Raw genomic sequence first — 57671 nt, 5'->3', positions numbered from 1 at the left:
CTCTGCGGAAGCTTCAGATAATCCGATATATTTCACTTTTCCTGCTTTCACCAGCTCAGCCATTGCTCCTACTGTTTCTTCTACTGGAATATTCGGGTCTACTCTGTGGGCATAGTAAAGGTCAATAGTATCGATCTTTAATCTTTGAAGGCTTAAATCTACTGCCTGTCTGATCCATTTCGGAGAACCATCAAAATAAGTTCCGGGAGCTCCGCTGTGGCTGGCTTTTCCATCTTTAAACCTGAATCCGAACTTGGTAGCAATAAAAATCTTATCTCGGTTCGGAACCAGAACTTTAGAGATCAGTTTTTCATTTTCCCCATTGGCATACATATCTGCTGTATCCCAGAAATTAACGCCTAAATCTAATGCTCTGTGCAGGGTATTGATACTTTCCTGCTCATCGGTAGGACCATAAGCAAAACTCATTCCCATGCATCCTAGTCCGATTGCTGATAACTGTTCTTCTGTGTTTCCTAATTTTTTAAATTTCATGATAGGTATGATTTAATTTTACAAGACAAAATTAGAACAAGTAACGGCCAACCACGATATAGAATTCAAACTAAGAATTATAAAATTCAAACAACATCCATTCTTAAGGCATTAGGAGTAATTCCGGTTTGTTTTTTAAAGTAATTGGTAAAATAAGCGGGTTCTTCGAAACCTAATCCATATGCGATCTCAGAAATATTCCAGTCTGTATGTTTCAATAAAGCATTGGCTTCCTGAATAATCCTTCCTGTAATCTGCTGACTGGTTGTTTTCCCTGTAATCTCTTTTACGGAACGGTTTAAAGAATTCACATGAATGGAAAGACTCTGAGCATAATCATTAGGCGTTTTTAATTTTAAAAAGGCTTCAGGACTGTCGATAGGAAACTGTCTTTCCAGGAGCTCCATGAATAAAGAAGCAACCCTTTGTGAAGCATTCTGATAAGGTTCAAAGCTGTCTGCCGGCTGCATCCTCATCGTTTCATGAATCATCAGGTGAAGATAAGCTCTCAGCATATCATACTTATGAATATAATCCGACTGGATTTCTGTCATCATTTTCGTATACATCTCAGAAAGTATTTTCTGCTGTTCTTCATTGACAAAGAAAACCGGAGTTCCTCCAATCTTAAAAAGCGGAGAATCCTGAAGATTTCCCATACGGCTTCCATTATGCAGAAACTGGTCTGTAAACAAGCAAAACCAGCCTTTCTGATCTTCATCATCAGCTTCCCAGGAATAAGGAATAATAGGGTTTGAAAACAATAAGGCAGGACGGTCTACTTTAATCCATTTATCAGCATAATGAAGTTTTCCTTTTCCTATGATCAGTGAAATTTTATAATAATCTCTTCTGCTGTAAGGGGTAAGAGGAGAACAGTATTCTCTTGAAAAGACATTAAAATGTCCCATCTTATTCACCCCAATACACTGTGATGCAAGATTGGGAGCGTTTCTTTCATAAAAACCTTTGAGTGACTCGTGTGATTCCATAGATCAAAGTTATAAAAATCAAACAAATTAAATCACAATAATAAATAATCCTTGGATTGAAAAAATAAAATGGCTGACAAAAAGATGCCAGCCATTTAAAGTGATATAGAGTTGATAATGGGTTAATCCCAATCGTCATCATGTCCATGACCACGATGTTTATTTTGTTTTTTGTAGTATTTCTCCTGATTTTTATAATACTTTTCCTGTTGTTTACGGTATTTTTTATAATCGTTTTTATTTCTGCCGTAAACAATTACAGGATTCTGACCTCTGTAATATTTCTTTTTAAAAATGATATACTTTTCTCTTCCCAGAATTCTTTCCAGCTCCGAATAACGGTCGTTTCTCCATCTTCCTGGCTCCACTACATACACTCTGTTCCATGTATCATAATCATGGTATCTGTCATTCAGCACATAGATTTGATTGGCCTGCGTTGTTGAAAGTACAAGATCCGTAATTACTCTTTGCCAATTGATATCTGAGATACTCCTTCTATAGTCATTATAATAATCTGACTGGGCATAACTCAAACTGAATGTCCCAACCAATAATGCTGTTAATATTAATTTTTTCATTTCACTCCACTTTAAAATTAAACATGAAGAGATAGTCAATTAAAGTGCCAATCCTTCATTACAAATGCTAATATTTGTTAAGAAAAATTATAAACAACTGATTATCTTTAAAATATTTTGCACATTTTTCAGGAAATTATTACAGATTAGTCATATTAAAATTACACTCAGAAAACATTTAATTTTATTAAACAGATATTTTTGATAAGCAAATAATAATCAGTAAGCTGGGATTAAATTTAGGATTTTAAAGAGTAAGTACTCTAAGTTTGGACTAAAGCCAATGGATGTTTTTTAAAGTCTGATTGGGCTGAAGCCCACCCCTATTGAATTTTAACAACAACATCTTTTATCTTTTATCTTTTATCTTTTTACATTTATGTTATAAAATTCGTTAAGATTCCTGAAAACTATTATTTCATATGATTTAATTTCGTAATTTTAATGAAGAGAATGTTTTTAAGAAGAGCTTCTCAAATTATTTTTAATCATCCAAATCTTACATTATTATGGAAAATATAAAGTTTCAGGTATCTCAATATCAGGATGAGTTGCAGCTACTTATAGATGGAAAAAAGGCAGGCTATATGTCCATAGAGGTTGATGGAAGACTGCTTATCGTATATTACACGAAACTTGAAGAAGAGCGTGAGGGAAAAGGATATGCCAAATTATTACTGGATGAGCTGGTACGCTACGCAGAAGAGAAAGATTTGCTTGTAGATCCGGAATGTGATTTTGTAAGACAGCAGTTTGAAAATCACCCTGCAAGATATAAAGAAATCTGGCATGCCTGATCAGCTTTCCCACCATGCTGGAAATTGTTGTTCTGACTGATTCAGATCTACTACCTCGCCGATCATCGGAGTGAGGATATTCAGTTTTTTTTCTTTTCCAAGAGCCGTTATCTTTTGAAAAGGTTCATTCCATGGATGAAGTGCCAATGCAAATTTTGCCGCATGCACCGGAATAATACGTTCTGCTTTAAGATCCGTTCCAGCCTGAATAACATCCTCCGGCAATGTATGGATATACCTCCATGCCTCTCCATACTGCCCGTTCTCAAGAATAGCATAATCAAAAGGTCCATATTGCTCACCAATTGTTTTAAAATGAGAATCATAGCCACTGTCTCCTCCTAAGAAAATTCTTTTTGTAGGCGTTATTAGAACATAGGAACTCCAAAGTGTATCATTCTGCCTTACCCTTCTGCCGGAAAAGTGTCTGGCAGGAGTAAAAACAATTTTTACATCATTTTTCAAAGTAACTTCTGTTCCCCATTCTTCTTCGATAAGTTTATTTTCAGCATAGCCCCATCTTTCCAAATGCGCACCTACTCCCAAAGGTATAATGGCCATTTCCGTCCTTCCTTCAATAGATTTTACAGTTGGGTAGTCCAAATGATCAAAATGATCGTGGGTTATTACCAGATAGTCGAGATTAGGGATGTCTTCGGGTTGAAAGACCTCTGAGCCTTTAAATGCTTTATTAAAGTATTTGGACGGTGAACCATATAGACTCAAGACGGGATCAATTAAAAAAGAGACACCATCGGTCTGCAGATAATAAGAGGAATGTCCCAGCCAGACAAAAACATCTTGATTCTTATCGATACTTTTTAAATCAGTATGAAGCGATGGAATAGTTTTCAAAGGCTTCAACAGCGGATCTTTCTTTCCTAAAAAGAAATCATATGTCACTTTCCACGTTTTGTAGCCTTCTGTAATGGAAGGGGTATGGTTTATATTCTGAAACTTTCTCTTTTTATAAAGTTTCGAATTCCTGATGCGTTTCAGCCTGTTTCCTTTGGGTACTCCGCCAAACGCTTTCATATTGATCACGATAAAAAAGGTAACTGTCAAAACAGCTACAGTCGTAATAATCCAATAAATCATCTGTATAAAATAAACTTCAAATGTATTGACTTTTGCTTTTAAATGAAAACATATTCCATTTTACTGCATTTTTTAACTAAATTTATCATGTATTTTAAAAAATTTATTATGCTTTTAGGTCATCATTAATTTTAAACTTTCTATTTTAGCACCTTAAAAAACTCAGATATATTGAAAAATTATTCGGTAATATTTCTTCTCGCTATTTTTTCGTCATGTGCCTCTATAAAAAAACATAACGAACAGCGGGCTTCATGTATTCCACCGGAGCAACTTAAGGAGGATGTAGATTTTGCCTATTCAAAATTACAGCAAATGCACCCTCAACTATACTGGTATATTCCTAAGAAGGAATTGGAATATAAATTTGACAGTCTTAAACAGACGATCACCGAACCTCTTACTCCTCTACAGTTTTATTTTAAGCTCCAGCCTGTCATTGCTGGAATTCGCGAAGGCCATCTTTCATTAAGAATTCCCAGAAAGAAATTTACCAAAACAGAAATCAAAAGACTGGAACATCAGAAAGGGATGTTCAGCCGTTTTGAATATTACATTTCTGGAGACAGGATGTATATCATTCAAAACAGAGATTCTATTGAGCATATACAACCGGGAACTGAGATTTTATCCATCAACAATGTTCCTGTATCTGATTATATAAAGAAGTACAGAGGCCTGATCAGCAGTGATGGTGATAATACCACTTTCCAGCCATACTTTTTAAAAGATCTGTTCTTTAATTTCTATACTGCAGAAAATGGATTTGGGACTAAAGCGACTCTTGAAACCCTTTATGAAGGAGAAAAGCGAACATATACCTTAACCCGAGAAACGAAATCCGATTCTGATCTTGAAAAGGATAAGGAAATGCAGAAAAAAACTCCGGAAAAGAAACTGAATGACTATGTAGCTTCCAGTAATTCTTATAACAGGAGTTTCAGATTTCTGGATAAAGACAGTACCATTGCTTATATTAAGGTGAAAAGCTTCTCAAGAGATTATTCGGATGAATTTTATAAAAAAACTTTTGCCAAGATCAGTCATGCAAAATCTTCCTACCTTATCATAGATGTCCGAAATAATTACGGTGGATCATTGTATGAAATCAATAATCTGTATTCTTATCTGGCCGATGAACCATTTACCCTGATCAAACCGTCTCAGTTAACTTCCAGGAATGCTCCTCTGCGTACAAATTATTTCAGAAAAAGTACTCCCTTAGAATATGCTCTTAAAAGCATTGCCTATCCGAGTTACTTTTTTGCACAGACTTTCAGTACGTATAAAAAGGATGGAAAAGTATTCTACAAGATGAAGGCTGACAAACCTACAAAACCAAAAAAGGAATCCTTTCACGGAAAAGTTTTTGTATTGATTAACGGAGGAAGTTTCTCCGCATCCTCTATTATTACAGCTAAGCTTAAAAACGACAAAAGAGCAACGCTGGTAGGAGAAGAAACCGGAGGTGCCAATGACGGAACTGTTGCCGGTTTTTATTCGTATCAGAAACTTCCTAATTCTGAAATAAGATTCCCTATCGGATTACTTTTGGTACAGCCTAATATTAATTTTTCAGACTCACGGAAAGGGGTTGTCCCTGATGTAACTATTACTGAAAATATGCAGGATATTCTTGATAAAAAAGATCCTCAGCTGGATTGGATAAAAAATGAAATAGCAAAAGAAAAGCAAAATAAAGGACAATAGTATAGAGTTTCGGCGGGCTTTCAGCCCGCCGAAATCTTTTTTTATCTTTTCAACTCTTCCAGAAGATTTTCAATATGCTGAATGTATCTTCCGTAATAGCGGTGAAACCAGAATTTCCCAGCCAGGTACAGTAAAAACAATCCTACAATTACCGATCCGATTAAGATGACTGCAATCTTCAGTTCACTCAATGGTTTTGGCCAGGGAATAAATTCCAGGACAATAAGGATTTCACACACCAGAAATGGGGCAAAACTGATGTAGTATGAGAGATAATACTGTTTATTAAGGTTCAGTTGCATCACCAGATCTTTCAGAGAATCATACGTTTTGGGTGCAGGATTACTGATTTCATTATACAATGTAAAGAACTTACTGAAAAAGAAAACGGTGACAATAAGCATGGATGCAATCAAAACCGTTATGTACAATTGAAGTTTGAATGGTCTGCATACAGAACACACCAGAAAGGCGAAAACAAAGATTCCTATTACCCACCAGAATTCCACACGCATGTTCTTACGTATTTTTTCAAGGGGAAGATTCAGTTTATTTCTTTGCTCTATACTGATTTCAGGAGTTTCTTCCACAATATCTTCATTCCAGGTATTTTTCAATTCATCTATATTCATAGGATTACTGATTTTAATGTTTGTTGGTTTTTATTTGGCTTAAGATATCTTTAAGTTTATTTTTTGCCCGGTTCATTTTCACTCTTACATTGCCTTCAGAAATACCCATCTGCTCTGCAATCTGCTTTCCTGAAAAGTCTTCGAGATAATAGAATATAAAGGCTTTATCAATGGGATTGAGCTGATGAATAGCTTTATACATTTCTGTCAGTCTTTCTTCTTTATGATAATCATAATCTTCCTGAACAATGATTTGATTAGAAAAATCTTCACGGGCAATAAAGCTTCTTCTCTTTTCTGTTTTAAGGAAAATAATCGCTGTATTCAAAGAGATTCTGTACAGCCATGTAGAAAATTCACTTTCACCTCTGAAACCGGGAAATGCTTTCCAGAGCTGATAGGTAATCTCCTGAAAAAGATCATCACGATCATCCTTTTCAGTCATGTACATTTTAGAAATCTTAAATAAGATTCCTTTATACTGTTCAATTTTACGTATAAACTCTTGTTCTAATGAGGTCATAGCTTGTTACTCTATAGAGTTAGTTTTCATTTAAAAAAATTGTTACAGATTTTCTCAAAAGAAATAAAAAAACCCGACAGAAAAGTACTGTCAGGTCTCATTTTTTTGTGCTTTTTAAACTTTTTTACTATTTTCTCTGAATAGTATGACTCGAAATAATTTTTGTTGGATTTTATCTTTAAAAGCCTACCAGGCCAATATTTTATTGATTTGAACAGTTAGTAGAAAAAAAGTAAAAATGTTACATATAATAAAACACTGATATTTTTCATATCAGGGTTTTGTATCAATATTCAGTTCTGATTTATTTAAAATCTAAGAAGTCATCTTTTTCAATATAGTAATTCAGCGCAGTGATAAGCTGAGAAGAAGAGACCTCAGCATACTGCCGGAAGGCAAGATCCACCACATCCTGAATATTCTCATCAGAACACATATACTTAAGTTTATTATGATATACAAAATCAGGTAAGATTTCGTTATCGTTTCCTCCTATATCCAAAGGATCTCCGATAAAGACTTTCATTTCGGGTTCAAATTCATCTTTTGAAGAATAGACCGCATAATTGTATTCCGGATCATAAGACTCCTTCCTGTCCTGCTTACGCTTCACAAGCTCCAGAAATTCTTCTATACAATACATCTGATTTTTAATCTCATCCATCTGATATTTTTTAACAACTCAACTTTTTAAAGATAGAAAATTTATAGAAGATAAAGCATTTCTAATTCAGTTTATTTAAAGCTCTCTGTAATGATCCGATATCAAGGAAATTAAGCTTTGCCCCCACGATTATGATGATCAAAAGAACAAGTGTCAAAAATAAAATGATAAAAATATACATCGATACAAACCATAAGACCGTATTCAGGATGTTCCCTTTGATCCCCATTTTATTGATAAAAAATTTCTGTGAGCGTTCAAACCATGTTTTTCTCCTTTCCTTTTTAGGAGTTACTTCTATTCCATTAAGTTCATCTACCAACCGTACCACATCATCAATATATCTTCCATACATATAGTAGATCCAGTATCTGATAATAAAAGCAATCAACAGAAGAGTGATCAGAACGCTGATACCGAAGATCGCCAGATTATATTCCATATCAAAATGGAAATTAATTTTAATCAGAGACAAAAGAAATCCAAGAGGGATATAAGAAATATAATAGGAAATATAAATCTCTTTTGAGATAAGAAGCTGGTTTTTAAGGCTGAACAGATCATAATTGGTATTGATACTGTTCTTTTGAAGCATCTTATATAATTTCAGAAAGCGGGAATAAAAATAGATGATAATAGCAACCGTCAGAACAGTGACAAATGCTGATATAGTTCTAATATTAGAATCCGTAGATGCAAACGGAAAATTGGTCAGAAGTAAAGGCAGTGTAACAATCATCAGCCAAAACTCTGTCTGCATATTCACTTTCAGCATTTCTAATGGAGAATGTATTTCTCTCTGTTTTTCCAGAGAAATTTCAGGAGACTCCTTTCCTGTATCTTTATCCCAAAGTTCTTTAAAGTTTTCTAAATCCATAGTGTTATCTTTTAATGGGAATCGGCATCTTGCCCACTAATAATCTCTTTCAGTTTTTCTTTAGCTCTTTTCAGCTTTACCCGTGTATTCACTTCGGTAATTCCCAGCTGAAGAGCAATCTCTTTTCCCGAAAACCCTTCTAAAAAGAAAAAGATAAGGGCTTTATCTATGGGGCTCAACTGATGGATGGCTTCATACATCCGCTTAATATTCACATCATCCGTATCATTATAAGGTTCCTGCCGGGCACTCATCCCATCTACATTCTGATTCTGTATAAAACTACGTTTTTTTTCACTTCGCAGGAAAACAATTGCTGTGTTAAGCGCAGTTCTGTAAAGCCATGTAGAGAAATCACTTCTCTTTTGAAAATCAGCGTATGATTTCCAGGCCTGGTAAATGATCTCCTGATAGAGGTCATTCTGATCGTCCTTATTGTCCATATACATTTTAGAGATCTTGAAAACAACCCCTTTGTGTTTTTCAATTTTCTCTAAAAATTCTTTTTCCGGTGAAGACATGATTTACACACTGATCCTTAGATGATATTTCTAAAAAACATCATCTTATTATAACACAAAACTCTAATTTCCGGCATTAAGTTAAAAAAATCCTCAATAAACACATTAATTTATTGAGGATTTTTATTTTATGTTAAATCAATTGCAATCAGAAAATATAATCGGTACTTAAAAAGTTAGAATCATGTTCTCTGACGATAGTATTCAGTAACTCTTTGTTAGAATCTGTAAGTTTTGCTGCTACCAAAGACCTGATAGAGAACGAACGGAGTGCATCAAAAACAGAAAGTGTTCCTTCCGCACTGTCTTTTCTTCCGGTAAAAGGAAAAACATCCGGACCTCGCTGTGCCTGACAGTTGATGTTGACACGGCTTACAAGATTAACAAACGGATCAATCAGTCTTGCTACTTCCTGGGGATCTTCACTGAAAATACTCACCTGCATCCCATGGGAAGCATTCACCTGATAGTCTATAGGTTCTTCTATATCTTCAAAGGGAACAACAGGAATCACAGGGCCAAACTGCTCCTCATGATACAGTTTCATATCACTGTTTATGGGATATACTACTGCCGGAAAAACAAAAGATTCATCTGTATAACCTCCATCTTTATTCAGAACTGCAGCTCCTTTTTGTAAAGCATCATCAATACATTCTTTTAAATAAGAAGGTTTGTTCACTTCCGGAAGTGGTGTTACTTTAACGTCTTTTTCCCACGGCAGCCCAGCCTTCAACGCAGAAACGGCGGCAGTTAATTTCTCAGTAAATTCCAAGGCCACTTCTTTCTGAACAAATATCAGCTTTAATGCCGTACAACGTTGTCCATTGAAAGAAAGCGCTCCTAAAATGCACTCGCTCACCGCTACATCCAGATTGGCATTTTTGGTCACGATAGCTGCATTTTTCGCATCCAAACTTAAAATAGCTCTTAAACGGTTCACTTTCGGATGGAGTTTTTTCAGTCCGTTAGCCACTTTACTTGAACCGATAAAAGCCAAAACGTTCACTTTTCCGCTCTCCATGATCGGTGTGATGATTTCTGATCCTTTTCCGTATAAGGTATTCACCGTTCCTTTCGGGAATGCTTCTTTGAAAGCATTTAATAAAGGATAATGAGCTAATACTCCATGTTTTGGAAGTTTAAAAAGAATGGTATTTCCCATGATCAGAGCCGGAATCAATGTGGTAAAAATTTCATTCAGAGGATAATTAAATGGTCCCATACTTAACACCACTCCAAGTGGTGCTCTTCTGATCTGAGCGATAGCCCCCTCAGCCTGTTGAAAACGGGATGATTCCCTGTCGAGATCTTTTAGTGCATCAATGGTCTGATTGATATAATCTACAGTACGGTCAAATTCCTTGGTAGAATCTGCCAGCGTTTTTCCGATCTCCCACATCAGCAGTTTAATGATCAAATCTCTCTGCTGAATCATCAGGTATACGAATTTCTGCATGCATTTGATACGTCCTTCCACAGACATTGTCGGCCATTCGCCAAGTCCATTATCATAGGCTTTTACACAGGCTTCAAGAACTTCCATAGCCTCTTTTGGACCAATATTCGGAATACTTCCCAGAAGCTTTCTTTCCAATCCGTTTTCTGTGGGGATGCATACCGGAGAATAGATTTCGGTAACATCGCCCTTCCACTCTACCAGTTCGCCATTCAAAAGATAAGTTATCTGATGAATGACCGGAACTTTATATTCTTCCGGAATTTCGTTTTCTGCTTTAAAAATGTGATGAAATGATGCTGTATTTTCTGAACTCATAAATCTTTCTATTTTTTTATGTGATAAGATTGAAATTGTCTCAAAATTTAAATAATTTAACTCATGTCATTCTGACGAAGGAAGAATCTTTATTGATTTTTATATGAGATTCTTCATTACATTTTATTTCATTCAGAATGACACCTTGAAACTACTACATTTTATAATATAAAGGTAGAGGTAAAATATTTTGTAAAAAATAATCTGACAATAGATTCGATCTATTTGAATTAAAATTAATCTTAGCTCCTGAAAAAAGAATAATTTAGCTAAAAATAAAATTTCATGTTTTCAAAATTAGTTTGCGGTACACTGCTATTCTTTTCTGCAGTGGGCTTTGCTCAAAAATCTAAAGCGATCAATACTGTGTTAATGGGAGGAAAAGAAGTTCACACCTACGCCAAATTGCCGGCTCTGAATAAGCCTGCTCCTAAATTTACCCTTACGGATGTCAATATGAATGATCAGACGCTGGATTCCTACAAAGGAAGGTATGTTATTCTGAATATCTTCCCAAGTGTAGATACCGGAGTATGCTCTGCATCTGTACATCATTTCAATGAAGAGGCTGGAAACCTTCCCAATACAGTAGTCCTTTGCATTTCTAAAGATTTACCGTTTGCCCAGAAAAGATTCTGTGGTGCTGAAGGGATCAACAATGTGGTCATGCTTTCAGACTTCCGTTCAGATTTTGGATGGAACTATGGGGTGGAACTGGTAGATTCTGCAATGAAAGGACTTCTGAGCAGAGCCGTTGTGGTAATAGATCCTTCAGGAAAAGTCATCTATGAAGAGCAGGTGGCTGATATTTCACAAGAACCCAATTATGAAGCAGCTATTGCCGCTGTAAAATAGTAAGCTTTTGCTTTAAAATAATAGGCTCCGGCGATCTACGATCGCCGGAGCCTCTGTTTATAATAGCCTTCTGTATGCATCACAAAAGTACCCAAACGGGTAATTTCAATTTAATCCAATGCACTGTACTTTTAATCTATTAAAAAACACTTACAATGGCAACAACAGAATTTTCAAAAAAGTTATCAAACATTGCCCTAGGGCAATATAAAGAGTACAGAAATATGGATGAAGGGGATGCAAAACTAAGCGTACAGATCAAAAAATACTGGACGGATCTGAGTGAGACTTTCGAAAGCGTAGAAGTACCATGGTCTGCCGTATTTGTTTCCTGGTGTGTAAAAAAAGCGGGTGCTACCAAAACCGAGTTCCGGTTTGCAGTGTCCCACTCAAAATTTGTTCACTTTGCTATTCAGAATACAATAAGTGGCAAAGGAGTATTCCGGGCGAGAAAAATTACAGAATACCGACCTAAGATCGGCGATATTGTTCACAATAACAGAAGTGGCAACAAATTCGATTATGCGTATGCCCAAGCTCATAATTCTTATGAATCGCATTCCGCAATTGTAATAGAAACGGGAGAAGATGATGAGGGGAATTATCTTATTACCGTTGGCGGAAATGAGGGAGACTCTATCAGACAGAAAGAAGTAAGACTTGATCATAATGGTCTTATTATACAAAGATCTTCCAATCCTTTCATCTCCATCATTGAAAATTTAAAATAGCACCATTAAAAACAAAAACCATGGAATTTAAAAATTTACCTTCAGGGATCAGCCAGCCTACCGCCAATAAAATTGCAGAAGTCATCAGTACTTTTGAAAACGGAAAACGTTCCGGAGGCTATGATGCCTATGTCGCTTACAGAGATAAAAGATTAAACGATAATTACTACAGACAGATCACCTATGGAAGGTTTCAGACCACGGAGTTCGGAAATCTTAAAAAGCTGATCGAAATGTATATAGAAGCAAACGGGACTTATGCAGACTTTTTCAAAAGCTATGTCAATGAAATAGGTAAAATAGAGGGAGGCATTCCCGTGTCCCTTTATCAGAATGAAGAATTTGTAGAAACGTTGAAAAAAGCAGGTCAAAACGACCCGATCATGCACACGGTACAGGAAGCTTTTTTTGATTTGAGGTATTTCCAGCCAGCCTTAAACTGGTTCAAGTCAAATGGTTTCACTCTTCCCTTATCTCTACTGGTTATCTTTGACAGTTATATCCATAGTGGAAGCATCCGAGAATCGCTTCGTAAAAAGTTTCCGGAATATCCACCCAATATGGGAGGTGATGAAAAACGATGGATCACCCAATACACTGCTGCAAGACATGCCTGGCTTTCTAATTATGAAACCAAAGAAGTAAGAGCGTCTGCCTACAGAACCCAAACTTTTAAGAACTTAATTGTTGATGACAACTGGAAACTTGAAAAGCCCTTTAAAACCCAGGGAGTTCAGTTTTAAAAATAAAATTAATAACCACAAAACCTGCTTATTGCAGGTTTTTATATGACTGCTTTTTAAACTTCTACTTATTTTTGGTAGTAATCAGAACTACTCCATCTTTAGCCTTTTTACCATACCGATCTACAGCGGCTTCACCAGAAAGAGTACTGAAGCTTTTAATATCTTTCGGGTTCAATGCTTTCATTTTCTCAAATGAACTTGCTTTACCATTGATTACAATCAAAGGTTTAGCTGTAGGTTGTGATAATGGAGCTCCCATTCTGACAGGTTTTTCACGCACCACAGGCTTCCCTATAACTCCACTCACAGCTACTTCGCCCTTTATCATCTGAGATTTTGTATCCTGTCCATGGACTGTATTCACGATACTGCCTGCCATCAAAATTCCCAATGCTAATGTTCCGGCTATTGAAAAATTCAGATTTTTCCCCAACTGATCTTCCCGAAATCTTCCACATATATTTTCCTCCAAATTGAAACGGGTTACTAATTCTTCATCTGAAAAACCGGTAAAATCATGGACAGTCTTTGAACAGACCGCACAAAATTTACCTTTTTCTTCAGGCGTCATATCACTCCAGTTTTCATGACAGGGCTTAGGTATTGTAATTTTCATAATGCTCTTTTATTATAAAGATGCAGTGATGATAAAAAAGGTTGGAACACATGTTTAGATTTTTAATAAAATTCTTTTACATTAAAGCATTAAGAAGATATAACCCAATTCTTTTAATTACGTTTTTGTTGGCAAATCGCAAAGATGCAAGGTTTTTTAAAGCTTTGTGCTCTATTTTAAGGCGTAAGGATATTTCGACTTCACTCAATATTAAGTTTTTCAGCAAAATAAAACGTTATCAATTTTATCGAAGATAAAATCTTTGCGCCTTACAACAGATTTTCGTTATAACATATTGCGCCTTTGCGTTTTCCAATTATTTTTTAAAAGATGTAAAGGTTTTTCAAGAGAGTTTAACCTTTGTTGAGATTCCTACGGAATGACAAAGAGGACGCTAAAATGTTTTCCGATAATTGTGCGAGTAAGATTGATCCTTTAAAAACACATTAAAATATACACCATGTTTGTCATTCAGAGCGAAACGAAGTGAAGCGTGGAATCTAAAACTACTTGATAAAGCAGAGATTCCTACGGAATGACAAACTGTGTGGATAATCTAAGCGCTCATTTTATCTTTCCGGAGGAAACTAAAACTCTTATTACAAAAAGAAACAAAAAAACCTGCTTTACAGCAGGTTTTCTTTATATCTAAAATATTTTACAGTAAATTTTCATCTACAAGATTGGGAAGGGTAACTTTCAGATTTGGTTCTACTTCCATTGCTCTTTTAATCGCAAAAATAGCGCCTTCGTTTCTTGCCCAGCTTCTTCTTGAAATTCCGTTGTTTACGTCCCAGAAAAGCATAGATTTCAGTCTTCTGTCTGCATCATCACTTCCGTCAAGCAGCATTCCGAAACCTCCGTTGATAACTTCACCCCAGCCAACTCCACCACCATTGTGTATGGAAACCCAGGTAGCCCCACGGAAACTGTCACCAATAACATTGTGAATGGCCATATCTGCTGTGAATCTCGATCCGTCATAGATATTGGAAGTCTCTCTGTAAGGAGAATCTGTTCCTGAAACATCATGATGGTCTCTCCCTAATACAACAGGACCTATTTCTCCATTTTTAATGGCTTTGTTGAAGGCTTCCGCAATTTTCATTCTTCCTTCAGCATCTGCATAAAGGATTCTCGCCTGTGAACCTACCACCAGTTTATTTTCCTGTGCTCCCTTGATCCACTGAATATTATCTTTCATCTGCTGCCGAATTTCTTCAGGAGAATTTTTAACCATTTCTTCTAATACTGCACATGCAATATCATCTGTTTTCTGCAGATCTTCAGGATTTCCGCTGGAACATACCCAACGGAAAGGTCCAAACCCATAATCGAAACACATAGGTCCCATAATGTCCTGAACATAACTCGGATATTTGAATTCTCTGCCCAATGTCGGATTTTCTGCCATTACATCAGCTCCTGCTCTGGAAGCTTCTAATAGAAAGGCATTTCCATAATCGAAGAAATACGTTCCTTTTGCTGTATGTTTATTGATAGCTGCCGCATGTCTTCTCAATGTTTCCTGAACTTTTTCTTTGAATAATTCAGGGTTTTCTGCCATCATTGTATTAGATTCTTCAAAGCTTTGTCCTGCAGGATAGTAACCACCAGCCCATGGATTGTGAAGGGATGTCTGATCTGATCCGATGTCGATTCTTAAATCTTCCTGATCGAATTTTTCCCAAACCTCAACAATGTTTCCAAGGTAAGCCAAAGAAACGGTTTCTTTATTCGCCTGTGCTTCTCTTACTCTTTTTACCAAAGCATCAAGGTCTTCATGGATTTCATTCACCCATTTCTGATCATGACGGATCTTTGTGATCTTCGGATTTACTTCGGCACATACGGTAACACAGCCCGCAATATTACCTGCTTTTGGCTGAGCTCCACTCATTCCGCCTAATCCTGAAGTTACAAAAAGACCTCCTTTCGACTCTTTTTTAATTTTTCTGAATGCATTTAACACCGTAATCGTTGTTCCATGAACAATTCCCTGTGGACCAATATACATATAACTTCCCGCAGTCATCTGCCCGTATTGGGTAACACCCAGCGCGTTGAACTTCTCCCAGTCATCCGGCTTTGAATAATTCGGGATCATCATTCCATTGGTTACAACCACTCTTGGTGCATCTTTATGAGACGGGAATAGTCCCATCGGATGCCCTGAATACATTACCAACGTCTGTTCATTACTCATTTCCGACAGATATTTCATTGTCAGCAGATACTGAGCCCAGTTTGAGAATACAGCTCCATTTCCACCATAGGTAATCAATTCATGAGGATGTTGTGCTACGGCATAATCCAGGTTGTTCTGAATCATCAACATAATCGCTTTAGCCTGCTCAGATTTTCCGGGATAGTCTGTGATAGGCCTTGCTTTCATTTCATAATCCGGACGGAAACGATACATATAAATCCTTCCGTAATCTTCCAGTTCCTGCTTAAATTCAGAAATCAGTTCTGCATGAAACTGAGGATCAAAATAACGTAGTGCATTCTTCAATGCCAGTTTTTTCTCTTCTTCTCCTAAAATTTCTTTACGCTTCGGAGCATGGTTGATATTGGTTTCGTATGGTTTTGGTTGTGGCAGCTGATTAGGAATCCCCTGCTGTATCTGTTCTTGGAATGTCATATTGCTATTTAAAGATCTATGTTTTAAACAATGTTTGAAGTTTTAAAGATATTCAAATTAGAAAATATAGGCAAGAGGGGAAGGGAAGAATGGTTTAAAGTTTAGGGTTTAGGGTTTAGGGTTTAGGGTTTAGGGTTTAGGGTTTAGGGAAAGTTATGAAAGTTGTAAACCAGCCATCATTTGATATTAAATACTATATTTGAATAAATGCACCTGAATTCCCCTCCCTCGGAGGGGTGGATTTCAAAGTTAACAACTTTGAAAGACGGGATGGTAAAAACACAACAATGAAAGAAACCCTCACCATCATCAACGGAATTCCGATCCGCAGGAATTTTGTTGAGAATCTACCCTACAACAGCTATTTAAAAATATTATTAAAAGAAAAACGTAAAGCCCGGATCTTAGGTGAAGTACTATTTTGGAAGAAAGTTCGTGCAAAAAAAATTTCATACCATTGATTTTGACCGACAAAGAATTATTGGAAATTATATTGTTGATTTTTATGTGAAAACTTTAGGACTCATTATAGAAATAGATGGTTCAAGTCATGATGAAAAGGAGTTGGAAGAATTTATCATTCTGCACTATGGAACCACCCCGTCTTCAAAAATTCTTTAAATTTTTGAATCCACCCCTCCAAGGGAGGGGAATTGCCCTTACCCATATTAGTTGTTATTTCACATAAAAAAACCTTACTGAAATTCAGTAAGGTTTTATGTACAGTATTGGGTAAGAATACTTTTAGTTTTATTTTTTTATAAATTTTTCAACAACATTTTCTTTGTTTCCCTTTAAATGGATATAATATACACCTGCAGGAAGATGAGAAACATCAATTGTTGATTTTAATTCGGCTGAACTGATAATTACTCTCCCTAAATTATCTATAATTTGATATTGATTCAATCCTTCTGTTTTTACATTCAGAATACCTGTTGTCGGATTAGGATAGACAGAGTTTTTCTTGCCGGTTTTCTCTTCTCGGGTATTCAAAGTTGTTTGAGGAATAAGTCTGACAAGTCCTCTCACGGGTTGACCATCAAATTCCCTGAACTCACCGCCTACAAGAAAACCATTTCCCTGTCTCTTAATTGAAGATACGTCATCTGAATAATTATTAGGATATGGCGTTACAAAACCGGTTCCGATATCAAAAGTATTATCTATGGTTCCATTGGGATTATGCCTTACAAGTCCTTTAAAATTGAAAAGCTCTGTAAAAGCAGTAAAAAATTTCCCATTATTTTCAAATTCAAATGGTTGTTCCCGGGTAGTCATTCCATCATCATAAGATTGTATAGTAAATGAATTATCCAATGTTCCATCTTCATTAAAGCGCATCAGTTTATGGCCAAAAATCAGATTAGAAATAGCATAGATTTTTCCATCCGGTGCAGGATACATGTCATTAATATTTGGCTGAGATGTTATTGTTGTAAAGGTTCCGTCTATTTGTCCATTGGGTAATAGTCTGGCCATTACATTTTTAGATAAACTACTGTCATACCCCGTTAATAAAATCTTGTCATTAGGCAGCAATTTAAGTCTGCCAAGCAAACTGTAAGGCTCTGCATAATCTATAGTGGTATCTATATTTCCGGCCTGGTCCAGAACTACGAATTTATTATCAATAGGAACCGATACATTATTTTTAACATAATAAAACATTCCGGGAACTAGTATTTTACCATCATTAAACAGAATAAAGTTCTTAAATTTTAATGATCCATATAATCCCCGATCATTGCCTACCAAACTAAAAAATGTAGGATCTAAACTTCCGTCATAATTCAACCTTACAACTCCTCCTCCATTTTCACCTCCGTTTATCGTTCCTTCTGTTCCCAGTAATATTTTACCATTGGATAAAAATTTAATATCAGCGGGTTCTTGAGACGAATGAAATAATAAGGGTGATGGCACTTTAAAATCGTTATCAACACTTCCGTCAGGATTTAGACGCACAATTCTATCACTTGGCTTTCCGTTGTAAGCATAAAAATTACCCGTCACAATAATCTTCCCGTCCGGCTGCATAAATATTTTATTGGGAGCAGTGTCAAAACCTTTACAAATATTTTGAAAAGTAGAAATTCTATCTCCGGCTAAAGAAGAAAACATCACAATATTCCCGGCCACGTCTTCATTATAATATTTCATAGAACCGGTAGCAATAACATTTCCGCTTGAATGAAAACTAAGATTATTAACATAGTCTGAAAATGAATATCCATTCACCAGACGTGTTACTTTTCCTTGAAAAGTAGGATCCAGTGAGCCATCATCATTTAAACGCATAATTCCCGGCGCAGACTGCCCGCCATACGATTTAAAACTTCCGCCTACCAGTGCTTTTCCATCGGGCTGTAAAAGGATTGAATAAACCCCGTCAGCACCAGTTCCTGAAGGATAATTCTGATAAAAGCTTTTAACTACAAACCCCAGATCTCTTGTTCCATCTGCATTCAGTCTCATTAAAAACTGGTTATTTCCGCCAAAAATAAATTTCCCACCAATATAAATTTTACCATCATTTCTCACAGCAACCGTTTTAATTCCCACTCCACTAAAATTGGAATAATCAGGTTGTGTAAATGAAGGATCAGCAGATCCGTTTACATTATGTCTTAAAATACGATTGAAATAGTACGTTGTAATAATTTTACCATCTGGCTGAAGTTCAAAATTACTGACATCAGAATCATATCCTGTAAAATCAAAATCAAATGATGAATCTACAGATCCGTTTGTATTCAATTTTAAAATATATTTCTTGATTGCTCCATTATAAGTTATGAAATTCCCACCAAGCAGAATCTTATCTCCGGCAAGCACTGCTACTTTGTTTACAGAAGGATTATCGGTAAATTGAGGAAATGAAAAGTTTCCAATATTGAAAGCAGAATCTTTAGTTCCGTTCGCATTAAGCCTTACAATAAACTTGGAAGCTATATTATTATGTAAAGTAAACCCTCCCGCTACAAGAATTTTACCGTCACTCTGCAACGCTACACTTTTCACAAACCTGTTAAAAACAGCTGTGGTAAAAGTGGGATCTATAGAATTATCAGGATTGATCCTTACCATATTGTAAATATCACCTCCCGGAACAGGTATGAATGTTTTGTATACAACAAGAATTTTCCCGTCTGGCTGGGAAATACTAAATTCAATTTGCCCTTTGCCATCAACAAAATACTTATTGGTTTGAAAAGCCGCATTAAAATCAGGGTCTTTTATATACTTATTCTGAGAATAAAGATTAGAAAAAATAACACTTAGAAAAGAAACCAGTAGTACTCTGGTGTAGAAACTCATCATCATAAAGTTTAATATTAGTTTTCGGCAAAAATACTCATATTAATTGACATGATTCACCCCAGCAATTCAAACATTTACCCAAGGACAAGTTTCCGGTTAACAAAAAACCTTACTGAAATTCAGCAAGGCTTAGTCTGTTATTATCAAATGTTAGGTTAAAACATCATCATTTTCTTCTTCATGGTCATCTTCATTATCGCTGAGACTCCAATAATTATTTTCTTCATCTTCCTCTCCTATTTCTTCCATTTTATCATCATCTTCTGCTCCGGGAATATCTAATCCTTTATCAATTTTATCATCGTCAAAATCTTCATCCAAAATAGGATTTCCGTCTCCATCGAGCGAAATGTGTTTTTCTCTCTTAAATATATCTTCGTTCGGGTTATAATCCATCTGTTCTAACCTTTTATTCTGTTCATTAATATTTTTCTCTGGTGCCATACTATTTAAGATTTTAGGTTTATATATTCAGAACAAAAATAATTCCAAGTTATGATAAATGATCAGAATAAACGTCAGGATTTGCACAATGTGGCATTTTTTCATTTTTCGAAAATGCGATGATATTTCCTGCAGCAAGTCTTGCCATCCCATTTCGGGCTTCAACCGTAGCAGATCCGATGTGCGGAAGAATACAGACACTGGAAAGTCCAAGAATAGGATCATCTGCTGACATAGGTTCCGGATTGGTAACATCCAGGCCTGCACCCCAGATTTTCTTATCAACAAGCGCCTGATACAGATCTTTTTGGTTGTGAAACCCTCCTCTGGCTGTGTTGATAAAGATCGCATTCTGTTTCATCTGTTCAAATATGGACTCATTGAATAGCTCTTTATGCTCAGGGGTAAAGTTGGCATGAACACTCAGCACATCTGATTTCTGAATCAGTTCATCAAAAGAGACATAGGTTGCGCCTAATTCCTTTTCTGCTTCTTTATTGGCGTGGCGGTTGTGATAAATAATGTTCATTCCAAAAGCTTTTTTTGACTTTTCGGCCATTTCATAACCAATACGCCCCAAACCAAAAATCCCCAGTGTTTTTCCGTACAATTCCTGTCCTAAAGCATGTAAAGGATCAAATGCTCCCCAGTTATCCTCTTTCACTTTCTGGAAATTGTAGCTTGCCCTTCTTGCCACAGCCTGCATCAGTAAAAATGCAACATCTGAAGTTGCTCTGCTCAAAACATCCGGAGTATTTCCTATCGGAATGTTCCTTTGAGTAGCTTCTTTAATGTCTACATGGTCAAATCCTACAGAATACAGAGCGATGGCTTTGATATTGGGACAGGCATCAAAAAAATTCTTATCATATCTGAAGTCTCCACCTACATTTAGGAGGGTGTCTGCATTTTTACAGTAGCTCATCCATTCTTCGTAAGAAAGATTTTCTTTTTCTGGAAAAAGTATTTCCAGTCCTGCTTCTTCCAGCATTTTAATTCCTGTTTCCGGAATTCTTTTATTGATAAAAACTTTCATTGTACTGTTGTTTAATGATTTTTAAATAAAAAAACCTCACTCGCAAAAAGTAAGGTTATTGAACTTTAATATTAAAAAAAATTATTTCTTTTCATCTGAATGTTCTATTCAAGATCTAGTGTATTTTCTGTGATGGTGATTTTATCCTGAGGGTTTTAATTCCATCAATTTTCATTCCGAAATGGAGTTAAAAAGATTTTAAATTTTGGGTAATTTTCATTAATAAAAAAAAGGATAACGTTTCGTTCCTAATGATAAGATTGGTATAGAAAAGAACTGGTGTTTGAGACCAGTGCGTCTACCAATTCCGCATGTCTGATACAATTATTGATTGGTATTACCCAGCATCGGAACAAATTTATACGCCCCAAATTCTTCTTTTTCAAATTCTGTAGGACCTACTTTAGTAAATCGGTATAAAACCTGTTCATTTGTCGGGCCTAATGGAATGACCATGATTCCTCCCACGTTCAGTTGTTTTAAAAGTTCCGTAGGTAATGTGGAAGCACCACAGGTTACGATAATTTTATCAAAGGGTGCGAAAGTAGGAAGTCCGGCAAAGCCATCTCCAAAGCTCTGGAATTTTGGAAACAGATGAAGTTCTCTGAGTTTCTTTTTAGAAAAATCAAAAAGGTCTTTCTGTCTTTCTACTGTGTAAACATGAGCTTTCATCGTCATTAGAATAGCAGTCTGGTATCCGCATCCTGTTCCGATTTCCAATACTTTTTCGCCTGGCTTTACCTTCAGCAGTTCAGACTGTTCCGCTACCGTGGAGGGATGGGAAATCGTCTGATGCGCCAGAATCGGGAAAGCCCGGTCTTCATAGGCAAAATCTTCAAAAATACTTTCGATAAAAAGGTGTCTCGGAACTTCACTCATTGCCGAAAGTACATTTTCATCCGAAATTCCAATTCTGTTTCGAAGATAATCGACTAAAATCTTTCTTTTTCCTTTATGTACAAACGAATCCTGCATTTGGCAAAAGTAAGAAATTAGAAATTAGATTTCAGAAATTGAAGCAAAGAATTATCCACAAAAATAAAGCAATCAAAAAATGACTGCTTTATTTTTATCTCTTAATTCCACTTTATCGGATAAGGTCCGTAAAAATCGCTGAAAGTATTATCAGCACATCTTTTTCTCACAAAAAAGTTATAGTTCACTGTTTTACTTAATCCTACATAAATGGCTTTTTGACCTGCAATCGCCAATTCTCCACTTGCCGGTGGCACAGAACTGGTCGTTAAGACCGTTTCATAGGCAGAAACTCCATCATTCTCCCAGGATACTGTAGCTTCAAAAATAGAAGAATTTAAAGAAGAGGTTGTTTTTGAGTACGTTGCATACCCTGATTTTATGCAAGTTGTGGTATTGCTGGCCAAAACGGTAACAGGTCCTGCCCAGTCGCTTCGTCCATTGCCTATCCCACAATTTTTTCTCACATAAAGGTCATATTTATTATCTTTATAGAGAGGGAGATTATAGGAATTCTTATAGGTAACCACTGTAGTTCCCTTTCCTAAAGAAAAACCATGTTCCCCGTATTGTATTTCATAATATCCTTCGCCCTGACTAATAAAGCTCCATGAAAGCAGGTTAGTTCCTTTTTCAAATATCAGGTTCGTTGGAGTTCCACATTTAGCCTGCGGATCATACGGGCTATCTCCTATACATCCTGCAGTACATAATCCAAAGAAGAGTAAAATCGAAATTATTCTTTTCATCGTTATTTTTCTGACCGTGAATTTACTGTAATTTCCTTAATGAATAAACGTGTTCCATCTTGAATATCTCCAAGTGAAAAGTCATGTATTTTATAAATGTACATTCACTATCTTTACAAAAATTTAATACAGCTATGTTAAAAGCAGGTTTGGTAGGTGCCGGACACTTGGGAAAGATACATTTAAAACTTCTTAATCAGTCAGATCGATATGAATTTGTAGGTTTCCATGATAAAGATGTTGAAAACGGAAAGAAATTAGAAGCCGAATTCGGATATAAATATTTTGAAAATTTTGATGAATTGCTTGAGCAGATTGACATGCTTGATATTGTGACGCCAACAGTTTATCATTATGATTATGCTTTAAAAGCCATCGAAAAAGGGCTGCATTTCTTTATTGAAAAACCGGTAACCCAGACTCTTGAACAGGCGGAAGAAATCCTTCGTCTGTGCCAGGAAAAAGGAATCAAAGCACAGGTAGGACATGTTGAAAGATACAATCCTGCTTTTATTGCCACTAAGGAATATATCAGCAATCCGATGTTTATTGAAATCCACAGGCTGGCAGAGTTTAATCCACGTGGTACGGATGTTTCTGTGGTATTGGATCTTATGATTCACGATCTTGATATTTTATTAAGTATCGCGAAATCTAAAGTGAAAAACATTCATGCAAGCGGTGTTTGTGTAGTAAGTAAAACTCCGGATATTGCCAATGCAAGAATAGAGTTCGAGAACGGATGTGTAGCGAACCTTACGACTTCCAGAATTTCTATGAAGGCGATGAGAAAAAGCAGATTCTTCCAGAAGGATGCTTATATTTCTGTTGATTTCCTTGAGAAAAAGGCTGAAGTGATCAGAATGAAGGATGCTCCTGAAAGCCCTACTCCATTTGATATGATCATTGAAAATGCAGAAGGAGAAAAGAACCAGATCCTGTTTGAATATCCGAATATCCAGACTAACAATGCTATTCTGGATGAATTAAATTCTTTCGCAGATGCTATCACAGGCGACAAAAATGTAGAGGTTTCTCTTGAAGACGGAACTGAAGCTTTGAAAGTGGCTTTAGAAATTATGAAACTGATCAGTTAAAAATATACTGTTTTCCTAAACAGTAACAGAGATAATGCTATCTTATTAATCAGAAGAAATTGGTTATGAGATAGCATTTTTAATTTCTAATCTTATCATTGTAACGCAAAGATTCCATCTTAGCTATGTATTATTTTAAGCAAGCGAAGGTTAATCGATTAATAATCGATTTGATGAAGCTGTAGTACTCATTCTGCTAATTTCTGCTTTGTGTTCTTTAAAACTTGTAATGAAATAAAAACTTTCCATCAATAATTACTGATTTATTAATAAAAAGTCCTTTTCAAAATAAAAAAACAATATATTTGAGGAATAATTCAATAAAGTATTGAAAGATTTTGTTTTACATATATGGATATCAGGCAACCTCAATAAACTGAATACAGGTTCAGCTTGTGCTGCCATCATTCATTATAATTTCTAATATTTCCCTATTATTTTAAACCATTGAAACTACTATGAAAAGAGCCATTCTATTATCCGCACTTTTATTGTCTCAATTTGGGACATCACAATTACTGAAGACTTCAGGACAAAAAATCGTTAATGATAAAGGTGAAAATATTCAATTGAAAGGTCTTGGGCTGGGCGGTTGGATGCTGCAGGAAGGATATATGCTGAAAACTGCTGATTTTGCAGGACCTCAGTATAAGATTAAAGAGAAAATCGCTGAATTAATTGGCGAAGATGGAATGAATGAGTTCTACAAAGCTTATCTTAAAAATGGAATCACCAAGCAGGATATTGACTTTTTAGCCAAAGCCGGATTCAATTCTATCAGGCTTCCGATGCATTACAATCTTTATACGCTGCCTATTGAAAAAGAACCTGCAAAAGGAAAAGATACATGGTTGGAGGAAGGTTTCAAAATGACTGATGATCTGCTTCAATGGTGTGCTGATAATAAAATTTATCTGATTTTAGATCTTCATGCTGCTCCGGGCGGACAGGGAAACGATGCCAATATTTCTGATAACGATAAGTCAAAACCATCGCTTTGGGCTAATGAGGAGAATCAGAGAAAAACGGTTGCTCTATGGAAAAGGCTGGCTGAACGATACAAGGACAGTCCCTGGATTGGAGGCTATGACTTAATTAATGAGCCTAACATCAATTTCACCGGGAAAAATCCGAATGGCACTGATGAAATGTCTAATGCTCCGCTCTGGAAACTTCAGAAGGATATTACGGCAGCCATCAGACAGGTTGATAAAAAGCATCTTATTTTCATTGAAGGAAACGGATGGGGAAACAACTATAACGGATTGCCAGCTCTATGGGACGATAATATGGCTTTCAGTTTTCATAAATACTGGAACTATAATGATGATCAGACGCTGAAATTCGCTCTGGATCTTAGGGAGAAATACAATATTCCTATCTGGCTTGGAGAAACAGGTGAGAATTCCAATGTCTGGTTTACGGAACTGATCCAGCTTTTGGGTAAGCACAACATTGGGTATGCATTCTGGCCTATGAAAAAGATTGACAATATTGCAGGAATTACCAATGTAAAAACTACTCCTGAATATGAAAAGCTATTGGATTACTGGAAAAAAGGTGGTGAAAAACCATCTAAAGAATATGCCAAAAAAGCTTTATTACAGATTGCCGACAATTATAAGCTGAACAATACGGAAATTAAAAGAGATGTGATTGATGCGATGTTCAGACAGATCACGGATGCTTCCACAAAGCCTTTCAGAAACCATCAGGCTCCGGGAAGAATTTTCGCTTCGGAATATGATTTGGGAAGAATGGGTGCTGCCTATCTTGATAAGGATTTCATTAATCTTTGGGTAAGTGATCCCGCTAAAAGATCAGAATGGAACTCCGGCCAGCAGATGAGAAATGATGGGGTGGATATTTATCAGTGTAACGACAAGGTTACCAATCAATATTACGTAGGAAAAACAGAATCCGGAGAATGGCTTCAATATACTGTTCAATCAAAAGGAGACAGAACTTATACATTGGATATCCGATATGCAGCTGCCAATGATTCTAAAATAAGAATTGAAACGGCTTCCGGAAAAGTCTTAGCTACAGTATCACTGGCATCCACTGGAGGAAATGAGAACTGGAAAACAGTTTCTGCAAAAAATATCAGCCTTCAGAAAGGGGAAAACAAAATCAGAATTTTCTTTGAAAATGATGGTGCCAATCTGAATTATTTTGAACTAAAATAGTAATAATTATCTTAAATTGCAGCTCTCTTCCGTTCTTCGGAGGAGAGCTTTTTTAATTACATTATTATGAAAAAAACAGCCTTTCTTTTTCTTCTGATTTCAGCATTCACTTTTGCTCAGACATCACTATTGGAACAAAAAATAAATTCAATTCTTAAGAACAAAAAAGCTACTGTAGCAGTTTCTGTCTTAGGTTTTGAAAACGGTTTTAAATATGATAAAAATGCAGACAAAAACCTTCCGATGCAAAGTGTATTTAAATTTCACATTGCAGCAGCAGTTCTGAATTTTGTAGATCAGGGAAAACTTTCCCTGGATCAGAAAATTAAATTGGATTCATCAAACCTGCTTGAGAACACATGGTCGCCGCTTCGTGATCAGTATGCAGGAAAGAATGCAGAAGTTCCGTTAAGTGAAGTGATTGAATATACAGTTGCCAGAAGTGATAATAACGGCTGTGATATTCTTATCAAATTATTGGGTGGAACCCAGACCGTTCAGAAGTTTATGGATTCAAAAGGGGTAAAAGGATTTCAGATCAAATATAATGAAGAAGCCATGCATAAGGACTGGAATGTTCAGTATGAGAATTACAGTACTACAAAATCTGCAGTTGATGCCCTGAAAAAACTGTATGACGGAAAATTATTATCAAAGAAATCTACAGATTATCTGATGAAAGTTCTGTGGTCTACTTCAACAGGATTAAATAAAATGGTGGAACAACTTCCGAAAAACACTCCTGTCGCAAGAAAAACGGGAGCTTCCGGGAAGAATAAAGCAGGTTTAACAGGGGCAGAAAATGAAATAGGAATCGTTACTTTACCTAATGGCAAACATTATGCATTAGCTGTATTTGTCAGTAATTCAATGGAAACCGATGCAGTGAACTGCAGGATGATTTCGGATATTTCCAGGGAGGTTTGGGAATATTTTAATAAGTAAAATTTTAAGCTTATTTTTAAAGCGATTTAACATGAAAAAAATAATAATAACAACAGCTCTATTTGCTTTCACATTCTTTTATTCGCAGAAGAATCAGAATTATTTAGAGATCAGCTACGGAAGTGTATGCTGTGGTCCTGCATCTGATAAACCTGTCTTGAGCTTTCTGAAAGAATTTAAGAATAAAAGCCAGATAAAAAGCATGGAAATCCTGATCCAAAAAGGCAGAGGCAGAGAGGGCGAATATACATTATATGTAGGCACTGATTTCCTTACCAAGAATCAAAAAAAACGACTGGTAAGAGGATTAACAGCTGCTGTTTCCAACCAGAACAACAATAAGAAAAGTCAAAGTGTCGGAAATGTTTTCTTTGATTCCACAGCTGTTGTTACACAATCTGAACTTGCAGACGTAAAAAATTTAACTATCTATAAAAAATAAAGGAAAAATGATCAAAAACATTGTAGTTATCGGAGCTGGAACCATGGGGAATGGTATTGCACATACTTTCGCACAAAGCGGTTTTAAAGTAAATCTTGTAGACGTATCCCAGGACGCTTTGGACAGAGGTTTAAAAACCATTACTACCAATCTTGACAGAATCATTGCAAAAGGAAACCTTACAGAGGAGCAAAAAGCTGAAACACTGGGTAACATTACTACTTTTACAGCATTGAACGATGCGGCAGGTTCTGCTGATCTTATTGTAGAAGCTGCTACTGAAAATCTTGATCTTAAACTGAAGATTTTTGGTCAGATGGATGAACTGGCTCCTGCCAACTGTATTCTTGCAACCAACACCTCATCTATATCTATTACAAAAATTGCTGCAGCTACCAAAAGAGCTGATAAAGTAATTGGTATGCACTTCATGAACCCGGTTCCTATTATGAAACTGGTAGAAATTATCAAAGGATATTCTACTTCCAAAGAGACTTTTGATTCTATTTATGAAATGAGCAAAACATTGGGTAAAGTTCCTGTAGAAGTGAATGATTATCCTGGTTTTGTAGCCAACAGAATTTTAATGCCTATGATCAATGAGTCTATCGAAACACTTTATAACGGTGTGGCTGGTGTAGAAGAAATTGATACGGTTATGAAATTGGGAATGGCTCATCCGATGGGTCCTCTTCAGCTTGCAGACTTTATTGGTCTTGATGTATGTCTTGCGATCCTGAATGTGATGTATGACGGTTTCAAAAATCCTAAATACGCTCCGAACCCATTGCTTGTAAATATGGTGACAGCCGGAAAATTGGGTGTAAAATCAGGAGAAGGGTTCTACGATTATTCTGAAAGCAAAAAAGCTGAAAAAGTTTCAAAAATGTTTTTGAAGTAATCTTAAATCAATAATTTTAATTATCTTTGAGAAAGTTAAAACATTAAAAAAATGAAATTACCAAAGTTTTTATTAGCAGATAATTCGGAATTTCCAGAGGATCTATTCGTGGTTCATACAGAATATCCAAGATTTATCTTAAACGTTGAGGAAGAAGAAGTTGAGTGGTTAGATGATCTTGAAGGTGATGATGAAGAAACGATGGCAGACGAGGCTACTAAAGTAGTAGAAGCAGCGTTCAAATGGTGCGACGAAGAATTGGCTAAGTACGACGAAGAAGAGGAAGATTAATAACACTCTAAACATAAAAAAGGAACTCAATTGAGTTCCTTTTGTTTTTTTATTCTGATTTTGTGAATTTCAATAGTAAAAGATTGTCTTTATACAATTCTAAAGTATTTCCGGAAATCACATATTTGTTTGCTTTTCCCATCATATCCATAAAGTTCTGCTCTACTCCGATGTTGTTGCACATCATTTTTGTAGATCCCATTTGTCCTGCAGTAAAACTTCCAGTAGACGGATCTATTGTAGCCGCTCCGAAATAGTTATTACATCCTGCATTTCCTGTGATTTTCTCTCCTTCAATGTTCAATGTTGGAACTTTACCTTTTACCGTTTCAGCCAAAGTCCATTTGGTATTGGTAAGAGCAGGCTGAGCTTTCCCTACTTTAGACGCAGACGGACTTGTCATTGATCCACAAGAAGCCAATACTGCAGCGGTACATATACTTAAAAAAAGATTTTTCATTTTTTTCTTTTTGAATTAACCCAAATTTACGGAAATTATATTATTTAAACGGGTTACCATGAATTTTATTATTCTTTAACAGTTGATATTTTGAATATTTTTCCGGGATTAATTTCAGTTATAAATGCCTTTTTTTGTTTTAATAAGTTTGGAAAATGCTATTTTCTTTTAAACACGAATAACACTAATATTTCCACTAATATCACTAATACGATTCAAGAGGAACGGGCTTTAGCCCGTTTTTACTTACAACCAATATTCAATTGGCTTTAGCCGAAACTTACTACATGAATACATTTTTTTAAACGATTAAAAACAAAAAACGGACTTTTAAAAAGTCCGTTTCTATTTATTAATGAAATATATTTTAAAATATTAAGATCTCAACTCTGCGTTGAATTCCTTCTGGAAAGCTTTAATCAGAGAATCCATTACTTCGGTAATCTCTTTTTCTTCCAGTGTCTTTTCTTCGTTTAACAGCTCAAAGCTCATAGCATAAGACTTCTTACCTTCAGGAAGATTTTTCCCTTCATACACGTCGAACAGGTTGATGCTCTTAATGAATGAAGATTTATTCTTTTTAGCAGTCTGATATAAATCCTGATAGTTTACATTTTTATCAATCAATAAAGCAAGGTCTCTTCTGATTTTGTTGAATTTCGGAATGTCTTTGAATTTCAATTCATTTTTAGAACGTAATTCCTGAGCATATTCCAGTTCAATTTCTGCATAGAAACACTCCTGATCAATATCAAAGTCTTTTAACAAAGCTGGAGCTACTTTTCCGATTCTTACCAACGTTTTACCTTCTGCCTCATATGCCAAAGCATCAGAGAATCTGTCATCAGATAGAGCAACTTCTTTGTAATCTACCGCAAGTCTTTCCAATAAAACTTTTACATACGCTTTAAGGTTATAAAAACTTACAGCAGACTTTGGCTGAAGCCAGTTTTCAGCAACATCTCTTCCGGAAACCAATAATGCCAGTTGTTTTCTTTCTTCGTATTTATCTTTTTTGTGATAAATTTTTCCTAATTCGAAGAATTTGATATCCTGATTCTTTCTGTTGATGTTATAGACTGTATTCTGAAGAAGTCCTTCCAATAAAGACTTTCTCATGAACGCCAAATCACCGCTTAAAGGATTCAATAGTTTTACCGCATCTGTTTCATCTTTTACAGAAGTCAATGAATTGTTCATTACTTCATTGAAGCCAATGCTTTGTAAAGTTCTTGCCCAGTTATTTTCCAGTTCATCCTGATCGTTAGTACTCAGCTTAACCGGCGTAAATGAAAACTTCTGTGGAGCATCAATTTTATTGTATCCGTAGATTCTTAAAATCTCTTCAATCACATCAATCTCTCTTGTCACATCTGCTCTGTAAGCAGGAACGGAGATTTCAAAACCATTAGGAATTTCATTTAATACCTGAATTTCCAACGCTTTTAAAATTTCCTTTACTTTTTCTCTATGAATTTTTGTTCCTAAGATCTGCTCAATTTTAGAGAATCTGATAATCACATAGTTATCTTCTATTTTTTTAGGATATTCTTCCAGTAACTCTCCTACTAATTTTCCTTCAGCAATTTCCTGAATCATTTTAATAGCGTGAGTGATGGCTGTTCTTGTAAGGTTCGGGTCTACTCCTCTTTCAAATCTGAAAGAAGCATCGGTATTCAAGCTGTGCGCTTTAGCTCCTTTTCTTACAGCAATCGGATTGAAGTAAGCACTTTCAAGGAATATTGTTTTTGTTGTTTCAGATACTCCTGAATTCTCACCACCAAATACTCCGGCAATGCACATTGGCTTATCTTTACCGTCTTTGATCATGATTTCAGAACCATTCAATGTTCTTTCAACACCATCTAAAGTAGTGAACTTTGTTCCCGGTTTTACCACTCCTACTTTTACTTTCTTATCTGCAATTTTATCAGCATCAAATGCGTGAAGCGGCTGTCCGTACCCGTGAAGAATATAGTTGGTAATATCTACAACATTATTGATTGGGCTAAGTCCAATTGCTTTCAGTCTGTCTTTTAACCAAGATGGAGATTCTGCAACTTTTACGTTTTCAATAACAGCTCCGATGTATCTTGGGCACAATTCAGCATCTTCAATTTCCAGTTTGAAATCATGAGTTCCCTCATTATTCAAAACTTCAGAAGCTACTTTATTGAATTGAGATTTCAATTGATTGGTAGAAAGATAGGCATGTAAATCTCTGGCAACACCATAGTGAGACATAGCATCTGTTCTGTTGGGTGTTAATCCGATTTCAAAAACCTCATCATTGGTAAGCTCAAAATAGTCAGCAAAGTTTTTCCCCACTTCATATTTGGTTTCATCAAGCACCATGATTCCTCCGTGATCTTCGCTAAGACCTAATTCATCTTCTGCACAGATCATTCCCTGAGAAACCTCTCCTCTGATTTTTGCTTCTTTAATTTCAAAAAAGTTTCCGGTTTTGTCATAGATTTTAGTTCCGACAACGGCTACAGGAACAGTTTGTCCTGCATCTACATTAGGAGCTCCGCAAACAATGTTCAACACTTTTCCGTTTCCTACGTCTACTGTTGTCTTCTTCAGTTTGTCAGCATTAGGATGTTTTTCGCAAGTCAGTACTTTACCTACAACGATTCCTTCCAGGCTGCCTCTTACACTTTCAAATTTATCTATCCCTTCAACCTCAAGACCAATATCTGTAAGGAATTCACCGATTCTTTCAGTTTTTGATTCCGTTTTTACAAAGTCCTTCAGCCAGTTGTTTGATATTTTCATTTGTTAATCTATCTACTTATTTAATTCGTCAGATGAGTTCTAAGATTTCACCTGCTCTATTTTGAAACTTTTATTTGAAATTCCACACCTTATTCCGGTATGATTTTTCGAGCTACAAATGTCGTGTTTTTTTGAGAAATAGAGAAATTTAGAAGCGATTTTAAGATAATAAATTTTCGTTAATCCTTCTGTTACGGATTCGGGAATCTATTGGGCCAACGGTCTTACGATCTTCTTCAGGCTGTCAGAAAATAATACCAGCCCTCCGGCCATCATGATAATATCTTTCAAAACCAAACGTCCTGCGCCTGACAGATAGGGAAAACCATACTGAGGAGTCGCATAATCTCCACCCAGATTGGATACATATACTTCCGGCGTTGTTATCAGGAATGATAGTGTGACGAATGACATTAAAAATGTTAAAACACCTCCAACGGCTCCTATTTTAGGAAACCAGATTCCTAACAGCACCAAAAATCCGATTATAACAATCATTGATCCCAAACCATAGGAAAAAGTATACGTTCTGTTTTCCTTATGCCAGTCGATGTTTTTCTGGATCACTTTCCCTTCGGGATTTTTATACACAGTATATTCTGCAACAAGCTTTTTATCTTCATTGAAAACTTTATGATCTGCATTTTTGTAAAAGAAACTCATCAAAGGGCTGTTGGCAACGAAAGGGACAATCCCATCCGCTTCATAATGAAATGCCTTTAAGCCTCCAATCCAGGCCATAACAATGAAAATTGAAATTCTTAGAAAATTAAAAAAGTAAGTATCCAATTGTAATAAACGGTGGTAAATACTGTTGTTCTGCATGTGATTTATTTTTTATCAAAGGTATTCACACGCTTACCGCGCCAACATAGATATTTGAGGACATTACATGGACATTTTCGCCACTACCGAGATTCCTACTTTTTCTCTGTATTTCTTTGGGGAACATCCTACCGATTTTTTGAAATACCTGCTGAAGTAAAACTCATCTGCAAAGCCAAGTTCCGAAGCAATTTCTTTGACAGACCTGTAGGTTAAATGCAACAGTTTTTTAGATTCAAGAATAATTCTTTCATTAATAAGCTGAGTAGGTGTTTTGGTAAACTCCTTCTTTACCGCTTTACTTAATGTATTATTGGTAATGCTCAGTTTGTCACTGTAAAAAGAAAGTTCTTTTTCATTTTTAAAATGGGTTTCCAACAGTTTCTGAAATTCTGCAGCATTTTTATTAGGCAGCTTATCATGAGAAACCGTAGTGTTTTCCATACTGCTTTTCTGTTTACTTCCAATAGCAAGGATAAGCTGGATATAGGTTTTAATAATAGATTCCGAGAACGGATGTTTTTCAGATTCTTCTTTTTCAATATGATTAAATAGCTCAAGAATATAATGATAGTTTTTCTCTGACAATTCAATGCCAGGGTTCAGATAAATATTATTGAAAAGCAATCCGTTGCATGCCACCTCTTCTTTATGATATTCTATGCAGTAATAATCACCATGAAAGAAAAGCATATGAACAGTCTCATCAGATTCCGAAGCCAGTTTAACCTTCTGGTAAGGGGAAAGAAACAGAATATTATATCCGCTGTAAGAATAGTTGATATCATCTACAGAAAAAACACCAGCTCCTTTCCACAGAATGACACTGTAGTTTTCCGTAGTCAATTCTGAGGGAAAATCTGAGGTATGATAAGACTGTATTTTTATTTCCATGATGAGCAATTTTAAACACTAATGACACTAATGACCCCGCAAATAACACGATCCGTATGGTTTTCATTTGTGATTTTTGTGAAAAAATTTGTGTAATTCGTATTTTAAACAAAAAACATATTTTCTATTCTTTCAGGAATTAAAAATATTACATAAAAACAAAAGCCGGAAAATTCCGGCTTTCTATTATTTGTTATCTTAAGATTACAATCCGATTACCGGCATTGATAACATTAAGATATTTTCATTTTCTTCAAGACCGTCAAGAGGTTCGATGATCCCTGGTCTGTTAGGTTGAGACATTTTCATGGTAATATCATCAGATCCTAAGATCGTCAGCATTTCAGTTAAGAATTTAGAACTGAACCCGATATTGATATCTTCTCCGTTGTAATCGCAAGGAATCTGCATGTCTGCTTTGTTTGCATATTCAGTATCTTCTGCATGAAGGTGAAGAATATTTCCGGAAAGCTTGAATCTTACCTGGTTGGTAGATTTATTAGACATGATAGATGCTCTTTTGATCGCTCCTAGTAATAAGTTTCTGTTGATTGTCAATACATTTGGATTTTCTTTTGGAATTACCGCTGTATAGTTAGGATATTTTCCGTCAATCAGTCTACAGATCCAGATATGCTTACCAAAAGTAAACTTAGCCATATTCTCATTGAAGTCGATGGTAACGTCTTCATTGGAACTAGCCAGGATATTTTTGAAAATGTTAAGAGGCTTTTTAGGCATGATAAACTCCATCGGTTCGGCATTCATCAGATCTGCTCTTTTGTACACCACCAATCTGTGGGAGTCTGTAGAAACGAAATTGGTTTCATTTTCTCCAAACTGGAAAAGAACTCCTGTCATTACCGGACGAAGAGAGTCGTTACTTGTAGCGAATAGTGTGTTTGTCAAAGCTTCAGACAACACTCCTGCCGGCATCGTTACGCTTTGTGAAGCGTCAAATTCTGGCAATTCAGGATAGTCATCAGCATTGTCTAATGCTACTGCGAAATTATCTTTTTCATCTAAAATCTCAAGCTGGCTTCCCGTTCCTTCCGCATTGTCTTTTACAACAAATGTCAAAGGCTGTTCACCATATGTCTTGATAAAATCCTGAAAAATTTTAGCAGGAACAGCAAATTTACCTGTATCATCAGACTTTACTTCCAGAGAAGTAACAAGAGTTGTCTCGCCGTCAGATGCTGTAATGGTAACATTATTTCCGTCTAATTCAAAAAGATAGTTTTCTAAAATCGGTCTCGATTGAGAGCTTGATATTACGCCACTTACAGTTTGCAACGCCTTCTGCAGTTCACCACTTGAAATAATAAATTTCATAGATTTATAAAATAAGTTTCTACAAATATAATAAATAGATACAACAAAGAAAAGAATAATATAGAGGAGTTTTTCACAAAGATCCTTAATTTGTTTTGAGCCTTGACATTATGCTTGTATTTCTTCGGAGATTCATTTTTTAATCAAAATACAAAGACTATCTTTGTCTGAAAAGTTCAAAATCATGCAAAAACCTCCTATCCATAAAAGTTTTCTCAATGCTTTCAGGGGTATTTTTCTGATGATTAAAACGGAAAGAAATTTCCAGATCGAGCTTCTGGTATTTTTTGTGAATTTCTTTTTTATTTTTTATTTCAGACTGAATAATACAGATGCTGCATTGGTTTTCATCGCTTCATTTGCTGTTTTAAGTGCCGAAATTTTCAATACAGCCATTGAAAAGATCTGTGATATCATTCAGCCTGATTTCGACAAAAGAATCGGCTTTATTAAAGATATTTCCGCTGGAGCTGTAATGCTGACAGCCATTGCATCCGTGATTGTCGGAGTTTTGGTGTACTGGAAATATGTTTTTGGATAAAGAAATCTGAAACATTGCTTGCAAATACTTAAGTTATGTGTTTGACCACCCCGTCAAAAATTCTTTGAATTTTTGCCACCCCTCCGAAGGATGGGAATGTCACATCTTCAGTTCAAACAATTGTAAAGGCAAGAGATTTTTCTGCGTTTTAATTCACAGCAATTAAGATATCAACTTCTGCATCTGAAGGATTTTGTGCTTTTTCTCCATAGATTTCAAAATCGGCTGTAAATATTCTTCCTAAATCCATTTGCCAGATTTCCATCCATTCATTGATAACAAGATCTTTTGACAGATCTCCTTTTGCTGTAAATTTCACATATGCTCCACCATCAAAAGAATAGCCTACCATTCCTTCCGGAATAGGGTCAAGATTTTCTACTTTACACCCAATAACTGTGGTATAAGGCCTGGTATGGTCTTTTTCGTAATCCGTATAAATGGAATAAATGGTATCATCTATTTTATTCGGAATTGCATTGAGAATATCCTCGCTTATCATTTTTTCCCATAATACCGGAATATCCTTTCCGGCCTGTCCATTCTCATTAGTGGTTCTTACTGAAATACCGATTACCTTAAAAGGTTCTACTTGTATGTTATTCATTTCTTGATTTTTGTTGTAGCACAAATATAAGGACAGGTTGTGACAAGGGTATGTCAGGAGGTTTTTAAAGTTTTGGCTAAAGCCAATGGATTTATGTTTTTTTTAGAATGAGTGGGCTAAAGCCCACCCCTATTGAATGCCTTTGTAAATTAAAAATAATGTTTATTATTGAGATTGCTTCGCTTTGCTCGCAATGACTATTTCCCGACATAAATAAACCCACTTTTTCCGGATTTAAAAACAGTTTCTATCCTTTTATAATCATCCACTTCGTATTCATCTGCCTGAAGAATTTCCGCTTCTGTCACTTCAAAAAGTACTCCTTCTACCTGATCGCTTTTTCGCAGTACTTCCGGATCTGTAATTTCAAGCATATTTAATCTGTAGCCGGATAAAATATCTTTTTCACCTTGTAAAAGTCTTCCAAAGGTTTCCATTTGAACCTTTTCTTTCTGCAGGGTTCCGTAAGAAAATAAATGGGGCATTATAAATGTTTTTCAATGATTGGGATTGCGATTTCAGCCATCATTCCATAGCCTTTTTCATTAGGATGTACACCGTCTGATGAAAGCAGGATCTCTTTATCATCCAGAAAGGCGGAATAAAAATCAATATACGTCAAAGAGTCTTCGGCTGCAATATTTTTCAGAATCTGATTATAAGCAACGACATCTTCATTGATTCTTTTTTTACCAGAACTCACCACAACTCCATCTATTTTTTGAGAGAAAGGGAGAATGCTTACAAGATAAATCTCATTGGAGAATTGTCTGGCATGTTCAACAGCTTTTTTAATATTGCTTCTAAATTTTTCAGGATTTACCATCTGTATTCCCTCCTTCACAGCCAGATCATTGGCTCCGTAGCTTAGAAAAACAATATTTCCATCAGGGGAATTTCTTGCGGCTAATTCGTGAGGAATCCTTTTCAGTAAGCCTTCCGTAGTTTCTCCTCCTATTCCGAGATTGAACAGGATGAGTTCATCTCCATTTCCTTCATGAAATTGCTGCAACGCGTATCTTTTCAGGATATCTACCCAACCGCCAAAAACACCATCATATTCCCCATAGGTAATGCTGTCACCGAAGAACAGCCCGTAAATAATTTTCTTCATTCCACTTTTATTGTTTCCTGTTTTTTGTTGAAGTAAAAATAGTAAGAAAAATGATTAATGTCTTTTAGCTTGCATAGTTTTTAACGCAAAAGGCTCTAAGTGTTTATATTAATTTTATTGTTTTCGTTCACAAAGGCGTTTCACTCGGCAATAGACAAACTGATGCTCTAGCTGAAAGAAGTGATTTAAACCGTTAAGATTTTTGAAGAGGTGAAGAATAATTAAGGCAACAGCTAAAGCTATTATGAAGCAAAATTCTTTATTCATCAGCAATGAATCTTAACTTGTCTTAAAAACTTTACTATTCTTAATGGTTAAATATTTATTCTGTTTTTTAACGCAAAGATTTTATTGTTATTATGTTGATTCCAGGAAGCAAAGAAAGAATCAACAAGTTGATTTATGAAGCTGATTTAACACTCTAATTATAAAATTATTGAACCATTAAGATTTCATAAGGAATGAAGAATTATTAAGATAAAAGCTAAAGCTATTATGAAGCAAAATTCTTTATTCATCAGCGATGAATCTTAACTTGTCTTAAAAACTTTACTGTTCTTAATGGTTAAATATTTATTCTGTTTTTTAACGCAAAGATTTTATTGTTATTATGTTGATTCCAGGAAGCAAAGAAAGAATCAACAAGTTGATTTATGAAGCTGATTTAACACTCTAATTATAAAATTATTGAACCATTAAGATTTCATAAGGAATGAAGAATTATTAAGATAAAAGCTAAAGCTATTATGAAGCAAAATTCTTTATTCATCAGCGATGAATCTTAACTTGTCTTAAAAACTTTACTGTTCTTAATGGTTAAATATTTATTCTGTTTTTTAACGCAAAGATTTTATTGTTATTATGTTGATTCCAGGAAGCAAAGAGAGAATCAACAAGTTGATTTTATGAAGCTGATGTAACACTCTAATTATAAAACTATTGAACCATTAAGATTTCATAAAGAATTATGAATTATGAATGTAATAGTTAAAGCTCTTATTAAGCAGACTGCTTTATTCATCGTTGATGAATCTTAACTTATCTTAAAATCTTTACTGTTCTTAATGGTTAAATATTTATTCTGTTTTTTAACGCAAAGATTTTATTGTTATTATGTTGATTCCAGGAAGCAAAGAGAGAATCAACAAGTTGATTTTATGAAGCTGATGTAACACTCTAATTATAAAACTATTGAACCATTAAGATTTCATAAAGAATTATGAATTATGAATGTAATAGTTAAAGCTCTTATTAAGCAGACTGCTTTATTCATCGTTGATGAATCTTAACTTATCTTAAAATCTTTACTGTTCTTAATGGTTTAAGATTCTCATTACTCATCATCCAACCTCAACGTAATATTGGTATGTGATTCTATAATTTCCACTAAAATTTCAAAAAGGCTCTGTCCTTTTCCTTTGACCAAATCATCTAATTTCTGCTGAATCAATTCTGTGTTGAAAGGTTTCCCCTGTCTGATTTTATTTTCGTAGAATTCACGGGTGGCAGTAAAACCTAAGTCTTCTTTTGATTTCTGTGATTCTTTCCAGATAATTTCAATTTCTTCTTTATTTTCAAATACTCCGAAACCACCGTATAGAATATCATCGAAGCCATCCAGCGTTCCTACTTTCCAATCCACATCTTTCATCAGAACATTGGAAACTTCTTCATAGAAACCTCTTAAAGACGAAAAATGACCGCCATGGATGACGATCATTTTTCTTGTATTATTATTTGAAGTATTCAACTCCATTTTTGAATATGTTGTGATAATTCGCGGTAGGTATATTTTTCATGAGACCTTCTGCAAATCGTTCCGGGTGACCCATTCTTCCGTAGATTTTTCCACATGGGCTGGTAACTCCTTCAATTCCGAATAATGAGTTATTCGGGTTGAACGGCATTCCGTGAGCGATGTTTCCATCAAAGTCTATATATTGGGTTGCAATCTGCCCATTTTCATACAGCTTTTTGATCTCTTCTTCTGAAGCCATGAAACGTCCTTCCCCGTGAGAAATCGGAATAGTGAAGGTCTGACCTTTCATTCCTTTTAACCAAGGGCTTTCATCATTCACTACCTGTACAGTTACCATCTGAGAGATGTGTCTTCTGATCGCATTGTGAGCTAATGTCGGAGAGTTTTCATCCAGATCTTTGATTCTTCCGTAAGGCAGCAATCCTGACTTCACAAGTGCCTGGAATCCGTTACAGATCCCGATGATCATTCCATCTCTGTCTAATAATTCGTGTACTGCATTTTTCATTTTCTCGTTTTTCAGAACGTTAACAATGAATTTTGCAGAACCATCCGGCTCGTCACCTGCGGAGAAACCTCCTGAGAATGCCAGAATCTGAGAAGTTCTGATCTCTTCAACCCAAGCATCAATGCTTTCATCCAATAACTGGTGGTTGATATTGATCAAAGGCAAGCTGCTTACTATGGCACCTTCTTTCTGGAATGCGTTCAGTGTGTCATACTCACAGTTGGTTCCCGGGAATACCGGAGCAAAAACTTTCGGCTGTGCAATTCCGTGTTTTTTAATGATAATATTTCTTGGGTGGATTGAATTTGATTTTTCATCAATTTCAACCGTGATCTTTTCTTTTTCTACCGTTGGGAAAAGGTTTTCGAATGTATTGGTATTAGCAGAGACAAGATCTGTGATATTGGATTCAAGACCGTTGATTTTTACAATCCCTGAATCTTTTACTTCCCCGATCAACTGAAGAGCAGCCGAGCTTAATTCTTCTTTTGCTTCAATGATTAAGCTACCGATATTTTTAGCTAATAAAACGTTTTCATCTGCAGTGATCTCAGCACCTAATCTGTTTCCGAAGCTCATTTTTGCTAAAGCTACTGCAAGACCTCCTTCTTTCACTGTTTTCACAGAAACAATTTTTCCTGCTTTGATGTTTTCAAAAATGAATTCAAAAACTTCTTTTAAAGCATTATAGTTTGGAAGTCCGCTTTCCTGAGCGATATGGTTGAAGAAATACAGCTTATTTCCTGCATTTTTCAATTCAGGAGAGATGATATTTTCTTTATCTCCGTTGGCACATGCAAAAGAAATCAGGGTTGGTGGTACATTCAGATCCTGATATGTTCCACTCATGGAATCTTTACCTCCGATAGCAGCAAGACCTAAATTGATCTGAGCGTCATAAGCTCCTAAAAGTGAAGCTAAAGGTTTTCCCCATTTCTCTGGATTCTGCCCTAATTTTTCGAAGTATTCCTGGAAGCTTAGTCTGATGTTTTTGTAATCACCTCCCATGGCAACAATCTTCGCAACACTTTCTACTACAGCATATGATGACCCTAATAGTGAGTTTTGCTTTGAAATTTCTGCATCAAATCCCCAGCTTGCCAAAGAAACAGTTTTAATATCTTTTGCTCCTAAAATCGGTAGTGTCTGTACACTTCCTTCCATCAGGGTTTGTTGGTATTTTCCACCTAAAGGCATGGCTACTGTAGTTGCTCCAATGGAAGAGTCAAACATTTCCAATAGCCCTTTTTGGGAAGCTACATTTTTATCTTTTAAGATGTTCAGGAAGTTTTCTGCGTTGAAAGCTTTCGTTTCTTCTTTTACGTCTTCAAGGTGAGTGATTTTCACTTCCTGAGATTTTGAACATCCGTTGGTATCTAAGAAAGCTCTTGAAAGGTCTACAATTTTGTCTCCTTTCCAGAACATCTGCATTCTTCCGGAATCTGTCACTTTTGCCACTTCTACGGCAACAATGTTTTCAGCTTCACAGAATCTGATGAATTTTTCTTTATCCTGAGGATCTACAACTACCGCCATTCTTTCCTGAGATTCAGAAATAGCCAGTTCGGTTCCGTTCAATCCTTCATATTTCAATGGTAATACATCAAGGTTCACTTCTAAAGAGTCTGCAATTTCACCGATCGCTACAGAAACACCTCCTGCTCCGAAGTCGTTTGACTTTTTGATCAGCTTCGTTACTTCAGGATTTCTGAACAGTCTCTGAATTTTACGCTCTTCTACAGCATTTCCTTTCTGAACTTCAGAACTCATGGTGTGGATTGAAGTCTCGTCCTGCTCTTTTGAGCTTCCACTTGCTCCTCCTACTCCGTCACGACCTGTTGCTCCTCCTAAGATAATGATTGAATCACCATTTTCAGGCTTCTCACGTCTTACCCAGTCTACAGGAACAGCTCCGGTAACGAAACCTACTTCCATTCTTTTTGCCTTATAACCTTCGTCATAGATTTCAGAAACCATTGTGGTAGCAAGACCAATCTGGTTACCATAAGATGAATATCCGTTGGCAGCCTGTTTTGTAATCGTTTTCTGAGGTAATTTTCCTGGTAATGTTTGGTCTACTGATTCTAAAACGTCTGCAGCCCCTGTTAATCTCATCGCCTGGAAAACGAAAGATCTTCCGGATAATGGATCTCTGATGGCTCCTCCCAAACACGTTGATGCTCCACCAAATGGTTCAATTTCTGTAGGGTGATTGTGTGTTTCGTTTTTGAATAATAAATACCAGGGTTCTTTTTTACCATCATATTCAGCTTCGATCTGGATGGTACATGCATTGATCTCATCAGAAATGACAAGATTATCCAGATTTCCTGTTTTATGGAAATATTTACCGCATACTGTTGCCAGATCCATTAGGGAAATTGGCTTCAGCTCACGGCCTAAGAATTTTCTTTTTTCAATATAATCATTGAAGATCGTTTCCAATGTGTGTTTGAACTGACCATCAAACTGAATATCTGACAATTCTGTTTCAAAAGTCGTGTGACGACAGTGGTCACTCCAATAGGTGTCTAATACTTTAAGTTCTGTTTCCGTAGGATTTCTCTCTTCGGTCTTGAAATATTCCTGAATGAATTTCAGGTCATCCAATCCTAATGCAAAACCATGATTGTTATAGAAACTCTCCAGTTCAGCATCATTGAAATTGATGAAATTTTCGTGGATGATCACTTTTGACGGGGTTTCATCTGCAGGAATATCCAAAATAGATAAGTCTTTTTCCTGAGATTCTACTTTGTTGATCAAAAGATCCTTGATTTTAACCAAATCAACTTCAGAAACTCCTTCAAATTCGATTAATTTTCCACTTCTTACTTTTGATTTTTCATTTTCTGTCAGCAAAGCGATACACTGCTGTGCAGAATCTGCTCTCTGATCATATTGTCCTGGCAAAAACTCCATTCCGAAATGAATAGCTTTTGCAGGGTTTTCTGTATGTAAAATATCAGTAACAGGGTCTACGAAAGTGTTGTTCACCACTTTTTCAAATTCTCCGTCATTCAAATTGAAAATATCATATACATTGTATACTTTCACGCTTTGAACTGCCGGAACCACCGCTTTTACTTCATCAAAAATTTTTGGACTTTCAACATCGAAAATTCCTCTTTTTTCTACGAAAATTCTTTTGTTATTAGACATTAGATGTCAGATTTTTAATATTAGATTTATTTTTTATTTTCAAATTTATTTCTTGCTATCTCTATTGAACGATGCAATTTTTCAAGCAAAACTTTTTCAGAAGGTAAGATAAGTAAATATTCTGCTACTTTTATATTATCTCCTTCCAGATTCATGAGTTCTATATGTTCGGAATTTTTCCCGGAACAAAGGATTAAACCAATGGGCGGGTTTTCACCTTCTACTTTTTCATATTTATTAAGATATGAGAGATAAAGCTCCATTTGCCCTTTATGGCTTGCTTCAAATTCACCTAATTTCAGTTCGATAACGACTAAAGATTTTAGTTTCCTATGATAGAAAAGTAAATCCAGGTAATAATCTCTGTTATCTATTGTGATTCTTTTTTGTCTTGAAAGAAAGGCAAAATCACTTCCTAATTCAGAAATGAACTTTTGTAGTTCCACAATAATGGCTTCTTCTAAATCTTTTTCAGAAAAGGTATCTTTCAATTCTAAAAAATCAAGAAAATAGGGATCTTTAAAAACTAAGTCAGGGTTTAAAATATTATTTTCAGACCAGTTTTTCAGTTCTTTATCTATTATTTCTTCGGGCTTTTTGCTTATTGCTGTTCGTTCAAAAAGCAGAGAATTGATTTTTTCTCTCAAGACTCTGACACTCCAATTTTCAATTTTACAAACTTCAAGATAAAAGTTTCTTTTAGTATCTTGAGAAATAGGAATAAGGAGTAGAAAATGAGTCCACGATAATTGTCGCATCGCTGATGCGACAATATTAAAATCACTGAAAACAGACGCAAACTGCATCATTTTCCGGATATTTTTTTCAGAAAATGAATTTCCAAATTCTAACGTAAGTTGCTGAGAGATTTGTACAATAACTTCTTTGCCATACTCTGCTCTCTTATTATCTAAAACATCTTCATTTATTCTTTTTCCTATTTCCCAGTACAAAACCACCATTGCCGAGTTTACCTGAGCTGCAACCTGACTTCTTGTCTTGTCTACCAGCTCCTTAAGATCGGTCATTAATTGTTGATGATTTTGATTCTGTAACATTATTAAAAATTAGATGTCAGATTTTTAATATTAGATTTATTTTTCTTTTTACTTTTTCTAAGCTAAAGTTTTTTTCTTTAAACCCATCTATATTGGAAATTTTTGAGAGAAATATTTCCCTCTAACCATTATTCTGTACAAATTTAAAGGAATAAGTCGTATTTTCTTCAAATTTGACCTATGGAATTTCCAAATTTATTTTATTTGTTTATAAACTTATTAGGATTGTCCTTATGTTCTTTCTGAAAGTTCTCTGCATTTTTTATTTCTTCTTTCAACCAGTTTTCAAAAGGAATTTTCTTTTCATTAAAATCCTCAATCGCATAAAATGTTTTTCCATCTTCTGAAACCAGGAATTTGAAACGGTACAGCATATCCAAATCCTTTTTCTTCCAATTATAAGTATTCACCTGATAATAGGGAAAGTTTTCTTTTGGCCTTTCTACAATTTCAAAAAACAGATTCTTTTCTTTTTCAGACAGTTTATTGTAAAAATTTACATAATAAAGATTTGAAAGCTTTTTCTTCTGTTTTTCAAAGAACTGAAGGACATTCTTCTCTTTTTCATTGTATTGAAAAGGATTCGGGTAGTATTTCCCGTCTATTTCAACATCCTGCTCTGTTGGTTTCGCCAATGGCTGAATGGTTTGCCCTTTGACGTTCATCACACCCCATTTTCCACCTACGATGGATCTGTGCTCGTCATTTGTTTTTTCCCAGTCACAGCCGTCACAAAAGGTGGCGTATCCGTAATTAAAAGGAAATGCAAAGTCATGCTCAGCTCTAATAACAGTATTCCCGTTTCGGTCTGCAAATCCTACTTTACCATTTTTAACCAATCTTCTTAGTCCTTCAGAGAAATAATCTGCTCCATTGTCATAAAGGAATGGCTGATACAGAAATTTCCCTTTTCTGTCGTACACATATCCCCATGCATTTTTTTCTGACTTTTCACCTTCTTTACTGCCATCAAAAAGAATGGTTTCTCCTTCTACAGGATCTCCATCTTTTAGGAATGAAAAGATTTTGAACTGTGCCGGAACAATTATTTTTCCGGCCTTATCTTTTACTCCAACTAAAGAATCTTTGGATTTAAAATAATGTAAATCCCCTTTAGTCTGAGAAAAAGAAATGATTGGTGTTAACAGAATGGTTAATAGTAGTTTTTTCATATTATTTGGAGTGGGAAATAAAATATGCAGCCCAAAAGACTGCATATTGTTTTATACTTTAAGATCAGCTTCCAATCCTATTAAGTCTTTGTTTTGGTCTATAATCGGCTGCACTTCATTTTTGATGAATTCCTCCGTCTGGATCGGCGCGAAACCAATAAAGTTTTTAGGATCTAAAACTTCTTTCAGTTTTGATTTGTCTAGTTTTAAAGAATCATCGTTTAAGATTCTTTCGATAAGATCATTCTCTTTTCCTTCTTCTTTCACTTTCTTGGAAGCTTCCATCGAGTGAACTCTGATCACTTCGTGAATCTCCTGGCGGTCACCACCAGCTTTCACTTCTTCCATGATGATATATTCAGTCGCCATGAAAGGAAGCTCTTCCATAATGTGTTTGTTGATTCTGTTTGGATAAACAACGATTCCGTTCATGATGTTGTTCCAGATCAATAGAATAGCATCAACCGCTAAAAATGCCTGTGGAATTGTCAATCTCTTGTTTGCAGAGTCATCCAATGTTCTTTCAAACCACTGTGTAGAAGCTACCATTGCAGAACTTGTTGTCAGAGACATTACATATTTTGCCAACGCCCCGATTCTTTCGCTTCTCATTGGGTTACGTTTGTATGCCATTGCAGAGGAACCGATCTGGTTTTTCTCGAATGGTTCTTCAATTTCCTTAAGGTTTTGAAGTAAACGTAAATCGTTTGTGAACTTGTGCGCAGATTGTGCAATATTTCCTAATAAAGCAACTACTTTCGCATCAATTTTTCTATCGTAAGTCTGTCCGGAAACTCCGAAAACTTTTTCGAAACCGAATCTTTTTGAAAGTTCTTTATCTAAGTGTTTTACTTTAGAATAATCACCGTTGAAAAGTTCAAGGAAACTTGCAGCAGTTCCTGTAGTTCCTTTTACTCCTCTGAAACGAAGAGTTTCAAGGAAGAAATCTAGTTCTTCGATGTCAAGAACCAAACTCTGTAACCAAAGTGTCGCTCTTTTCCCAACTGTTGTCAACTGAGCCGGCTGAAAGTGTGTGAATCCTAAAGTAGGAAGATCTTTATACTGAATCGCAAAATCCGAAAGATTCTTCATCACGTTCACCAACTTTTTCTTTAGGATTAAAAGTCCGTCACGGATCTGAATTAAATCGGTATTGTCTCCTACAAAAGCTGAAGTTGCTCCAAGGTGGATAATTCCTTTTGCTGAAGGCGCCACATCACCATAGGCGTGAACGTGAGCCATTACATCATGACGGAATTTTTTTTCGTACTCTGCTGCTTTTACGTAATCGATATTTTCAGCATTAGCTTTCAATTCTGCAATCTGCTCATCTGTGATATCAAGACCAAGGTCTTTTTCGATCTCAGCAAGAGCTATCCAAAGCTTTCTCCAATTCTGGAATTTGTTATTGTGCGAGAAGTTAAATAACATTTCTTCACTGGAGTAGCGTTCTTCCAATGGATTTTTGTAGGAATTCATTCGTTCTTTTACTTTTTAGATGTACAAAAATACGGTTTTTCGGTGAGAGATAAAAATCTTGCTTTTATGATTTTTCAACCATATCCTGAATCAAATAAAGAGTTTTCATTTATACTTTTACCTTGAAGCAAAAGTATACAAAAGTTCAAGACGGGAATCATCCGCTAAAAATAGGCTGCCTCATTTCTGAAGCAGCCTGTTCTTTACATTATTGTCATCAATCAGATTAATCAATAAGTCCGCATGGTGATCCCACAGAAATACATTTTTTTACAAATGAACACCAGAAATATCCTGGCAGACACATTGGGATACCTCCCTGAACTGTTTTTAATTCTCTTTTTGAAAGTTTTCTTAGGTTTTTCATAATACTAATTTTTTGATTTTTTTCCTACTCTATATGCTTTTCGGATTACGCTTTAATTTGGTAACACCAATATACATTTTTTTCAGTTATAAAAATATAACTTATTCATTTCATACTACTTATATCATCCCATAACCTTCTACCCTCTTCACCAAACCCCTCTACCCCCTTAGGTAAGGGGGTATACCCTGTTAAACAAGTGGGTAAAGGGAGTTCATTAAGGGACTAAAGCCTCTTTGACAAGGGTATAGAGACCGTTAACCAAGGGGTTGTAGACCGTTGAGAAAGGGGTTATAGCCCCTTATTGAAGTGGGTATAGAGGGTTATGGAAGTGGCTGGAGGGACTTCTGAAGTAGGTAGATACGGTTAGAAAGTGGTAATTGGTATTTTATACAAAGTGAGAGACTTTTATTATGGATATAAGTGTAGACCATTATACAACGCCAACTACTTTATTTTCCTTTTAAAATATCCAATAAAAAAATAAAGCACAATTGAAAATAACAGTACAATTCCTACTGTGAAATAAGTTTGAAGGGGAATTTTGTGACTGCTCGCTAATGCCATAAATAAAAAAAAGACAAAAATTAAAAAAGAAATAATACAAATGGCTTGCAATATGTTGAGTATGATTTTCATTTATTGATATTAATCTAGTATATTTTTTATCCAAAAAGAATAAGGTTGCTGGGACAATATCAGTACCACAACAAAAAAAATAATTTTAAAAGATAAATTCTCTTTCCTATAAATAAAAATAATATAATACATATAGGAAAGCAATATTGGTATTAAGTATACCATAATCATCATATTAATTATTGCATCATTACTGTTTCCCATTTTATAAACATTAATAAATCTATCTAGTTTAAAAACATTGTAATATACTATTAGAAAATATATAAGATTTATGCTGAAAACGATTAATGTATGAAACAAAAATCTAGCTATCAGTTTTAGAATAAGGTGAATGTTGAGTGGTATCATGATTTATGTTATAGTGAGACTGAAAAGTATACTCAAGAATTATACAATTTTAAAAATAAAAATGAATATTAATATATTATGTTTATTTTTAAGTTTTTATTGTACATATCATAAATTACTTTAGTATTGTTTTTTTTATAAACAGTAAAGTAAGTAACGTCTTTATTCTTCACTATAGAATCTCCTATTTTAATTAATGAAATTATTTTTAAATCTTCCAAATAAATTTTATTACCATCTGATGATCTGACAATATTAAAATGAGTCATAAGGTCATATGAGTTTGAAATAACCTGTCCATTAGATTGCTGATTAAAATATTTATATTTAGATAGTTTGGGATCAAATATTTTTTTTATAATTTTCCCACAAAGCACAATTCCGAAGAATAATAAAATAATTTTGTTAATATTTCTTTTTAAAAATCCCATACAGATATTTTAGTACGTTTATAAAAGACTCCTTATGGAATACAAGTCCCGCTCATTTCCATATCTCAATCTTATATATTTCCATGTTCAACACTCAATTATAGATTGAACCAAATTGATTTGTATCCAAAGCTTAAAAGTAATAAAACTTATATTATAAACAACCCTTGCATTCTTGCAAGGGTTGTTATTTATTTCGTTACTGACACGAACAAAACGCTAGTGCTAGCGGACAATCACTTTTTATATCCTAGCATATTAATTATATATGACCAAGGCAATAAAAAAACTATTAATATTATCCCTATAAAATATATTCTCCCATAATTTGGGACCTTAACACGATATATAAAAATATCTTTATCTTTATCATATATCACTTTTATTTTACTATTTTTAGGATATTTTATACAATTCCCATAGTCTAATTTTACGTTATATTTCTTGCTTCCTTCATTTATTATAACGCCTGAAGAAAGTTTTGTGTAAGCTCTACAGCTTTGACTTATTACAATTTTTTCAACTTGAGTCCCTTTTTCAAGACTATGTTGATATTCATATAATGAATAGACTGAATATAAAAAAAACATCATTAATAAGACAATACAAAAAAATTGGTTTTTTGAATAAATTTTATTTTTCATTTGTTTTTTTTTCTTCTGTTAATTCCCCTATAAATAGTTTACCTGCTTTTTTTGTCTTAGAGTCTTCTTTAAGAAAAAGTTCATTAGTTAGGGAATTTGCTCCAAATTTTTTATAAGAATCATTAACAATTTTAACACCCGCCCAAGCTTCATTATATTTATTTAAATCTTTTTCCGCGTCTTGAAGTTTGTTTGTCCATTTTCTAATCGTTTTATTTCTTCTAAGGTTTGTGAGTTTATCTTTAATTCTAGCTACTTTGTTCGCACTAATATTCATTTTTCTGAATAATTTTTGTTCAAGCTTATCAATATATTTTATAGGTATAACCTTTTCTAAACTAGCTGATAATAACCCTCCTGTTAGTGACTTCCAGAAATCGTACTCTTTTCCATCTTCAGTATTTAAATAATCAGCAGCAGTGTTGCCAATAGTATTAACCAAAATATCAATTCCATTATTAATTAATTTTTGAAATATTGGTTTTCCGACACCACTCGTTACAACATTTTTTAGAGAATCGATTCCACCAGTTGCAAAGCCAGTCGCCCCAGAAATAGCCATTGACCATCCATTTATATTATTAGTCATTGCGTGGCGTAGATTATAATTAGATTCTCCAAAAAAATAATTATACCCAACTTGACCTGCATAATCAGCCAATAATCCTATTATAGCCCCTGCAGGTCCAGGGAATTCTCCATCATTGTCAACAAAACCTATAGGATCATTAAATGTAAAGACATAAGGGGAATACTCCGGTAGATAATCAGAAGCTGGATCTAATACCCCCCATCTACCTAGGTCCGGCATGTACATTCTCGCTCCATAATCATACATACCCGTCTCCTGTAACTCTTTGCCATTGTATTTATATTTATATGCTAAATTTCCTGTAAATACATTATATCCCTCATGCTTTAATCCAAACGGATAATAATTACTTTCTTCAATGATCTCTGTTCCAGCTCCATTTTTAGCATAGCTTAATCTGGTATTTCCAAGGTGGTCTGTATAATTATACACATACTTTCCAGTCTCGTAATTAAAATACCCTCCTGCCGTAGGGAAGAATTTTAATACTGAATTAGTATATTGGAAGCCATCAAGATAATCGGTTGTTTCTGTTCCGAAAACCTTTCTTACTTTCACTCCGTCTGCTCTGTAAATATAATCTGTTACTTTGTAGTTTGGGGCATGTCCAAAAACAGTGGTTTTGTTTTATTTGTGGACACGAGCCAAATGCTCGCGCCAACTTATCAAATAAGTACATTCAGCATTATTTTCTTCTTTTATTTTTTTTAAATTGGATTTAATATTTTTGTTTCAAAAAATTTCTTTTCACGGGTATTTTCCTCATCATCATTCTTATTTATTTCTATATAATCCTTGTTTTTATCTATATTTTTATAAATTCCAATAAATGCAAAATCCGTTTTAGTGGAATCAACCGCCTCTCTTGTCCAAGTACAATAAATTTTACTATTTGCGTAAAAAGAAATAAAATTCCAATGTGAATTTTTTCCGTCTCTAATATTATATTTATTTGGAACTATAAACTCCGGATGTTCTTTCTTAAATTGATCAATATCATTTAAAAAAGAAGACTCTTTTTTATTTATAGTGTAAACTTCTGCATAAGGATAACTACCAGCACTAAAGTAACTACAAGAATATAAGCAAAAAGTAATAAATATTAAAATAATTGTTTTTTTCATAAGTCATTTATTGAAGTCCTTCAATGCATCTTTTTATACCTAGCTAGCGAGAGTCTCACTCGCGTTACTATCTTAATCATTAAGTTACATATATCGATTCTCAGAATTCAATTATAGATTAAGTTTCTGCTGAATGAAACAAAGTTGCTTTTATTCAAAGTTTAAAAATAGTAGAACTTATATTATAAAACAAACCCTTGCACAAATACAAGGGTTGTTATTTATCCTACCTTGAAAACCAGAGGGTAAGTTTATTTAATAAGCTCAAAGTCTGGAGACTTTGCGCAGCGAGGGTTTTTGGCACTTTTTAAACTGCTTCCACCACCAACTAAAATTGTTGCTACATCTGCTCCTGTTGCAATATTTTCAGCGGTCTCTTCACTTGCACCTAAAGCCAATGAACCTTCTTCAACTCCCTGATGCAAAAAGGTTTCTTCGTCTTCTCCTGTCCATAACTGTTGCGCTCCTGTTGTTACATTATCAATTCCATTCATTAATACAAACCAGCCAGCTACAGCACCAACCCCTGTTTCTGCCGTAAGAATACCTCCAGCTCCTCCGACAATAGCCTCAACTGTTCCTCCAATCATTTGTAAACCTCCTAAAGCTCTAGTCCCTACATTCCAAGAAGAAGATCCTTGTAATTTAACTTCATCAATTTGCATTTCTTTTTCAGCAGTTTTCGTTTTAGAATCATAAACATATACATTCTTCGGATCATCAATGTATGGTTTAAATTCCGATGTATTAGGACAGGTTGGACAAGTTGCCAATTCTCCAATCATTCCTGTCGGGTCAATAAACATAATCGGATTATTATAAGTATAGGTATAATTTGACCATCGTCTTGACTTCTCCGCCAACGGATCAACAACACCCCACCTTCCAATGTCCGGCATATACATGCTTGCTCCATAATCATACATTCCTGTTTCCTGAAGCTCTTTCCCATTGTACTTATAACTATAATATCCTCCAAAATTAGAAGTACTAAGCATTCCTTCAATATGGTTTAAACCAAATGGATAATAGTTGTTGGTGTCTGTAATCTCAAGAGCGCCTTCGCTGTTTTTTGCAAAGCTTACTCTGGCATTGCCAAGGTGATCTCTGTACTGGTAAATATAATGGTTTTGCAGGATAAAAGAATAAAAACCACTGCAATTGCAGTGGTTTTGTTTTTATTTGTGGGCATTAGCCACACGCTCGCGCTAACGGGGATACTCGAACTAAGGGGTTATTTTATTACTTTCTAAATTCGTTTTTACATATAACCAAGAAGGAAAACGTTGATCAAAAATATTAGGTTTTTCAAACAAAAAAGTATGTCCTTCTAATTTTCCTATGATATGTTGATTAGAAAAACTGAACTGTATGTTTAAAACATCCTTATTTCCTTCCAAAATTTCCCAAGAACCCTCAATACCGGGCTTTTCAATATCGGTAGACTTCAAATAGAAAATATTATCTGCTTTTAAAATAAGGTAACGATAATCATCATTTGAAAATTCTGTAGGAACCTTATCCCCTTTATACACACCTATTACATCCTTTTTTGATGTTTTATTACAAGCAAAAAAAGAAAAAAATATTACAAAAAAAAATATAAATTTTATCACTATTTTCATTATTGATTATCTCTTATTTCTGTTAATATATATCTACTAGGTGCTCCATTTTGTGCCTTTTTATTCTGATTATAGGGAATATTACCATCTGCTCCATCTGAAAAATAATATGTACCATCTTTTGCCTGAGATAATCTAAACTTATTTAAATTAATATCGGTTCCAACATCTTCTCCAATTTGTTCTTTATGTCCTTCACCAGCATAATTATCATAATAAGAAAAATAAGCGCCTTGCTTGTCCGTTCCCATACCTACAATTGTAACATAATGATTTGTTGCCTCATTTGCATTTCCAGTATCCTTATTTGCATCATACATTACCCCAACCATTACAGCTTTTCCTTCTTTGAGATTTTCAACTATTGTATTTACTCCTTTTTGCAAATCTAATTTAGATGTATCTCCTTCATTTTTAACATACATATCTGTTCTATTTTTTGAACCAACAGCTGTATAATCACCATTTGATCCTTGCAACACCTGCAATCTACTATAATCAGCACATTCTCCAGTTTTAAAAGAGCTTTGCCTAGTAAATCCACTACTAAAACTAAAACTTGTTTCAGTGTTAGGAATTGTTTTAGACATATATGGAATCCATCTTCTACCTGACAAAACATTTGTAACACTTGTAATTCCAGATAATTTAGGCCTTGGTCCAGGGTTAACTGGAGCCCTTCCATCTGGGTCAATAAACCTTACAGGATTATCAAACGCGTAATTATAAGGACTATACCTCGTCATTTTCTCCGCCAACGGATCTACGACTCCCCATCTCCCAATATCCGGCATATAGAATCTCGCTCCATAATCATACATCCCTGTTTCCTGAAGTTCTTTACCGTTGTACTTATAACTATAATACCCTCCAAAATTAGAAGTACTAAGCATTCCTTCAATATGGTTTAAGCCAAATGGATAGTAGTTGTTGGTGTCTGTAATCTCAAGAGCGCCTTCGCTGTTTTTTGCAAAGCTTACTCTGGCATTGCCAAGGTGATCTCTGTATTGGTAAATATAGCGGTTTTGCAGGATAAAAGAACAAAAACCACCGCAATTGCAGTGGTTTTGTTTTTATTTGGCCAGCTCAAAGTCGGGAGACTTTGCGCAGCAGGGAGCAATGCCTGCAAGGGAACTTTAATTATTAACAAACATACTTACAGATGAAAAAGTTGTTTCTTTTTTATTTTCACTTTCGGAAAAAAATGTTGCAACTCCTGCAATTGATTTTTCTTTTTTTTCCCCAGGAATAAAACATATGTAATAACCATTTTCGGTTTTACAATCAATCCTTTTATTTTCAATAGTATTATTATTTTTCGTCATATAATTAAATTCCACTCTGGTTTTTTCATCTTTATACTTTGGAAAATAAAATTTAAATTCATATCCATTATTCTTATAAATAACATCATAATATTGACTAAATCGATTTATCAATTTACCTCCTTCATAAAATTTAATCTGATTTTCTTTTTCAATATTTACTGACAAAAACTCAATCTCATACAAAAAATCATTAGTTTTATCCTTAACTTTCCACCATCCGATTTTTTCATTATTTCTAACATTCTTATAGCCTTGCAAAGTATATTGATTACTCTCACCACTAATTAGAATTATTGAATCATTTTCTTTTTTACTACTAATTGCATAATTATCTTCATTAGTAATATCCTGAATATTGACTTGTTTACTAAACTTTTTATCATTTTTTTTACATGAAAAAAATAAAAAGATAATTAAAAGCAAAAAAAAATTTTTCGCTGTTCTTTTATTATTTTTTACTACCATTTTTTGCCAAGGAAATTTATTCTATTATAATAGTTTTTTAACTTTTGATCATTAACATTTTTAACAGCATTATTAAACATAATACTATCATTAGTTTTCGTTTGAGTAGGAACTTTTTTTATTGTATCTCTTGAGTAAGAAAATGGAGAATCTGAGATTTGCTCCACTAAAGCAGTACTATCATTACTCTTGAAATTAAAAGGATTTCCAATTCCTTGCATATCAATACTAAATTGATAAAGTCCATCTTCTCCTTTAGGAGTTCTAGATCTATTAAACCCATTCAATATATACTCAAACATATTGTTTGTTTCAAGCTTGTCTCCAGGTAAAACCTTATTCATAGTATTGGGATCCGTTTCATTAGCCCCACCTGTAAAAATCTGAAATGTCTCTTGAGTCCATGTTGTCCAGGAACCTCCTAAAGACATTGGTAATGCATCTACAATTGCATTCATGGAAGATAGATCATCTGCACCAAGCTTTGTGATTGAACCTCCTTCATTTAGCTGTGCATAAGCAGATTCGGCACCTCCGTCTACACTTACATTGGCAAATACTGTCCCGTTCTCCGCAAAACCATCTACACCCTTTATTTTTTGAGCCTGTTCTACTGTCGTTACATTAGCATTATATTGCCATTTTCCATCTTTTCTGATCCAGTCTGATTCTGATCTTCCATCAGGGTCAATAAAACGTATCGGATTATTGATAGCATAGTTATAAGGTGTAAACCTTCTGTTTTTCTCCGCTAGCGGATCTATAACTCCCCATCTTCCAATATCAGCCATATACATTCTCGCTCCATAATCATACATCCCCGTTTCCTGCAACTCCTTTCCGTTGTACTTGTAACTATAATATCCTCCAAAATTAGAAGTACTAAGCATTCCTTCAATATGGTTTAAGCCAAATGGATAGTAGTTGTTGGTATCGGTTATTTCAAGAGCGCCTTCGCTGTTTTTGGCAAAGCTTACTCTGGCATTGCCAAGGTGATCTCTGTACTGGTAAATATAGCGGTTTTCTGTGAAACTGTAAAACCCTTCAGCGGTAGGCACAAAATCAAGCTTCCATTCCGGTGTTATAACAATACCGGAAAGGGTATTGATATTTTTATAGGCCTGTTCTTCAAAAGCTGTTTCCGTTCGGCATGTAAGGCAGATTCCCTCACCTTCACGATAGGTATACTGGAAGCCATCCAGATAATCGGTCATCGTAATATTCGTCAGCCCACGTGGCGGAGCACTGGAATAGGTTTTGCGAAGTTTTACCCCATCTGCACGATACAGATAATCCAGATTACTATTTGAAGTCTGTCCATTTCCTAACAAATCTGGTTGAGTAATTAAAAAACTCTTGGGTAGATTAAGGTAATTGTAAACGATGCTTTGAATTCCTTTATCCTTCATATTAATCATATTCCCGTTCAGGTCATAATCAATGGTATTATTTCCTCCTTCATAGCCTGTATCATTTAATGAGCTTTCAATAATCTGGTTCAGGCGGTTTCCTGTATATTTATAGGCAAGATCATCTACCAGCGTAGAGGTTGCCCCAAAAACAGGAATCGCATTTCTTTTTAAGAATGTAATATTTCCGTTGACATCATAGGTCAAGCGTTCATCAAAATTCTTGTTGTGCGGATTGGTTGTCTCCGGTTCTGCATATTCGGCATCAGTTAATCTATTCAGTTTATCGTAGGTATAATTGTACCTTTTCAGAATATCCTGTGAAGAATTTTTCCAATCTATTTCTGCAATATTTCCATTGTATTTCCCTGTAGAAACTGTAGAATACACAGGATTATTGTATTTTACCTCATACCCAAAAAGTTTCCCATTCAGATTCGCAGGATTATTGATCCTGGTCATCCAGCCTCGGATATTGTATTGATAATCTATGGTTTGTAATGGGGATGCAGCAGCTGTTCCTCCCACTTTCTTGGATTCCAGCTGAGAAATTTCATTATACTTATTCTGAGCCAGATATTCAACAGGATTACTGCCTACCTGATGGGTATGGGTAAGAAGCCTGTTCTGAGGATCATAGGTGAATTTTTCTACAATAGCCTTTTCAGGATCCGAACCCAATCTTCTATGGTAGGTATTACTCTGAAGGACAACTCCTGTAAAGTCAAGTTTATTGTTGACTACCGTATAACCACCCAAATGGTTATTGCTTCTCGAACCGATATTTCTTCCTTTGGTATCATACCAGATAAAGTTACGCGTCCATTGATCATCTTCTATATTTTTGATATAGGAAGCAGTAAGAAGTCCCTTGGTCGTTCTTTCCTGAGCCGGATTGTCCGTAAGAAGAGGCTGGGCAAATATATTGGTAACCGCTGAAGATCCTGGTGGATAGGTATCATAATAATTAACTGTTAAAACCTGGCTAACATTGGAAGGAGTGGAAAGCTTCGTATAGTATACCGCCATACCGTTTAAGGTAAATCCCACCGCAGCCGTTCTGGTTTCATATAAAACGGTATTGACATTGGCACTGTTTTGTATTGAAGCCCTGCTGGCTGTATTATTTGTGATTCCGGTGTACAAGGTTCTTCCAAACTGATCATATTTGGTAAAGAGCCATTGCCCTTTTCCTTTAAGAACTGTATCCTGGGTCAGAATAAGCTGATCTGCTTTATTGTACACCATATATTCCCAGCCTTTTCCGGGTAGTTTCTTTTCTACCAAACGATTTTTGCTGTCATATTTATACTGGTAGCATAAATCGTTAAGCACCGTATTGGGATCTGATACTATAGCCGCTTTGGGAGGGATGACAAAAGCCAACTGGTTATAGTCATTATAAACATAATAGGTATCGGCATTTTCTGTAGCACTGATGACTTTTCTGACCAGCAAAACTTGTCCCTGAGCATTTTTAAATTCAATAGTTAGGTTGCCGTCTTCATCGGTAACTGTATTTTTATACAACTCTCCTGTTCCATAGGAGCCTGGTGCGAGTAATTTGGATTCAAAATTGGTATAGTTAAAAGTAGCTGTATATTTTTTAACGTCTCCAGTGACATTAACCTGATATCCAAATTGTACTGGTTTGTTAGCCCACGCATTTCCCACCTGTTTTTGTCCTAAAACACGGTTTAACGGAGAGCTTTCCAGAATTTTCTCTGAATAGATTTTCTCCGTACTATATGGGGTACTGCTTACATTCGCTAAGGGATTGGCAACAATGCCGCCACTGAGCGTTCCTCCCTGAGGCACGGGCAGATAGTCCAGAACCTGTCTCCCGAAACCATCATATACAATAGGGGTTACAACATCTTTTCCTAATGGAGAGGCTTTGACATTGACAATTTGTTTGGGTCTTCCCAATCCGTCAAAATACTGAACAGTTTCTGAGCTTTTAACATTCGCAAGCGTTGGATCTGATAAATACGTCTTGGAATACACATAATTTTCGGTACTGGTAAGCTGCGCCTGGGCAGTTCCCATTACGAGTATTCCTATGGGGATTAATATTTTTTTCATCGGTTTTAGTTTTTATAGTTGTATTTCATCTCCTTCAACACTTTTCCGTCTGCATTCATCACTTTTTCAAGTCGGCCTGCTGAATCATAGATATAGTTTTCTCTGATTCCTGAAGAAGGAGTAATGCTTCTTACGCCAATCAATGGATCGTAGGTATACGTGGTCACCTGATAAGCAGATAATGAAGCGTTCATTCTGAAGGTATTCAATGCAGATAGAAATGCAGTTTCATCATTATTGGGAGCTGCTGAAGCATCGGTATTGGAA

General features: G+C 35.3%; 53 protein-coding genes and 1 pseudogene (2 of these 54 cut by a window edge). 13 read left to right on the top strand and 41 right to left on the bottom strand.

Annotated features, from left to right (window positions below; translation table 11 throughout):
* From JOE44_RS01295 to JOE44_RS01285, 3 genes are all read right to left on the bottom strand, one after another.
* On the bottom strand, positions 1–495 hold the 5' portion of the coding sequence (locus tag JOE44_RS01295; RefSeq protein ID WP_209783991.1) for an aldo/keto reductase. Its footprint begins 507 nt before the window's first position; the window shows 495 of its 1002 coding nt (coding positions 1–495); its start codon is at positions 493–495; its stop codon lies off the left edge, out of view.
* Between the two features lie 86 nt (positions 496–581).
* Positions 582–1487, bottom strand: coding sequence for a helix-turn-helix transcriptional regulator (locus tag JOE44_RS01290; protein ID WP_209783990.1), 906 nt, complete (start codon positions 1485–1487; stop codon positions 582–584).
* A gap of 122 nt (positions 1488–1609) precedes the next feature.
* On the bottom strand, positions 1610–2068 hold the full coding sequence (locus JOE44_RS01285; protein WP_105681827.1) for a hypothetical protein: 459 nt from the start codon (positions 2066–2068) through the stop codon (positions 1610–1612).
* Positions 2069–2577: 509 nt separating this feature from the next.
* Between JOE44_RS01285 and JOE44_RS01280 the strand changes: the two genes are divergently transcribed.
* Positions 2578–2865 carry an N-acetyltransferase gene (locus JOE44_RS01280; RefSeq protein ID WP_105680615.1) on the top strand — a complete coding sequence of 96 codons (288 nt, stop codon included), beginning with the start codon at positions 2578–2580 and terminating at the stop codon, positions 2863–2865.
* Here the strand turns inward: JOE44_RS01280 and JOE44_RS01275 are convergent, their stop codons facing one another.
* Entirely contained in the window at positions 2866–3963 is a 1098-nt protein-coding gene (locus JOE44_RS01275) for an MBL fold metallo-hydrolase (RefSeq protein ID WP_209783989.1), read from the bottom strand.
* A 315-nt stretch (positions 3964–4278) separates the two neighbouring features.
* Between JOE44_RS01275 and JOE44_RS01270 the strand changes: the two genes are divergently transcribed.
* Positions 4279–5673, top strand: a complete 1395-nt coding sequence (locus JOE44_RS01270; RefSeq protein WP_245169674.1) for a S41 family peptidase — start codon at positions 4279–4281, stop codon at positions 5671–5673.
* Between the two features lie 41 nt (positions 5674–5714).
* On the opposite strand, the gene JOE44_RS01265 is transcribed toward JOE44_RS01270, so the two are convergent.
* The 6 genes from JOE44_RS01265 to JOE44_RS01240 form a co-directional block, all read right to left on the bottom strand.
* Entirely contained in the window at positions 5715–6305 is a 591-nt protein-coding gene (locus JOE44_RS01265; RefSeq protein WP_209783987.1) for a hypothetical protein, read from the bottom strand.
* 13 nt (positions 6306–6318) lie between these two features.
* Entirely contained in the window at positions 6319–6828 is a 510-nt protein-coding gene (locus JOE44_RS01260) for an RNA polymerase sigma factor (protein WP_209783986.1), read from the bottom strand.
* A gap of 304 nt (positions 6829–7132) precedes the next feature.
* The gene (locus JOE44_RS01255) at positions 7133–7492 is read right to left on the bottom strand and encodes a hypothetical protein (RefSeq protein ID WP_105680620.1); all 360 of its coding nucleotides are present in this window, start codon (positions 7490–7492) and stop codon (positions 7133–7135) included.
* A gap of 61 nt (positions 7493–7553) precedes the next feature.
* A complete protein-coding gene (locus tag JOE44_RS01250; RefSeq protein WP_209783985.1) occupies positions 7554–8369 on the bottom strand; it encodes a hypothetical protein in 816 nt (271 codons plus the stop codon).
* An 11-nt stretch (positions 8370–8380) separates the two neighbouring features.
* Positions 8381–8890 (bottom strand): sigma-70 family RNA polymerase sigma factor, encoded by a 510-nt coding sequence (locus tag JOE44_RS01245; RefSeq protein ID WP_209783984.1) that lies wholly within the window; start codon positions 8888–8890, stop codon positions 8381–8383.
* Between the two features lie 148 nt (positions 8891–9038).
* Complete coding sequence (locus JOE44_RS01240) at positions 9039–10667, bottom strand: NADP-dependent glyceraldehyde-3-phosphate dehydrogenase (RefSeq protein ID WP_209783983.1); 1629 nt, start codon at positions 10665–10667, stop codon at positions 9039–9041.
* Positions 10668–10952: 285 nt separating this feature from the next.
* Here JOE44_RS01240 and tpx point away from each other — a divergent pair, with 285 nt between their 5' ends.
* From tpx to JOE44_RS01225, 3 genes are all read left to right on the top strand, one after another.
* Positions 10953–11522: a thiol peroxidase gene (tpx, locus tag JOE44_RS01235; RefSeq protein WP_209783982.1), complete on the top strand. Its 570-nt coding sequence runs from the start codon at positions 10953–10955 to the stop codon at positions 11520–11522.
* A 155-nt stretch (positions 11523–11677) separates the two neighbouring features.
* Positions 11678–12253 carry a DUF2272 domain-containing protein gene (locus JOE44_RS01230; RefSeq protein WP_209783981.1) on the top strand — a complete coding sequence of 192 codons (576 nt, stop codon included), beginning with the start codon at positions 11678–11680 and terminating at the stop codon, positions 12251–12253.
* A 20-nt stretch (positions 12254–12273) separates the two neighbouring features.
* Positions 12274–12996 (top strand): chitosanase, encoded by a 723-nt coding sequence (locus JOE44_RS01225; RefSeq protein WP_209783980.1) that lies wholly within the window; start codon positions 12274–12276, stop codon positions 12994–12996.
* Between the two features lie 64 nt (positions 12997–13060).
* Here the strand turns inward: JOE44_RS01225 and JOE44_RS01220 are convergent, their stop codons facing one another.
* Together JOE44_RS01220 and JOE44_RS01215 are read right to left on the bottom strand one after the other, a co-directional pair.
* On the bottom strand, positions 13061–13615 hold the full coding sequence (locus JOE44_RS01220) for a hypothetical protein (RefSeq protein ID WP_209783979.1): 555 nt from the start codon (positions 13613–13615) through the stop codon (positions 13061–13063).
* A gap of 658 nt (positions 13616–14273) precedes the next feature.
* Positions 14274–16259 (bottom strand): urocanate hydratase, encoded by a 1986-nt coding sequence (locus JOE44_RS01215; RefSeq protein ID WP_209783978.1) that lies wholly within the window; start codon positions 16257–16259, stop codon positions 14274–14276.
* Between the two features lie 435 nt (positions 16260–16694).
* On the opposite strand from JOE44_RS01215, the gene JOE44_RS25075 reads away from it, so the two are divergent.
* Complete coding sequence (locus JOE44_RS25075) at positions 16695–16880, top strand: DUF559 domain-containing protein (RefSeq protein ID WP_348635044.1); 186 nt, start codon at positions 16695–16697, stop codon at positions 16878–16880.
* Positions 16881–17009: 129 nt separating this feature from the next.
* Here JOE44_RS25075 and JOE44_RS01205 read toward each other — a convergent pair whose 3' ends face one another.
* From JOE44_RS01205 to JOE44_RS01185, 5 genes are all read right to left on the bottom strand, one after another.
* Positions 17010–19580 carry a T9SS type A sorting domain-containing protein gene (locus tag JOE44_RS01205; protein ID WP_209783977.1) on the bottom strand — a complete coding sequence of 857 codons (2571 nt, stop codon included), beginning with the start codon at positions 19578–19580 and terminating at the stop codon, positions 17010–17012.
* A 153-nt stretch (positions 19581–19733) separates the two neighbouring features.
* Positions 19734–20027: a hypothetical protein gene (locus tag JOE44_RS01200; protein WP_209783976.1), complete on the bottom strand. Its 294-nt coding sequence runs from the start codon at positions 20025–20027 to the stop codon at positions 19734–19736.
* A 49-nt stretch (positions 20028–20076) separates the two neighbouring features.
* Complete coding sequence (locus tag JOE44_RS01195) at positions 20077–21063, bottom strand: D-glycerate dehydrogenase (protein WP_209783975.1); 987 nt, start codon at positions 21061–21063, stop codon at positions 20077–20079.
* 324 nt (positions 21064–21387) lie between these two features.
* The gene (locus JOE44_RS01190; protein ID WP_105680636.1) at positions 21388–22038 is read right to left on the bottom strand and encodes a protein-L-isoaspartate(D-aspartate) O-methyltransferase; all 651 of its coding nucleotides are present in this window, start codon (positions 22036–22038) and stop codon (positions 21388–21390) included.
* Positions 22039–22139: 101 nt separating this feature from the next.
* Positions 22140–22787, bottom strand: a complete 648-nt coding sequence (locus JOE44_RS01185; protein ID WP_209783974.1) for a hypothetical protein — start codon at positions 22785–22787, stop codon at positions 22140–22142.
* A gap of 134 nt (positions 22788–22921) precedes the next feature.
* Here JOE44_RS01185 and JOE44_RS01180 point away from each other — a divergent pair, with 134 nt between their 5' ends.
* The 6 genes from JOE44_RS01180 to JOE44_RS01155 all read left to right on the top strand — a co-directional run bounded on the left by JOE44_RS01180 (position 22922) and on the right by JOE44_RS01155 (position 28652).
* Entirely contained in the window at positions 22922–23884 is a 963-nt protein-coding gene (locus JOE44_RS01180) for a Gfo/Idh/MocA family oxidoreductase (protein ID WP_209783973.1), read from the top strand.
* 458 nt (positions 23885–24342) lie between these two features.
* Entirely contained in the window at positions 24343–26073 is a 1731-nt protein-coding gene (locus JOE44_RS01175; protein WP_209783972.1) for a cellulase family glycosylhydrolase, read from the top strand.
* Between the two features lie 66 nt (positions 26074–26139).
* Positions 26140–27018 carry a CGA/CIA family class A beta-lactamase gene (gene bla-A, locus JOE44_RS01170; protein ID WP_209783971.1) on the top strand — a complete coding sequence of 293 codons (879 nt, stop codon included), beginning with the start codon at positions 26140–26142 and terminating at the stop codon, positions 27016–27018.
* Between the two features lie 31 nt (positions 27019–27049).
* Entirely contained in the window at positions 27050–27460 is a 411-nt protein-coding gene (locus JOE44_RS01165) for a hypothetical protein (RefSeq protein WP_209783970.1), read from the top strand.
* 10 nt (positions 27461–27470) lie between these two features.
* Positions 27471–28361 (top strand): 3-hydroxybutyryl-CoA dehydrogenase, encoded by an 891-nt coding sequence (locus JOE44_RS01160; protein ID WP_185126801.1) that lies wholly within the window; start codon positions 27471–27473, stop codon positions 28359–28361.
* Positions 28362–28412: 51 nt separating this feature from the next.
* Complete coding sequence (locus tag JOE44_RS01155) at positions 28413–28652, top strand: hypothetical protein (RefSeq protein WP_002977986.1); 240 nt, start codon at positions 28413–28415, stop codon at positions 28650–28652.
* Positions 28653–28701: 49 nt separating this feature from the next.
* Here the strand turns inward: JOE44_RS01155 and JOE44_RS01150 are convergent, their stop codons facing one another.
* The 5 genes from JOE44_RS01150 to dnaN form a co-directional block, all read right to left on the bottom strand.
* On the bottom strand, positions 28702–29112 hold the full coding sequence (locus JOE44_RS01150; protein ID WP_209783969.1) for an META domain-containing protein: 411 nt from the start codon (positions 29110–29112) through the stop codon (positions 28702–28704).
* A gap of 375 nt (positions 29113–29487) precedes the next feature.
* On the bottom strand, positions 29488–31890 hold the full coding sequence (gene pheT, locus JOE44_RS01145; RefSeq protein WP_209783968.1) for a phenylalanine--tRNA ligase subunit beta: 2403 nt from the start codon (positions 31888–31890) through the stop codon (positions 29488–29490).
* 207 nt (positions 31891–32097) lie between these two features.
* Positions 32098–32715, bottom strand: a complete 618-nt coding sequence (locus tag JOE44_RS01140; protein ID WP_209783967.1) for a DUF417 family protein — start codon at positions 32713–32715, stop codon at positions 32098–32100.
* 63 nt (positions 32716–32778) lie between these two features.
* Entirely contained in the window at positions 32779–33609 is an 831-nt protein-coding gene (locus tag JOE44_RS01135; RefSeq protein ID WP_209783966.1) for a helix-turn-helix domain-containing protein, read from the bottom strand.
* A gap of 204 nt (positions 33610–33813) precedes the next feature.
* Positions 33814–34944, bottom strand: coding sequence for a DNA polymerase III subunit beta (gene dnaN / locus JOE44_RS01130; protein ID WP_034699704.1), 1131 nt, complete (start codon positions 34942–34944; stop codon positions 33814–33816).
* Between the two features lie 184 nt (positions 34945–35128).
* Here dnaN and JOE44_RS01125 point away from each other — a divergent pair, with 184 nt between their 5' ends.
* Positions 35129–35485, top strand: coding sequence for a diacylglycerol kinase family protein (locus JOE44_RS01125; protein ID WP_209783965.1), 357 nt, complete (start codon positions 35129–35131; stop codon positions 35483–35485).
* A 148-nt stretch (positions 35486–35633) separates the two neighbouring features.
* Here the strand turns inward: JOE44_RS01125 and JOE44_RS01120 are convergent, their stop codons facing one another.
* The 19 genes and pseudogenes from JOE44_RS01120 to JOE44_RS01030 all read right to left on the bottom strand — a co-directional run.
* Positions 35634–36092 (bottom strand): GyrI-like domain-containing protein, encoded by a 459-nt coding sequence (locus tag JOE44_RS01120; RefSeq protein ID WP_209783964.1) that lies wholly within the window; start codon positions 36090–36092, stop codon positions 35634–35636.
* Between the two features lie 197 nt (positions 36093–36289).
* Positions 36290–36577 (bottom strand): gamma-glutamylcyclotransferase family protein, encoded by a 288-nt coding sequence (locus JOE44_RS01115; RefSeq protein ID WP_209783963.1) that lies wholly within the window; start codon positions 36575–36577, stop codon positions 36290–36292.
* Positions 36577–37206: a GDSL-type esterase/lipase family protein gene (locus JOE44_RS01110; protein ID WP_209783962.1), complete on the bottom strand. Its 630-nt coding sequence runs from the start codon at positions 37204–37206 to the stop codon at positions 36577–36579. Before JOE44_RS01110 ends, JOE44_RS01115 begins: the two co-directional genes overlap by 1 nt.
* Positions 37207–38539: 1333 nt before the next feature.
* On the bottom strand, positions 38540–38962 hold the full coding sequence (locus JOE44_RS01105; protein ID WP_209783961.1) for a ribonuclease inhibitor: 423 nt from the start codon (positions 38960–38962) through the stop codon (positions 38540–38542).
* On the bottom strand, positions 38940–42635 hold the full coding sequence (locus tag JOE44_RS01100; RefSeq protein WP_209783960.1) for a phosphoribosylformylglycinamidine synthase: 3696 nt from the start codon (positions 42633–42635) through the stop codon (positions 38940–38942). Before JOE44_RS01100 ends, JOE44_RS01105 begins: the two co-directional genes overlap by 23 nt.
* Positions 42636–42661: 26 nt before the next feature.
* Positions 42662–43693, bottom strand: coding sequence for a PDDEXK nuclease domain-containing protein (locus JOE44_RS01095; RefSeq protein WP_209783959.1), 1032 nt, complete (start codon positions 43691–43693; stop codon positions 42662–42664).
* A 200-nt stretch (positions 43694–43893) separates the two neighbouring features.
* Positions 43894–44865 (bottom strand): WG repeat-containing protein, encoded by a 972-nt coding sequence (locus tag JOE44_RS01090; protein ID WP_245169673.1) that lies wholly within the window; start codon positions 44863–44865, stop codon positions 43894–43896.
* 51 nt (positions 44866–44916) lie between these two features.
* Positions 44917–46344: an adenylosuccinate lyase gene (gene purB / locus JOE44_RS01085; RefSeq protein ID WP_076597264.1), complete on the bottom strand. Its 1428-nt coding sequence runs from the start codon at positions 46342–46344 to the stop codon at positions 44917–44919.
* Between the two features lie 226 nt (positions 46345–46570).
* Positions 46571–46711 carry a hypothetical protein gene (locus JOE44_RS01080; protein ID WP_153816321.1) on the bottom strand — a complete coding sequence of 47 codons (141 nt, stop codon included), beginning with the start codon at positions 46709–46711 and terminating at the stop codon, positions 46571–46573.
* Positions 46712–47769: 1058 nt separating this feature from the next.
* Positions 47770–48132: a hypothetical protein gene (locus tag JOE44_RS01075; RefSeq protein ID WP_209783957.1), complete on the bottom strand. Its 363-nt coding sequence runs from the start codon at positions 48130–48132 to the stop codon at positions 47770–47772.
* Between the two features lie 236 nt (positions 48133–48368).
* Entirely contained in the window at positions 48369–48776 is a 408-nt protein-coding gene (locus JOE44_RS01070) for a hypothetical protein (RefSeq protein WP_209783956.1), read from the bottom strand.
* Positions 48777–49473: 697 nt separating this feature from the next.
* Positions 49474–49953, bottom strand: a pseudogene (locus tag JOE44_RS25070) (RHS repeat-associated core domain-containing protein); the annotation flags it as partial.
* Positions 49954–50075: 122 nt separating this feature from the next.
* The gene (locus tag JOE44_RS01060) at positions 50076–50492 is read right to left on the bottom strand and encodes a hypothetical protein (protein ID WP_209783955.1); all 417 of its coding nucleotides are present in this window, start codon (positions 50490–50492) and stop codon (positions 50076–50078) included.
* A gap of 251 nt (positions 50493–50743) precedes the next feature.
* Positions 50744–51541: an RHS repeat-associated core domain-containing protein gene (locus JOE44_RS25330; RefSeq protein ID WP_348635066.1), complete on the bottom strand. Its 798-nt coding sequence runs from the start codon at positions 51539–51541 to the stop codon at positions 50744–50746.
* Between the two features lie 177 nt (positions 51542–51718).
* Positions 51719–52117, bottom strand: coding sequence for a hypothetical protein (locus tag JOE44_RS01050; RefSeq protein ID WP_209783954.1), 399 nt, complete (start codon positions 52115–52117; stop codon positions 51719–51721).
* Positions 52117–53061 (bottom strand): RHS repeat-associated core domain-containing protein, encoded by a 945-nt coding sequence (locus JOE44_RS25325; protein WP_348635065.1) that lies wholly within the window; start codon positions 53059–53061, stop codon positions 52117–52119. The genes JOE44_RS01050 and JOE44_RS25325 overlap by 1 nt, the downstream gene beginning before the upstream one ends.
* Positions 53062–53253: 192 nt before the next feature.
* Positions 53254–53910, bottom strand: coding sequence for a hypothetical protein (locus tag JOE44_RS01040; protein WP_209783953.1), 657 nt, complete (start codon positions 53908–53910; stop codon positions 53254–53256).
* Positions 53904–57404, bottom strand: a complete 3501-nt coding sequence (locus tag JOE44_RS01035) for a DUF6443 domain-containing protein (RefSeq protein WP_245169672.1) — start codon at positions 57402–57404, stop codon at positions 53904–53906. Before JOE44_RS01035 ends, JOE44_RS01040 begins: the two co-directional genes overlap by 7 nt.
* Before the next feature lie 5 nt (positions 57405–57409).
* Positions 57410–57671 carry the final stretch of a hypothetical protein gene (locus tag JOE44_RS01030; protein ID WP_209783952.1) on the bottom strand. The gene runs 3104 nt beyond the window's last position, so only the last 262 of its 3366 coding nucleotides appear in the window; the start codon falls outside the window, past its right edge; the stop codon is at positions 57410–57412.

The sequence above is a fragment of the Chryseobacterium sp. PvR013 genome, from assembly GCF_017833095.1.
In the GTDB taxonomy this organism is placed as follows: domain Bacteria; phylum Bacteroidota; class Bacteroidia; order Flavobacteriales; family Weeksellaceae; genus Chryseobacterium; species Chryseobacterium culicis_A.
Note: the sequence above shows the minus strand (reverse complement) of the source record. Positions and strands in the feature narration are given on the sequence as shown.

Bases quoted from the DNA above. Each gene is read 5' to 3' on its own strand.
- JOE44_RS01165 (WP_209783970.1), top strand. From the start codon at position 27,050: ATGAAAAAAATAATAATAACAACAGCTCTATTTGCTTTCACATTCTTT.
- JOE44_RS01185 (WP_209783974.1), bottom strand. From the start codon at position 22,787: ATGAAAAGAATAATTTCGATTTTACTCTTCTTTGGATTATGTACTGCA.
- JOE44_RS01125 (WP_209783965.1), top strand. From the start codon at position 35,129: ATGCAAAAACCTCCTATCCATAAAAGTTTTCTCAATGCTTTCAGGGGT.
- JOE44_RS01275 (WP_209783989.1), bottom strand. From the start codon at position 3,963: ATGATTTATTGGATTATTACGACTGTAGCTGTTTTGACAGTTACCTTT.
- JOE44_RS01140 (WP_209783967.1), bottom strand. From the start codon at position 32,715: ATGCAGAACAACAGTATTTACCACCGTTTATTACAATTGGATACTTAC.
- JOE44_RS01150 (WP_209783969.1), bottom strand. From the start codon at position 29,112: ATGAAAAATCTTTTTTTAAGTATATGTACCGCTGCAGTATTGGCTTCT.
- JOE44_RS01190 (WP_105680636.1), bottom strand. From the start codon at position 22,038: ATGCAGGATTCGTTTGTACATAAAGGAAAAAGAAAGATTTTAGTCGAT.
- JOE44_RS01040 (WP_209783953.1), bottom strand. From the start codon at position 53,910: ATGGTAGTAAAAAATAATAAAAGAACAGCGAAAAATTTTTTTTTGCTT.
- JOE44_RS01245 (WP_209783984.1), bottom strand. From the start codon at position 8,890: ATGTCTTCACCGGAAAAAGAATTTTTAGAGAAAATTGAAAAACACAAA.
- JOE44_RS01100 (WP_209783960.1), bottom strand. From the start codon at position 42,635: ATGTCTAATAACAAAAGAATTTTCGTAGAAAAAAGAGGAATTTTCGAT.
- JOE44_RS01090 (WP_245169673.1), bottom strand. From the start codon at position 44,865: ATGAAAAAACTACTATTAACCATTCTGTTAACACCAATCATTTCTTTT.
- tpx (WP_209783982.1), top strand. From the start codon at position 10,953: ATGTTTTCAAAATTAGTTTGCGGTACACTGCTATTCTTTTCTGCAGTG.
- JOE44_RS01260 (WP_209783986.1), bottom strand. From the start codon at position 6,828: ATGACCTCATTAGAACAAGAGTTTATACGTAAAATTGAACAGTATAAA.
- JOE44_RS01060 (WP_209783955.1), bottom strand. From the start codon at position 50,492: ATGAAAAAAACAATTATTTTAATATTTATTACTTTTTGCTTATATTCT.
- JOE44_RS01035 (WP_245169672.1), bottom strand. From the start codon at position 57,404: ATGAAAAAAATATTAATCCCCATAGGAATACTCGTAATGGGAACTGCC.
- JOE44_RS01075 (WP_209783957.1), bottom strand. From the start codon at position 48,132: ATGGGATTTTTAAAAAGAAATATTAACAAAATTATTTTATTATTCTTC.
- JOE44_RS01110 (WP_209783962.1), bottom strand. From the start codon at position 37,206: ATGAAGAAAATTATTTACGGGCTGTTCTTCGGTGACAGCATTACCTAT.
- JOE44_RS01155 (WP_002977986.1), top strand. From the start codon at position 28,413: ATGAAATTACCAAAGTTTTTATTAGCAGATAATTCGGAATTTCCAGAG.
- JOE44_RS01255 (WP_105680620.1), bottom strand. From the start codon at position 7,492: ATGGATGAGATTAAAAATCAGATGTATTGTATAGAAGAATTTCTGGAG.
- JOE44_RS01070 (WP_209783956.1), bottom strand. From the start codon at position 48,776: ATGAAAAATAAAATTTATTCAAAAAACCAATTTTTTTGTATTGTCTTA.
- JOE44_RS01195 (WP_209783975.1), bottom strand. From the start codon at position 21,063: ATGAAAGTTTTTATCAATAAAAGAATTCCGGAAACAGGAATTAAAATG.
- JOE44_RS01095 (WP_209783959.1), bottom strand. From the start codon at position 43,693: ATGTTACAGAATCAAAATCATCAACAATTAATGACCGATCTTAAGGAG.
- JOE44_RS01120 (WP_209783964.1), bottom strand. From the start codon at position 36,092: ATGAATAACATACAAGTAGAACCTTTTAAGGTAATCGGTATTTCAGTA.
- JOE44_RS01220 (WP_209783979.1), bottom strand. From the start codon at position 13,615: ATGAAAATTACAATACCTAAGCCCTGTCATGAAAACTGGAGTGATATG.
- JOE44_RS01230 (WP_209783981.1), top strand. From the start codon at position 11,678: ATGGCAACAACAGAATTTTCAAAAAAGTTATCAAACATTGCCCTAGGG.
- JOE44_RS01285 (WP_105681827.1), bottom strand. From the start codon at position 2,068: ATGAAAAAATTAATATTAACAGCATTATTGGTTGGGACATTCAGTTTG.
- JOE44_RS01135 (WP_209783966.1), bottom strand. From the start codon at position 33,609: ATGGAAATAAAAATACAGTCTTATCATACCTCAGATTTTCCCTCAGAA.
- JOE44_RS01265 (WP_209783987.1), bottom strand. From the start codon at position 6,305: ATGAATATAGATGAATTGAAAAATACCTGGAATGAAGATATTGTGGAA.
- JOE44_RS01215 (WP_209783978.1), bottom strand. From the start codon at position 16,259: ATGACATTCCAAGAACAGATACAGCAGGGGATTCCTAATCAGCTGCCA.
- JOE44_RS01175 (WP_209783972.1), top strand. From the start codon at position 24,343: ATGAAAAGAGCCATTCTATTATCCGCACTTTTATTGTCTCAATTTGGG.
- JOE44_RS01225 (WP_209783980.1), top strand. From the start codon at position 12,274: ATGGAATTTAAAAATTTACCTTCAGGGATCAGCCAGCCTACCGCCAAT.
- purB (WP_076597264.1), bottom strand. From the start codon at position 46,344: ATGAATTCCTACAAAAATCCATTGGAAGAACGCTACTCCAGTGAAGAA.
- JOE44_RS01200 (WP_209783976.1), bottom strand. From the start codon at position 20,027: ATGGCACCAGAGAAAAATATTAATGAACAGAATAAAAGGTTAGAACAG.
- JOE44_RS01205 (WP_209783977.1), bottom strand. From the start codon at position 19,580: ATGAGTTTCTACACCAGAGTACTACTGGTTTCTTTTCTAAGTGTTATT.
- JOE44_RS01050 (WP_209783954.1), bottom strand. From the start codon at position 52,117: ATGAAAATAGTGATAAAATTTATATTTTTTTTTGTAATATTTTTTTCT.
- pheT (WP_209783968.1), bottom strand. From the start codon at position 31,890: ATGAAAATATCAAACAACTGGCTGAAGGACTTTGTAAAAACGGAATCA.
- dnaN (WP_034699704.1), bottom strand. From the start codon at position 34,944: ATGAAATTTATTATTTCAAGTGGTGAACTGCAGAAGGCGTTGCAAACT.
- JOE44_RS01115 (WP_209783963.1), bottom strand. From the start codon at position 36,577: ATGCCCCATTTATTTTCTTACGGAACCCTGCAGAAAGAAAAGGTTCAA.
- JOE44_RS01280 (WP_105680615.1), top strand. From the start codon at position 2,578: ATGGAAAATATAAAGTTTCAGGTATCTCAATATCAGGATGAGTTGCAG.
- JOE44_RS01270 (WP_245169674.1), top strand. From the start codon at position 4,279: ATGCACCCTCAACTATACTGGTATATTCCTAAGAAGGAATTGGAATAT.
- JOE44_RS01290 (WP_209783990.1), bottom strand. From the start codon at position 1,487: ATGGAATCACACGAGTCACTCAAAGGTTTTTATGAAAGAAACGCTCCC.
- JOE44_RS01080 (WP_153816321.1), bottom strand. From the start codon at position 46,711: ATGAAAAACCTAAGAAAACTTTCAAAAAGAGAATTAAAAACAGTTCAG.
- bla-A (WP_209783971.1), top strand. From the start codon at position 26,140: ATGAAAAAAACAGCCTTTCTTTTTCTTCTGATTTCAGCATTCACTTTT.
- JOE44_RS01240 (WP_209783983.1), bottom strand. From the start codon at position 10,667: ATGAGTTCAGAAAATACAGCATCATTTCATCACATTTTTAAAGCAGAA.
- JOE44_RS01250 (WP_209783985.1), bottom strand. From the start codon at position 8,369: ATGGATTTAGAAAACTTTAAAGAACTTTGGGATAAAGATACAGGAAAG.
- JOE44_RS01105 (WP_209783961.1), bottom strand. From the start codon at position 38,962: ATGGAGTTGAATACTTCAAATAATAATACAAGAAAAATGATCGTCATC.
- JOE44_RS01180 (WP_209783973.1), top strand. From the start codon at position 22,922: ATGTTAAAAGCAGGTTTGGTAGGTGCCGGACACTTGGGAAAGATACAT.